Origin of the sequence: Cohnella sp. GCM10012308, assembly GCF_042649185.1 — a bacterium.
In the GTDB taxonomy this organism is placed as follows: Bacteria; Bacillota; Bacilli; order Paenibacillales; family Paenibacillaceae; genus Cohnella.
Genome location: NZ_JBHRYU010000002.1, coordinates 115343 through 173013, shown reverse-complemented (window position 1 = coordinate 173013; position 57671 = coordinate 115343). Strand labels below are relative to the sequence as shown.

Below are 57671 nucleotides of genomic sequence, written 5' to 3'. Positions count from 1 at the left end.
ACGCGGCTTGTCCGCAGCGGGCGGACGATCTAAAAGACAGTATAGAACAATTCACCCTGCAAGGCGAATGTTGACGGGCTTGATCCGGTTACTATTATAAAGGAAAAATGCGACGGCGGAACAGCCGAATTCGCAGCCGGTTTGATGTTCGTCAACTTGGCATGTTAAGGTAAATCCGAAAGAAGATACCGGGAGGGATATGGATGAATGGTTCAAATCTCATCGTGCGTCTCGAAATGGATACGGACAGGGCCGTCTTCGGCGCGATCGCGACCGCGATCGGGGCCGCCGGAGGCGACATCGTCGCGATCGACGTCATTCGGCCGGGGCAGAAGAGCACTCGCGATCTGACGATCCGCAGCGATGCGGGCCAGGAGGCGATCGCTGCGGCGATCCGCTCCGTAGATGGCGTGCGGATCGTCAACATCTCCGACCAGACGCTGCTGATCCATCTCGGCGGCAAGCTCGAGGTAACGCCGCGCATCAAGATCCGTACGCGCGACGATCTTTCCCGTGTCTACACGCCTGGCGTGGCGAAGGTGTGCATGGCTATCCACGAAGACCCGGCTTCCGCGTTTTCCCTCACGATCAAGCGCAATACGGTTGCCGTCGTTAGCGACGGCAGCGCCGTGCTCGGCCTGGGCAACATCGGCCCGGCCGCGGCGATGCCGGTCATGGAGGGCAAGGCGATGCTGTTCAAGGAGCTTGCGGACGTCGACGCTTTCCCGATTTGCCTCGACACGCAGGATTCGGATGCGATCGTCGAGATCGTGCGCAGCCTCGCGCCGGGATTCGGGGGCATCAACCTCGAGGATATTTCGTCTCCCCGGTGCTTTGAGATCGAGCGCCGTTTGCAGGAGCTGCTCGATATCCCGGTATTTCACGACGATCAGCACGGCACGGCCGTCGTACTGATCGCCTCGCTTATGAATGCGGCCAAATGCGTCGGCAAGCGCATGGACTCTCTCCGCGTCGTCGTATGCGGAATCGGGGCGGCCGGCATGTCAATCGTCCGCATGCTGCATTCGGCCGGCGTGCCGTCGGTCGTCGCCGTCGACCGCGAGGGCATCCTGTCCGCCGATCGCGAGTATGCCAACCCGGCCTGGCAGTGGTGCGCGCAGCACACGAACCCCGAGCGCCGCACGGGCGGCTTGACCGAGGCCATCGCTGGGGCGGACGTCTTTATCGGCGTATCCGGCCCCGGCGTACTGAACGTCGACCAGGTCAAGTCGATGGCCGCCGATCCGATCGTGTTCGCGATGGCGAACCCCGAGCCCGAGATCCGTCCCGATTTGATCCAGGGCATCGCCGCCGTCATCGGTACCGGCCGCAGCGATTACCCGAACCAGATCAACAACGTGCTTTGCTTCCCCGGCATTTTCCGCGGCGCGCTCGATTGCCGCGCGTCGCGTATTACGGAAGGCATGAAGCTGGCCGCGGCCAAGGCGATTGCCGCCGTCGTCACGGACGAGCAGCTCAGCAGCGAATATATCGTGCCGAGCGTGTTCAACGCCGCCGTCGTCGAGAACGTAAGAAAAGCCGTGGTCGAAGCGGCTTATGCGGATAAGGTGGCCCGCCGTCAGGACAAGCGCAGCCTGAGCGACGACGACAAAGCCTCGCATGCGGAGAACGGCATTTGAAGCTGTTCATTCACCGCAAAGATTTGCGAACCTCGGATCTGCCGGCGCTGGACTACTTGGCCGCCGGCGGAGAGCCCGGCATCCATACGTTGTTCCTCGACCCGTTTCTTCTTCGCGGGGAGAGATACCTGGAGCACAGCGGCGCCGGTTTTCTTCGCTCGGCCGGCCGCCTTGAACGCGCCTATAAGGAGGCGGGGCGCAAGCTCAACGTGTTTTACGGGGAGCCCGCTTCCATGCTGGACCGCTTGCTTGACGCCCAGCCGGTTATCCGCGAGGTTGTCGTGCACGAAGACTATACCCCGTACGCGATCAAGCGCGACCGCGAGCTAAGGGAAGCTGCACATGCGCGTGGTGCTATTTTTACCGTACTTCCGGATCTGTCGCTCGCGCCGATGCGCGATTTTCACGATTGGACGGGCCGTCAGTCGCCGTACAAGGTGTTTACGCCTTTTTACCGGCAGTGGCGCGCCTTTCTCGCGCAGCGCTATACGTCCGTTTATGCGAGCGATGTGAGCGATCTGGACACGGTCGCCGCGGGGGAACTGCCTGGTTGCGAATTGCCGCCGTCGCTGAGGGACGCCATGGAAGCGCGGGACGGCCAAGCGTCCGAGCCGGAACGACGGCTGCGCGGCTTCCTGCGCGGCGCGCTTTCCAGCTATGCGGAAGCGAGAGACGCCTATGCGCAGGACGGCACGAGCCGGTTGTCGGCTTCGCTGAACCGCGGCGAGATCTCGGCAAGGCGCCTGCATGCGGCTGCCGGCGAGCTCGCCTCGATTCAGTCGGAGAGCTGGCTGCGCCAACTGGCCTGGCGCGATTTTTATCTCTATCAATCTCGTATGGACCCGGATTACTATCATTACGAGAAAAAATTCGATCTGTCCGGCCTGGACGACCGCCACTTCGCCGCCTGGCGCGACGCAAGGACGGGCATTCCGGTGATCGACGCGGCGATGACGCAGCTGAACGAGACCGGCTGGATGCCGAATCGGCTGCGCATGATCACGGCGATGTTTTTGACGAAAAATTTGCGCTGCCCGTTTATTTACGGCGAACGGTATTTCCGGCTGAAACTATCGGATTACGATAACGCGCTTAATAGAGGCGGCTGGCTATGGGCTTCATCGCTCGGCTTCGACGCCGCGCCTTACTTTCGCATCATGAATCCCGTCACCCAGTCCAAAAAGTTCGATCCGGCCGGCGACTATCTCCGAACTTGGCTGCCTCGAGCCTCGCTAAGCGCCGCCGTCTCCATACACGAGCCCGCGCCGGACGCCATCGTCGACCTCCGTCAATCCCGGCTTGAAGCGATCGCTGCGTACAAGACGATTATTCATAGCAACGCGCATGAACCAATAACGAAGGACGACTAACGAATGACGACCTATGACCGGCTGGATCGCTTGCTTTCCTTGGCTTCCTTGCCCCGCGTGCTATAATAAGGGAAGCAGAATTCGACAGGAGGCGTGACGCCAATGGACAATCCGATAGCGCTGAGAGAGTGGGCGGTGGCGGTCAAGGCACTGGAGGCGGGCAAGCAGATTATCGTGCTCCGCAAGGGCGGCATCGCGGAGGAGACGAAGGAGTTTCGGCTGGAAAGCCCTAAGTTTTTCCTTTTTCCTTCCTATGAGCATCAGCGCGAACATTTGGTCAAGCCCGGGGCAAGCCCGAGCGTGGCGGAGACGGTAGCCGCGTACGAGAAAGCGCCGAACACGGTCGTCGTCTCCTCCTACGCGGAGGTCGTCGAAGACATCGAAGTAACGGACAGCGAGACGCTGCGCAAGCTCGATCCGTTCCATTTGTGGACGGAGAACTACGCGGAGGAACGGCTGAAGTGGAAAAAAACGAAGCCGCTGCACGTTTTGCTGCTTCGCGTATTCGTGCTGGATCAGCCGGTCGCGATCCCGAACGACGAGCGGTACGGCGGCTGCAAATCCTGGATTGACCTGGGGGAGCCTCTTTCCGCGCTTAAGGCGCGTCCTGCGCTAGAGGACGAAGCGTTCGACAATAGGGTGCAATCGGTCCGTCAGGCGATCTCCGGCGGCCTCTAAAACGCGGGTCGGCCTCGCTCGAGGCTCGACCCGGTTTGCAATTTTCATGACATTTTCATAAAATGGTGGTTGAGAATCACTGAGAATCACTTTAGAATAGTTATAAATAAGAAATGGATCTTAAGTGGCGACCGCAGGTTGCTGAAAAAGGGGTCAACCCCACTTGGCGTCCGTATAACCTGGAGGGAAAACAATGTCCAATCTGTTCGAAATCAAGGGCTTGAAGTCGGAAATCGAAGGCAAGGAAATTTTGAAAGGCTTCGATCTGACAATCAAGGCTGGCGAAGTGCACGCGATCATGGGCCCGAACGGCACCGGCAAGAGCACGCTCGCTTCCTCGATCATGGGCCATCCTAAATATGAAGTAACCGATGGACAAGTTCTGCTGAACGGCGAAGACGTGCTGGAAATGGGCGTGGACGAGCGCGCGCTGGCAGGCCTCTTCCTGGCGATGCAGTATCCGAGCGAGATCACGGGCGTTACCAACGCCGACTTCCTGCGCAGCGCGATCAACGCTCGCCGCGGCGAAGGCAACGAGATCTCCCTGATCAAGTTCGTCCGCCAGATGGAAGCGAAGATGAAGGAGCTCGAGATGAACCCCGAGTTCATGCACCGCTACCTGAACGAAGGCTTCTCCGGCGGCGAGAAGAAGCGCAACGAGATTTTGCAAATGATGCTGCTCGAGCCGAAGCTGGTCATCCTTGACGAGATCGACTCCGGTCTCGACATCGACGCGCTTAAGATCGTCGCCGCCGGCGTTAACGCCATGCGTTCGGAAGAGCGCAGCTTCCTGATCATCACGCACTATCAGCGCTTGCTGAACTATATCAAGCCCGACTTCGTGCATGTCATGATGCAGGGCCGCATCGTCAAGTCCGGCGGTCCGGAGCTGGCGGAGCGTCTCGAAGCCGAAGGCTACGAATGGGTCAAAGAAGAACTGGGCATCGTCGACGAGACGGTCGGCCAAGCCTAAGAGGAAAAGGGAGGTTATACAACCATGAGTACGCCTACCGCCTCTTTTGGCCGCGAAGCCGCAGCCGGCATCGCCCGTAGCAAAAACGAACCCGCATGGCTCGTCGCCTGGCGCGAGAACGCCGGCGAGCTGGCGTCCAAGCTCGAATTGCCTAAGCCTGAAAAAACGCCGATCCAGCGCTGGACGCTGGACGCATACGGCACGGACCGTCCCGGCGCCGCGGTCGAATCGGCCGCGCAGCTGCCCGAAGCGCTCGCGAAGCTGCTGCCGGCAGAAGCAGGCAGCGCGCTGATCGTACAGCACAATTCCTCCGTGGTCTTCACGAATCTGCCAGAAGACCTGAAGGCCAAAGGCGTCGTGCTGACGAGCCTCGAAGAAGCCGCGCGCAGCCACGAGGAGCTGCTGCGTCAACATCTGATGACGGCATACACGTCGGATGAGCACAAGCTTGCGGCGCTGCATGCGGCGCTGTGGAACGGCGGCGTTTTCCTGTACGTGCCGCGCGGCGTCGAGATCGAAGAGCCGATTCAGGCGCTGTTGTTCGCGGACGACGCCGAAGCGACCTTCGTGCCGCACGTGCTTGTCATCGCCGAAGCGAACAGCCGCGTCACGGTTGTCGAGAACGCCGCGACGGCGATCGGCGAAGCCGCTGCAGGCTTCGTACTGAACGGCGCCGTCGAGGTGTTCGCCAAGGCAGGCAGCCAGGTCCGCTACGCGGCCGTGCATAGCCTCGAGACAAGCGCGATCGACGTATCTTACCGCCGCGCGGTTCTGGATCAGGACGCGCGCATCGAGTGGATCGTCGGCGAGCTGCAGGACGGCAACATCCTGTCCGACACCAAGTCGATCCTCAAGGGCAACGGCTCCACGTCCGACGCCAAGATCATTACGGTCGGCACCGGCAAGCAGCGCATGAGCCTGACGACGGGCGCGGTGCACTTCGGCCTCTCCACGGAGAGCGACATGATCACGCGCGCCGTCATGAAGGAAGAGGGCACCGCCGTTATCAACGGCGTAACCAAGATCGAGAAGGGCGCGACCCGTGCCAACGGCCAGCAGACCGAGAAGGTGCTCATGCTGAGCCCCAAGGCGCGCGGCGACGCGAACCCGATCCTGCTGATCGACGAAGACGACGTCAAAGCCGGCCACGCGGCGAGCGTAGGCCAGGTCAATGCGGAGCAAGTGCATTATCTGATGTCGCGGGGCATCTCGAAGACGGAAGCGGAGCGCCTGATCATCTACGGATTCCTGGATCCGGTCGTATCCGAGATTCCGCTCGAGAGCGTTCGCGAGCAGATGCAGCGCATTTTAGAGAGGAAGTTGGGTTAAATGGACGCTCGCGCATTAAGAAGCGAATTCCCTATCCTGGATCAGGAGATTAACGGTCATCCGCTCGTCTATCTGGACAACGCCGCGACCTCGCAGAAGCCGCGCAGCGTCATCGACGCCGTGAAGCATTACTACGAGTTTGAAAATGCCAACGTCCACCGCGGCGTGCATACGCTCGGCTCGCGCGCGACGGACGCCTACGAAGGCGCCCGCGAGAAGGTGGCCCGGTTCCTGAACGCCGCTTCTGCGCGCGAGATCATTTTTAACCGCGGCACGACGACCGGTCTCAACATGGTGGCGGGCGGCTATGCCCGCCAGCAGCTGCGCGAGGGCGACGAGATCGTCATCACGCAGTCCGAGCACCATAGCAACCTGATACCCTGGCAGCAAGCCGCCAAGGCGACGGGCGCGACGCTGAAGTTCATTCCGCTCCAGGAGGACGGCAGCCTGAAGCTCTCGGACGTCGAGACGACGGTTACCGAGCGCACCAGGATCGTGTCGATCGCCTACGTGTCCAACGTAATGGGGACGGTCCATCCGGTCAAGGAGATCGCCGCCATCGCTCACAAGAACGGCGCGATCATGGTCGTGGACGGCGCCCAGAGCTCTCCCCATATGAAAGTCGACGTACGCGACCTGGACGTAGATTTCTATGCGTTCTCCGGCCACAAAATGTGCGGTCCGACTGGGATCGGCGCCTTGTACGGCAAGACGGCGCTGCTCGAGAAGATGGAGCCGATCGAATTCGGCGGCGAGATGATCGACTTCGTCGAGCTGTACGACTCGTCCTGGAAGGAGCTGCCCTGGAAGTTCGAGGGCGGCACGCCGATCATCGCCGGCGCGGTCGGCCTCGGCGCCGCGATCGACTTCCTGGAGTCGATCGGGCTGGACGAGATCGACCGTCACGGCAGGGAGCTGTCCCGCTACGCATACGGCCGCCTGTCGGAGATCGACGGCATCGCGATCTATGGGCCGAGCGGCAACCGTTCGGGACTCGTTACGTTTAATCTTGGCGACGTTCATCCGCACGACGTTGCCACAGTGCTCGACACCGAGGGCATCGCCATCCGTGCGGGACACCATTGCTGCCAGCCGCTCATGCGATGGCTCAAGGTTAGCGCGACGGCGAGAGCCAGCTTTTACCTTTACAACACCGAAGAAGACGTCGACCGGCTGGTGGACGCGCTGGTCAAGACAAAGGAGTTTTTCCAGTTATGAGCCAGTTGGACGATTTATACCGCCGCGTCATTATGGATCACTATAAAAACCCGCGTAACCGCGGGACGATGGACGACGAATCCGTCACCGTCAACCTGAATAACCCGACCTGCGGCGACCGTATCTCGCTGCAGCTGCACATCGAAGACGGCGTCGTCCAGAACGCCCGATTCACCGGCGAGGGCTGCTCGATCAGCATGTCCTCGGCGTCGATGATGACGGACGCGGTCAAGGGCAAGTCTACGGAGGAAGCGTTGGCGCTCGCCGGCAAATTTTCCTCCCTGATGAAGGGCGAGCAGGTCGAGTTCGACGAGTACGAGGACATCGACGCGCTGTCTGGCGTCGGCAAGTTCCCGGCGCGCATCAAGTGCGCCACGCTCGCCTGGAATGCGCTGCGCAAGGGCGTCGAGCATGACGGTCAAGGCAAGGTCGAAGAAAACGTCGAGCAATAAGCTTGCGTCAGCAAATACAGCACGATCACTATGAAGGAGGGACAATCGTCATGGCAAAGCAAATGCCCGAAATGGAAGAGTATCAATACGGTTTCCGCGACGAGCACAAGGCCGTATTCCAATCCGGCAAAGGCCTGACCCCCGAGATCGTCCGCACGATCTCGGAAATGAAGGGCGAGCCGGAGTGGATGCTGAAATTCCGGCTGAAGTCGCTGGAGCAGTTCTACAAAATGGCAATGCCGACTTGGGGCGGCGACATGGACGGACTGGATTTCGAAGATATTCAGTACTACGTCAAGCCGTCGGAAAGGCAAGGTAAGACTTGGGAGGAAGTGCCGGAGGAAATCAAGGCGACGTTCGACAAGCTGGGTATCCCCGAAGCCGAGCAGAAGTTCCTGGCCGGCGTCTCGGCCCAATATGAGTCCGAGGTCGTTTACCACTCGATGCAGGCGGATCTTGAAGCCCAGGGCGTCATTTTCACCGACACGGACACGGCCCTGCGCGAGCATCCGGAGCTTTTAAAAGAATACTTCGCCACCGTCGTGCCAGCAGCGGACAACAAGTTCGCCGCGCTTAACAGCGCCGTATGGTCCGGCGGCAGCTTCATCTACGTGCCGAAGGGCGTAAAGTGCGAGATCCCGCTGCAAGCCTACTTCCGCATCAACTCGGAAAACATGGGCCAGTTCGAGCGCACGCTCATCATCGCTGACGAAGGCAGCTTCGTTCACTACGTGGAAGGCTGCACGGCGCCCGTATACAGCACCAACTCGCTGCATAGCGCCGTCGTCGAGATTATCGTCAAGAAGGACGCGCGCGTCCGTTATACGACGATCCAGAACTGGGCGCCGAATATCTACAACCTCGTCACCAAGCGCGCCGTCGCCGAAGAGAACGCGACGATGGAGTGGGTCGACGGCAACATCGGCTCCAAGCTGACGATGAAGTATCCGGCCGTCATCCTGAAGGGCCGCGGCGCGCGCGGCATGGTACTTTCCATCGCCGTCGCCGGCAAGGCCCAGCATCAGGACGCCGGCGCGAAGATGATCCACCTGGCGCCGGACACGACGTCCACGATCGTCTCCAAGTCGATCTCCAAGCACGGCGGCAAAGTCACGTACCGCGGACTTGCATCCTTCGGCCGCAACGCCGAAGGCGCCAAGGCGAACATCAAGTGCGATACGCTGATCCTCGACAACCAGTCGACGAGCGACACGATCCCGTACAACGAGATCTTTAACGACAACGTTACGCTCGAGCACGAGGCGACCGTCTCCAAGGTATCCGAAGACCAGCTCTTCTATCTGATGAGCCGCGGCCTGTCCGAAGCCGAAGCGACGCAGATGATCGTCATGGGCTTCATCGAGCCGTTCACCAAGGAGCTGCCGATGGAATATGCGGTCGAGATGAACCGACTCATCAAGTTCGAAATGGAAGGCAGTATCGGCTAATCGCTGCATTCCGTCTCGGTATCGGGATCGGCCCGAGTCAATAAAGTTTAAGCCAGGAATCCGTAGAGCCCTCTACGGATTCTTTTTTTATCAAAGAAGTTCGCCGTACTTTCCTTTTTGGATCGGGAGGACAGCGCATTTTGGACAGGTAAGCGAGCTTTCGGCGCGTCGGGGCTTTTCACGTGTTTTGCCGGGCGAAAACCTGCATTTATACATGGGTTTTTTGCCGGCTTTCGACACTCGATGAAATACGTGCAAATGTGCAGGTGAATTCAAAGCACAAGCCGAAGATCGGGTTGATGAAGGGAAATAAATGCATATTGATGTATATTTGAAGGCATTAAGGCGAATGGACGATGCGGGCGACAATAAGCGAACGACGATCTAAGAACGACTATCCGCGGGACCATTTGACAGGCTGTCTCATGAGCTATACATAGGCATTCCGCGCAAGTCCAGTTTCAGATATCAGACAAACCAAAAAGAACCGTCAGGGTGAGCTTCGTGATTTACCCGGACGGTTTTCTTCATGCAGCAAGCATTTTGCAATCATGGTGATACAGCCCGGAATTCATAAGCGCCGCGATGGACGTGGCAAAGCCCGAATATCATGCATAAGCCGAGGGAGGTGTTCATTTGGACAGGCAGACGTTTTTCGGCTTTCTTGGGCCGCAAGCGCATCAGGCGCGATTGGAGGGCTCGCCGCTTTTCCCAAGCGTTAGACTCGCTCAGAACTTGCTGGAGACGGGCGGCAAGATCGACGAGCACTATAATCTCGGCGGTATCAAGGCCGGCGGCGGAACGCCCAACCAGTGGTGGCACGGGGAGACGTACACGACGCCGACTTGGGAATTCGTGAACGGCAAGCGCGTGCAGGTCATGGAGACATGGCGTTCGTATGACAGCGTGTTTGCCTTTTACAAGGACCAGGATCTATTGCTTGGCAATGCCCGGTATGCCCGCGTTCGCGCCGCCAAGACGGCTTCGGAGCAAGCGGAGGCGCTCCAGCTCAGCGGGTATGCGACGGATCCGGCTTATAGCAACAAGATTACTCAGCTGATCAAAAAGTATGATCTGACGAAATATGACGACTTCGACGGGGAGGAGGACGTACCGATGACGAAGGAGGAGCGGGAACTGATCGAGCTGCTTCAGACACGGGCTAATGAGCAGATGGCGCAGATCAAAGCGCTCTCCGACCGGCTCAACTCGGTGGAAAACCGGCAGATCATCGCCGAGCCCCCCGTATGGGCGGCGGCCGCCGTGCAGGCCGCGGTCGACGCGAAGCTGATCGACACGCCGCGGGGGGGCAGCTACGACTTTTACCGGCTGCTCACCGTATTGCATCGTAAAAACATCATTTAAAACAATATTACCGGCCGTCTCAGGCTCGTTATCCGTAAGACCGGTGCGATACGGCATAAATCCGTCGGCGTTTAACCATCCTAACGACAGAAAATCCAAAAGGATGCTTCGGGGGGATGGTTAAGCATGCGTAATCGTATGTTCGCAAGGGCGACCTGCGCGGGGCTCGCCGCGGCTGTACTGCTGGTTGGCGCCGGATGCACGGACAATCCGGGCGATACGGCCGATCTGAGCCAGCGATATGCGCCGGTAAAGGTGAAGTCGACGGAGCAAACGAAAGCCGCCGAGAAGGCCGAGAGCAGCGTCATCAAGCTTCACAGCATTCACCGTACGGGGTATGTGTCGCTTGCGGACGTGGCGAAGGCGGCGGGGTATACCGGAAAGTGGCTGGAAGACGGCAGCTACGGCGTTGGTGACCATGATCCAAGATGGAAATTTCGGACGGGTGACAGCCAAGTACGGGCCGACGGCAAAGTAAGCAGGCTGCCGGCGCCGGCAGTGAAGGAAAATAACGACCTGTACGTTCCGGCATCAGGTCTATCCGCATTGTTCGGGAACGAGCTTGCCATGCGGACGAATAAAGATACGATTTCCTTGCTCCCCAGAGCCTTCGGTCATGACGCGGGACACGGAGGGACGCCTTTCGCCGACGCGGTTCCTGGCGGATCGAGCGGCGGAAAGCTGCGGGTCGCCTCCGCTTCTAGCGATGCTGCCGACATCATTGCGCACGGGCAAAAATTTCTGGGGGTCAAATATGACTTCGGCGCCGGGGATTATGAAAAGACAGGGCTGTTCGACTGTTCGTCGTTCGTTCAGTACCTGTTCGCCGACAAAGGCATTCAGCTGCCGCGTACGGCCAGAGAACAAGCCCAGCGCGGAACATCGGTATCGAGAAACGAGCTGCAGCCCGGAGATCTGATGTTTTATTACGTCCCCGGCCGCTTCAAGACGGACAATACGGTCGGTCACGTAGGCATCTACATGGGCGGCGGCAAAATGCTGCATTCAAGCCCGAAGCCTGAAGACGGGGTTCAGATTACGGATATCGATAAAGCGTATTGGCAAGATACGTTCCTGTACGCCAAGCGGCTGCTCTAGGGACATTCTGGCAGGCGCATGAAAAAGCCCCGGTCCATAGGGACCGGGGCTATCCTTATTCATGTCGAGATCCGATCGATCTCCAGGCCGTGCTCGACTGCCAGGTCGATAAACGCGTCTTCGACGTGGATGAGCGGCCGGAACGGATCCGTAGGATGGGTCATGATGATCGTTCCCCAGCGTCCGTCGGACAACTGCGCGCGTTTGCCTATGAAATTGGGGATCATCTTGTTGATGAAAGTCAGCGTCATCTCCGCGTCCAGTTCGTTGAAGCTCAGCCGGTATAACTCCTTGAGCACGCAGAGCAAATCCCGCTTCTCCTGATAGACGCGGTCCGAGCTCATGGCGCTGTATATGTCCGCGATCGCGATAACTCTGGACATCGGCTCAATCGCCTTGTCATGCAGCCGCTCGGGGTATCCCGTGCCGTCGCGTCTCTCGTGATGCTGGAGCGCGGCGACGGCGATGCCTTCGTCCGAACAGGAATCCGTCAGAATCTGGTAGCTGTACGCCGAATGCTTTTTGATCTCCTCAAACTCGGCGTCGGTCAGGCGACCGCTTTTCTTCAAGATCTCCTCCGGAATTCGGCATTTGCCGATATCGTGAAGAAAGCCCGCCATGCCGGCACGGATCTGGTCCTCTTCGCTCCAATCCAGCCATTTGGCCATGTAGAACGAGAGCATGCCGACCTGTACGGAGTGCTGGTACGTATACTCGTCCTGCGTGTGCATGCTCAGCATGAGCGATACGACGTCCCGTTCCTCCTGAAAATGCTGGACAAGCGGCTGGAAGCTCTCCTTGGCGTCTTCCTCGGAGATTTTTCCCTCCGCCATCGCTTGCTTGAACAGCAGCTCGCAGCCTGCGACGGCATCCTCGAACTTGTAGTGAAGCTCGGGCGGGAACAGGTCGGCGGCGGTCTCCGACGCTTCGAACGAAGGGGAGACGCGCTGTTCGATGTCCACGTAATCGATCCGGTGCTGGTAAAGCCGGGACAAGTCGGACTCGTTCAAGATCGCGCCGCTGGACAGAACGTGCAGGCCGTACGCGTTAAAGATATCTTGCGAGATTTGATCGCCAGCTTGCAAATCGGTAATATGAATTCGCATCGCGCACCTCGCCGTATGGTCTTCTGCGGCATCAACGTCGGATAACCGCTTTCAAACCATATGTTACCAAGTATACAGAACGCTTGCAATCGATTTTTGTCGAAAGGGAGTAGGACTATTCGCCGATTAACTCGGAATAGAGTCGTCTGGCTCGAATCGGGTCGTCCGTGCCGGACACGAGCGCGCGGCCGTCGGGGAAGAGCGCGAAAGCGATGCCGTCTTCCCGACGGAGCCTAAGCAGGCAGTCGCTCAGCTCGATGCGCCCGAGCGGGGCCCATCTGGAAGCGAGCAGCGGCAGATCTAGCGACGCATCCGGGGCTGCGGGCGATACCTGGACCGTCCGACGGCCGCAGAGCGTGGCGGTCAGCGGCTCGGCAACGTCGCCGTCGAGCCATTCGAACTTGCGCTCGCCGCCGCATACGGGGCAGTCGGGCCTTCGGGCGTCCGCGATCCCGAGCTGCTGCCAGCCGGTATGCCAGAGGTCCGTCTGGAGCAGCGCGCCATGCAGCGCTTCCTCGCGTCCGGCGAGCAGCTTGATCGCTTCCATCGACTGGACGGAGGCAATGAGGTCAATGATCGGCCCCAGCACGCCGGCCGTCTCGCAAGTATCGAGCGCGCCGCCGCGCGGCGGCTGAGGGAACAGGCAGCGCAGGCAAGGGCCTCCCGTGCCCGGGCGGACCGTCATCGTCATGCCGGAGGAGCCGACGGCAGCGCCGTAGATCCAAGGCTTGCCGTGCTTCACGCTCCACTCGTTGAGCAGGTACCGGACGCCGAAGCTGTCCGTGCCGTCGACGACCAGATCGGCGTCCGAGAGCAGCGTCTCGACATTGCCCGCGTTCAGATCGACCGCGTAAGGCTTGTACGCAACGCTGCCGTTGATCGCGGACAGCCTTCGCGCGGCTGCGACTGCCTTGGGCGTCCCGAGGGACGCGTCCGACTCGTCGTAGAGCAGCTGCCGCTGCAGGTTGGTCGGCTCGACGACGTCGCGGTCGATCAGGATGAGGCGGCCGATGCCGGCGCGGGCCAGATGGTTGGCCGAGACGCAGCCGAGCGCGCCGACGCCGACGATCGCGGCGGTCTTGGCGGACAGTCGCGACTGCCCTTCGGCGCCGAACGGGGCGAAGCGGATCTGACGCGCATAGCGGTCCGCGCTTCGAGCGCCGCCATCCTCCGCGACTTCGGTGAACGAACCGGTCACGGCCGTTCGCCTGCCGGAGGCGCCAGCGGGTCCCAGGGGCCGGTCTGATGTCCCTTCCACTCGGAGCCGTCCTCGTATACCTCGCGCTTCCAGATCGGGACCGTCTGCTTGAGCCGCTCGATCGCATACCGGCTTGCCTCGTACGCGGCTGCGCGGTGAGGCGAGGAGACGGCGATGAGCACGCTGGTCTCGCCGATTCCGACCCGCCCGATACGGTGATGGATCGCGCACAGCGTGTCCGGCCAGCGCTCGCCGATCTCGTCGCCGATCTTCCGCAGCGCCGCGAGCGCCATCGGCTCGTACGCTTCGTAATCAAGCGTGACAGTGCGCTGTTCGCCCGTTAGCCCCCGCGTCGTTCCCGCGAACAGGAGCGCAGCGCCGTGATCGGGGTGGTGAACGAGCGAGAGGACGTCCGAAGCCGATAGCGCCGCCGTCGATATTGCATATGGCGCGGCGGGGACGGAAGCGGCCCGGGCCCCTTCGTCCAGCCCTGAACCGCCGGACACGGGCGGCAGCAGCGCGAGCTCGTCGCCGTATCCGATCTCCGCTTCATCCGGCGAGAACGACTGATTGCGGGCAACGAACGACACCGCGATCAGGTCGGCTTGCTCGGGATGAGCGGCTGCAAGACGTCGCTTAAGCTCGCCCGCAGTTAGCCGATTCTCCGCAAATTCCGTCTCGAGCAGACGCCTGCCGAGACGCTCCGCAAGTCCGGCGAATAAATATATTTTCCAACTGTATGTCGTCATGAATTAGCCCTGCCTTCCATACGATTCACCAGGGAGATGCCTTGTCCAAGCATACCATAATGACTCCGAAAATGTTATGCTATACCCATGTTAGCTAGTGTTACAGGAAGACGATTCAGGCTTTCTGAAGGAGGGCTTCGCCATGACGGAACTTAAGGATCGATACGACCGCAAACATACGTACCTGCGCATCTCCGTCACGGACCGCTGCAACCTGCGCTGCCTGTATTGCATGCCCGAGGAGGGCATGACGTTCATGGACCGGGATAGTCTCCTGACCTACGATCAGATCGCCGAGGTGGTACAGACCGCCGCGGGATTCGGAATATCCAAGCTTCGGATTACGGGGGGCGAGCCGCTCGTCCGGCCGGGCATCGCAGGGCTGATCGCGACGCTGAAGTCGATTCGGGGCATCGAGGAGATCTCGCTTACGACGAACGGGCTGCTGCTAGGGCCGCAGGCTGCCGCGCTTAAGCTCGCGGGACTCGACCGCGTCAATATTAGCCTGGATACGCTGGACAGCGCACGCTTTCGCTTTATCGCGCGCAGGGGCAGGCTGGACAAAGTGCTGGAAGGCATCGAGGCCGCGGCGGAGGCGGGGCTCGGGCCGATCAAGCTCAACTGCGTGCTGCTCAAGGGCGTCAACGAGGACGAGATCGGACGGTTCCTGCGCCTCAGTGCCGAGAAGCCGCTGCACGTCCGTTTTATTGAATATATGCCGATCGGGCACGACGACGCCGGCTGGCGCGATCACTATCTGCCGCTCTCGCGCGTCGCCGAGGAGGCCGATCGTCTCGGACTTGCGTACGAGCCGCTGCCGGAAGGGCCTGCGGGGAACGGTCCGTCCGAGAACTACCGGATCCTGGGCGGGGAGGGATCGTTTGGCCTCATCCATCCGGTCAGCAATCATTTCTGCGCCAATTGCAACCGGCTCCGCTTGACGGCTGAAGGCGATCTTAAGCCTTGCCTGTACTGGGTGGACGAGCTGAGCGTCCGGCCGGCGCTCGGTTCTGCACAGGCGATGCGCGAGCTCTTCATGAAGGCGATGCGCATCAAGCCGGAGAACCACGAGATGGCGGCCTTGCTGGCGGGAGACGCCCAGTCGCATGTGCCCACGGGGCGCAGAATGTCTCAAATCGGCGGGTAGGGGGCGAATATTCGGTGCAAAGCGGCAAGCTGATTCTGCTTCATACCAACGATATCCACAGTCACTTCGAGGAGGCCGCCAGGGCGGCCGATTATATAAAGGAAGTTCGCAGATCCGTGCCTGCGGAACGGCTGCTGCTTATCGATTGCGGCGACCATCTGGACCGCGTGCGGATCGAAACGGAGGGCACCGACGCCGCCGTGAACCGGGAGCTGCTGGCGCGATTCGGCTATGACGCGGTGACGTTCGGGAACAACGAAGGACTGACCTATACGCCCGAGCAATTGAACCGGCTGTACGAGGACGCCCCGTTTCCCGTCGTCTGCGCGAATCTGAAGCTCGCCGCGACCGGACGCCCTCCGGCATGGATGCGCCGGACGCTGACGCTTAAGAGGGCCGGACTGACGGTCGGCCTGTTCGGGCTTACGGTGCAGTTCCAGGATTTTTACGAGCTCCTCGGCTGGGAAGTGTCCGATCCGCTGGAGGAAGCGGCGGCTTGCGTGGCCGAGCTGCGGGCTGTCTGCGATGTCGTGGTGGCGATCTCGCATCTGGGACTCCGCCAGGATGAACGGATGGCGGCCGCGGTGCCGGGCATCGACGTGATCCTCGGCGCCCATACGCACCATCTGCTGGAGGTGCCGCTGCGGATCGAGGGCACGGCCGTCTGCGCAGCCGGCAAGTTCGGCCGCTATGTCGGCACGGTCGAGATCGGGCGCGCCGCCCATGGTCAAGGGCTCGCCATCGAGGGGCGAACCGTCCCGACGGAAGGACGAAAAGAAGATCCCGAGACGGCGGAGATCGTGGCCACGGCGCTTCAGAAGGCCAAGCTGGCAATGGCTGCTTCCGTCGCGCAGCTGGCCGTGCCGCTCGCCGGAGAAGCCGACTCGGAGAGCCCGCTCGGGACGTTGCTAGCGGGGGCGCTGCGCCGCAAGACCGGCGCCGAGATCGGACTGACCAACGCAGGGCAGATTTTGGACGGACTCCAGGCCGGTCAGGTGACCCGCGAGCGGATCCATGCCGTATGTCCGTCGCCGATCAATCCGTGCCTGATCGAATTGACCGGAGAGCAGCTGAAGCAGGCATTCGAGGAGAGCTTGCTGCCGGAGTTTATCGGTTTGGAGTTTCACGGCTTCGGCTTCCGTGGCAAGGTGCTGGGCCGCTTGTGCACGGACGGCGCCGAGGTGGTCTTCGATCCTGCCGCGCCGCCTTACGAACGGGTCCGCAGCGTCCAGATCAACGGGGAACCCTTGGACGAGATGCGGGTCTATACGGTCGGTACGCTCGACATGTTCACGTTTGGCATCGGTTATGTCGGCTTGAAGCAGGGACGCGTCGTGCGTTATTGTCTGCCGGAGTTCATCCGCGACCTGCTCGCCGAGGCGCTGAGCGACGAGCGGGCCGTAGCCGATTGTGTCCGGCGCCGCTGGACGGAGAGCGCGGCTGCCGCGGCATTGTAACCAACATCGCGCCGTCGCCGCTTGAGGCAAACGTCCGCCGGTTTGTCATCGTTGACGAGCATGCGGACGTATTTTTGTGGGTTCGTAAGGATTTTTGGCGAATAGTGTCGACTTTTAGGAAGGAATATCTTGTCAATGGGCGTCAAATCTCTTACATTATCTTAAGAGGATTCCGATGATATAGCCAGAGCCTTTGTCTGCGGAAGAGCACCACCAAGGGGGGAGTTAAAGAAATATGCGCTTGATGCCAGTTACAGCTTGCCTCCCCGGAATGAGGCTTGGTAAAAAGATTTTCTCCGAAGATGGCATCGTGCTGCTGGCTGAAGGAGTCGAGTTGACCCAGGGACTTTTGAATCGCCTGAGCAGTATGGGTATTCATTACATCTATATTTCGGACCCGAAGACCGAAGGCATCGAGATTCCCGAGCTCATCAGCGAGGAGACGCAGAGGCGGGCGCTGAAGACCGTCAAAAACGTGTTCCGCGAGATGGCAGACAGCTCCCGGCGAGGGATCTATCCCTACGTCGGCAAAGCCGTGCGCGAGACGATGGCGACGATCCTGGACGATCTGTACAGCAACCGCGATGCCATGATCATGCTGCTGAATCTGCAGAGCGTGGACCACTATCTGTATCTTCATTCGCTCAACGTCTGCGTATACACGTCGCTGCTCGGCATCGCCCGCGGCTACAGCAGGGACGAGCTGATGACGCTCGGACTCGGCTCGCTGCTGCACGACGTGGGCAAGTCGCGGATTCCGCTGGACGTGCTGCTTAAGCCGGGGGCTCTGTCCAAGCAGGAGTTCGAGGAGATGAAGCGCCACACCGAGCGCGGCTTCCAGCTGCTCAAGGACGAGCCCAACCTGCCGCTGATCGTCGCGCATTGCGCCTTCCAGCACCACGAACGTCTGGACGGATCGGGGTATCCGCGCGGCATCGGCGGCAGCGAGATCCACGAATACGCCAAGTGGATCGGCATCGTCGACTCATACGACGCGATGACGAGCCACCGGATTTACCGCAACGCCATGCTGCCTCATCAGGCGGTCGAGCTCTTGTACGCGGGCAGCGACTCGCTTTACGATACGGATATGCTGCGCCTTTTTCGGGACAAGGTCGCCATCTACCCGGTCGGCATGACCGTGGAGCTGTCGAGCGGACAGAGCGGCGTTATCGTGGACGTGAACACGCTGACGCTGCATCGTCCGATCGTGCGGATCCTGACGAACGAGGGCGGCGAGGAGCTGAAGTCTCCGTTCGATATGGACTTGTCCAAGCATCTGTCGGTCATGATCTCCCGCGTCGTGACCAACGGTCCGGCTTTAAGCGAAGCATAGCACGCATTTGGAGCCCTTGGAGCGGCATGTCTCCGAGGGCTTTCGTTTGCGTTATCCGGCGCTTACCCGGTACAATAGCATTACATTAGACAAGACAGGGAGTATGACCGATGATTGGCTCCGCCCAAGCCGGGACGGGCGCTCCTTTCGCGCCGCCGGCCGATCTCACGCCGCTGTCGCCTGCGTACGATCCGTGGGATCCGATCCGTTCGCTGCAGGCGTACGGCAAGCACGCGCTCACGAGCGTTGAATTTACCGTTACTCATTTATGCAATATGCGATGCGAGCATTGCGCCGTCGGCGACAGCCTGACGATGACCGAAGCCGAGGCGCTGCCGATCGACCTGATGCTCCGGAGGCTGGACGAGGTCGAGCATCTGGAGACGATCAGCCTTACCGGCGGAGAGCCGACGTTCAGCATGAACACCGTCAACCATATCTTGATCCCGCTGCTCAAGTATGCGCGGTCGCGCGGCATCCGCACGCAGCTCAATTCGAACGTGACGCTGGATTACGGCCGGTACGAGCTGATCGCGCCTCACCTGGACGTCATGCATATTTCCTTCAATTACACGGAGGCGGAGGACTTCCACCGCATCGGCTTCGCGCGTACAGGACGGGAGGTCGGCCTCGGCGCCGCCGGACGCATGTACGATCGCATGATGGAAAACGCCAGGAGGCTGGCCGCCGGCGGTCTGTTCGTCTCTGCGGAGTCGATGATCAACTACCGGACGCATGACAAGATGAAGGAGATCCACCGCCTCGTCGGCGAGATGGGCTGCAGCAGGCACGAGGTGCATCCGATGTATCCGAGCTCCTTTGCCTCCGGGCTGCCCGTCATCACGAAGCGGCAGATGCGCGAAGCCGTAGAGGATCTGCTCGACGTCCGGCAGCGCGACATGTGGATGCTGTTCGGCACGCTGCCGTTTTACGCTTGCGGCGACGACCCGCTCGAGCGCCGCTTGCTGAGCAGGCTGGCCGCCGAGCCGAACGTGACCGTCCGCAACGATCCGGACGGACGCAACCGCGTCAACGTCAACCTGTTCAGCGGGGACGTCTACGTGACCGACTTCGCGGCCGTTCCGCCGTTCGGCAACGTCAAGAACGAGCGCCTCGACGACGTATTCGACCGCTGGCAGGCGCACCCGATGCAGCGCGGCCTCAACTGCCATTGTCCCGCCGCGGGCTGCTGCGGTCCGAATCTGCTGGTAACCGACATGTATTACAAGGATGTCGACTTTACCCGCCGCAGCGCGATCGTCTAGACGAGCCGCGCAAATGCAGGCGACGAGCGCGAAGTACCCGCAGTTACCGCGCCGTACGAAAGGAAGCTGAAGCTGCTTGAACACGGAATTGTTATGGGGCTCGATCGCCTGGCACGCCGTACTCGTTCTTTTTCTCGTGCTGCTGAACGGATTTTTCGTAGCCGCCGAATTCGCGCTCGTCAAAGTGCGCCAATCGCGGCTCACGCAGCTGACGAACGAGGGCAATGTCAGGGCGAAGTACGCGCTCAAGGTCAACCGCAAGCTGGACGTCTATCTGTCGGCTACGCAGCTCGGCATCACGCTCGCTTCGCTCGGTCTCGGCTGGACGGGCGAGCCGGCCATCGCCGATCTGATCGTCATCCCGCTGCTTCATCAATACGGCGTGACCAACGAGACGACGATCCATACGATCTCTTATATCATCGCGTTCAGCGCGATTACTTTCCTTCATATCGTCCTGGGGGAGCTCGCGCCCAAGTCGCTCGCGATCCAGAAGTCGGAGGGCGTATCGCTGTGGCTGTCGCTCCCGCTACTGCTCTTTTACCGGCTGTTCCTGCCGGTCATCTGGCTGCTTAACAACGCGGCTAACCTTCTGCTGCGTTTGATCGGCGTCAAGCCGGCCAGCGAGCACGATGCCGCGCATACCGAAGAAGAGATCCGCATCCTCATGAACGAGAGCGCCAAGAGCGGCATCATCGACAAGGAAGAGATGACGCTGTTCGACAATGTGTTCGAGTTTTCCGAAAGAGTGGCCCGCGAGGTCATGCTGCCCCGCACCGACATGGATTGCATGTTCGCCAACCTGCCGTTCGACGAGAACATGAAGCTCGCGTACCGGGTCAAGCACACCCGGTATCCGGTCGGCGTCGAGGACAAGGACCAGATCATCGGCTTCGTGCACATCACGGACGTGCTCACGGCCGATCCGGACGAGGAGCAGGACCTGCGCGCCTACCTGCGTCCGATCTTAAGCGTGCCGGAGTCGATGGAGATCAGCCGCGTGCTCAAGCTGATGCAGCGCCACAAGTCGCAGCTCGCGATCGTTATCGACGAGTACGGCGGCACGGCCGGCATGCTGACGGCCGAGATGATCCTCGAGGAGATCGTCGGGGAGATGCAGGACGAATTCGACGACGAGCCGCCGACCGTCGAGGTGCAAGGCGACGTCTATTCGGTCGACGGCCGCATGCTGATCGAGGAGGTCGACGACTTGCTTGGCGTCGAGATCGAGGAAGAAGAAGTCGATTCGATCGGCGGCTGGCTGTTCAAGAGTCTCGACGGCAACGTCTCGGAGGGGCGCAAGATCGTCGAGCAGGGCTACGTATTCGAGATCGCCGAAGTGGAACGTCTAAGAGTCCAGCGCGTACATATCTATCGGTATAAGCAATCGGACGCGGACGACCGGTCGGACCCGACTCCCGGTCTGTAAGCTGACGAATATCGGATTCGCCGATAGGACGTAACGATCCTCGAAAGGTGTGAATGCATGCCGCTGCGCACAGTATTGCTGATGGTTTTGGGGCTTGGCTTTCTTTATTTGCTGTTTACGGTAGGCGCGCCGTTCCTGCTGGCTTTGATCGTCGTGATCTTCCTCGAACCGCTGACCAAGATTTTCATGACCAAGTTTAAGATGAACCGGCTCGCGGCTTCTACGGTGACGAGTACGTTGTTTACGCTCGGACTGCTGGGGCTCATGGGATTAATCGGGATCAAGATCTTCGAAGAGCTGACCTCGTTCTGGAGCAACCTGCCGTCCTATCTTAAGAGCGCCAACAGCTACATCCAGGATGCGCTCGAAAAGGCGAGCAACTCGTACAACGGCGTGGGCGGCGACAACGAGCTGCCGATCAAGCTCGAGAGCTTGACGAACAATCTGACCGACTGGCTGTCGGGTCTCGCCACGTCGATTTCCAAGCCGCTCGTCGGGTTTGCGGCCGGCATTCCTAGCTTTTTTGTCGTCATGATCGTATTTTTCGTCGCCGTCTACCTGTTCAGCCTGAGCCTGCCGACGATGATGGCTTCGTTCCTGTCCATCTTCGCGGAGGAATCCAGAAGTCAGGTATCGCAGGTCATGGAAAATTTGCGCAAGTCGATTTTCGGCTTCCTGCGCGCCCAGTTCGCGCTTAGCCTTATGACTTATGTGCTCTCGTTCGTCGGGCTGCTCATCATCGGTACGGGCTACCCGCTCGCGATCGCGCTGCTCATCGTCGTCGTCGATATTCTTCCGATCCTCGGCACGGGGTCCGTGTTGGTACCATGGGCGGCCTATATGATGCTGACGGGAGACACGTACGCCGGTATCGGACTGATTCTGCTGTTCTTGGTCATCACCGTCGTCCGCCGGATCGTTGAACCCAAGGTGCTGGGAGATGCGGTCGGCATCGGCGCGCTCCCTGCTTTGATCAGCCTGTACGTCGGATTCGAATTGGTCGGTCTCGTCGGCGTTTTCCTGGGTCCGGTCGTCGTTATCGTGTACATGGCCGCCCGCAAGGTCGGATTGATTAATCTCAAGATCAAGCTTTAGGGCCCCTCGCCCCAAGCTTGCATGCCTCCGCGTTTATCTCGCGGCGGCTTTTTTTTGCAGACAAGCCTGTCTAAATTTATCCGATCTTGTCGTTCGAACCGGGCGCATGGGCGCATAGGCTAGATCAGTACGCCGTACGGTCTATGTCTAAGGAGGAATCCGCGTGTACGACAACCAATGGCGGGAGTGGCATCCCTACGCCAGCCCCGACGATCCGTGTCCGCCCGTGCCGGTTAAGAGGTATATCGTGCCGCCCAATCAGTATATTTACTTCCAACCGTCCAATTTGCCCCAATTTCCGCTCGACGAAGCCTTGTTCAAAGGTACGCTGTGGCCCGCGCTATACAGTCCGTATATGTCGCGCTGCAACCGCAAAGGAGGCTGATGGGCGTGGCCGACAGGGAAGAAGTCGCGCACCTGAGCAGTGAAAACGGCTATTCGCAGCATGCGCCGCAGCGAGGCGGGGAGGCTTACAAGCGCGATCTGCTGGAGATCCAGAAGGTCGACTTCGCGCTGGTCGAGCTTAATCTGTTCCTCGACACGCATCCCGCCGATATGCAGGCGCTTCAGCAGTTCAACCAGCTTGCGCAGCTGCGTAAGCAATTGATGGCCTCGTTCGAGCAAAAGTACGGGCCGCAAATGGGATTCGGCAACAGCTTCAGCCGTTATCCCTGGCAGTGGGTCGACACGCCGTGGCCGTGGCAAGTGTAGAAGAGGGGGCGCGATATGTGGGTTTATGAAAAGAAGCTACAGTATCCCGTCAAGGTCGGCAAATGCGATATCCGGATGGCGCGCTACTTGTCCGAGCAATACGGCGGCGCCGACGGGGAGCTCTCGGCCGCGCTTCGTTACCTCAATCAGCGCTACACGATTCCCGATAAAGTCATCGGATTGTTGACGGATATCGGTACGGAGGAATTCGCCCACCTCGAGATGATCGCCACGATGATCTACAAGCTCACAAAGGACGCCTCGGTAGAGCAGATGGAGGCCGCGGGACTCGGTCCGCATTTCGCGAATCACGACGGCGCACTCTTTTACGAAAATGCCTCGGGGGTGCCGTGGACGGCAGCCTATATTGCTGCGAAGGGAGATCCGCTCGCCGATCTGTACGAGGATATCGCGGCGGAGGAGAAGGCGCGGGCGACGTATCAGTGGCTGATCGACATGACGGACGACGTCGATATTCAGGACAGCCTGAAGTTTCTGCGCGAGCGCGAGATCATTCATTCGCTGCGCTTCCGCGAGGCGGTCGAGATCATCAAGGCGGATCGGGATCAGAAGAAGGTCTATTGAGCATCCATCCATAGGGTACTTAAAAACGAATCCCCTTAGGCGAAGCCGCCTTAAGGGGATTATTCATGTATTTTGCGGACAGCCGCTTCAAGCGCTACGGTTTCGTGATGACCATCGCAGTGATTTTTTCAGAGTAGTAGGATGTTAACTGCCGGCAAACGTAGTCCGCCGAATACTTGAAGTCCTTCCGGATCCAAAACTTAATGACGCCGAGCGTCGAATGGATCTGGTAGCTAAGGAACATCTCGTACTCCGTCTCGGTGCTGCCGGCTTCCCGTTCAAAGGACATTTCCTCCGTGAAGATGGTCCAGGATGCCTGCTCGAGACGGTCGTATAAATTCGGGGTAAGGCGAATGAGAGAGAGAGCCTTAAATAAATCTTTATTGTTTTCAATGTGTTCAAAAATCAGCTTCGTTGAAGGGACGATGCCGTCCAGCGCGACTCTCCGGACATCCTTGTACGGCTCTCTAAGGGCATGAGTAAAGCCGTCGACCGCATCGTGAAATAAATCCTCGATCATCTCGTTTTTGTCATGGTAGTGGGCGTAGAAAGTACCGCGGTTCAAATCCGCCTGGCCGGCGATCTCGCTAACCGTAATTTCGCCGATGTCATTGTTGTCGAGAATAAGCTGGACAAGCGCCTTTTTTAAGGCCGCGACCGTTTGATGTTGTTTTCGTTTCTGCCGCTGAGAAATCAACATTTGCACCCCATATGTTCAAATCGATTCCGTTGGCCGACATTTTAATCGCAGTTGTCGGTCGTCCGACGTATTCGATCTGGCTGTTTATTGTTCGAAAGACTGCTTCGAATTTATTATAGTTTAGCATCGGTTTTGATGAAAGCGCTGTTCAAGCGGAGGATGCCACGACAAGGAGGAGCATAGGGTATGGGACGTCTAACAGGCAAGGTTGCTCTTATTACGGGAGCCGGCAACGGCCAGGGAGCGGCAGAAGCTTATTTGTTTGCGAAAGAAGGCGCCAAGGTCATCGCGACGGACATCCAGTTCGACAATGTCAGCGACGTCGTAGCCAAAATCAATAGCGAGTTCCCGGATAGCGCCATCGCTTTGAAGCACGACGTTGCTTCGGAGGAAGATTGGAAGAAGGTAGCCGAGGAAGGCGTCGGCAAGTTCGGCTTGATCACCGTGCTGGTGAACAATGCGGGGATCCTGTCCATGCAGCCGTTCCTCGAGGTGTCCTACGAAGTATGGAAGAGAGCGATCGATATCAACGCCTGGAGTCAATTCGCAGGCATTAAGACGGTTGTTCCATATATGAGACAAGCAGGGATCGGCTCTATTATCAATATCGGATCGCTGGCAAGCATCATTGCGGCAGGCGGCTTTAATCCGTATACGGCCAGCAAGGGAGCGGTCGAAGCGATTACCCGCGCCGCGGCGCTTGAACTGGGACCGGAGCAGATTCGCGTGAACTCGGTTCATCCCGGCGGCATCGATACGCAGATGACGAGAGATACGTTCACGACGGAAGAAGCGAAGGAAGCGGTTGCGAACGCGGTTCCGCTCAAGCGCTTCGGTCAACCGGAGGATGTGGCGAAGCTCGTGGTTTTCCTCGCTAGCGACGAGTCCTCCTACATCACCGGTACGGCTCAGATCATCGACGGCGGAATCTGGGTTCAATAACGATTTTCGGAAAATGGTTTCGTTCGCGTTTCTATAGGCAATGTACGAAGGGCTATCCCTACATTCATGAAAATGACTGAGGGGATGGCTTTTGCTGCGGAGTCCGGCCGGCGAACATGCTTCGCGTTAGTATGGGCGAACACTAGAAATTTGCCACTTCCGCCGGGCTTCGGTATGATGGATGAAAAAACCGAGGAGTCGACTATGAAACCGTACGATTTGCCGGAAGCCATGCTGTTCGATCTGGACGGAACGTTGTTCCGCACCGAAACGCTGCTCAAGGAAGTGCATCGCCGCGTCTTCGCCACCTTGCGCGAGGAAGGTTTGTACATAGCGCCGGAGCCGCCTGTCGAGCGCTTGCTAGGCTCGCTGGGCATGCTGCTGGAGCATATTTGGCAGAAGGTCATGCCTGACGGTTCGCAAGCCGCGCAGGACCGAGCGAATGAATTGCTCCTGCAATACGAGCTGGAGGAGCTTGAGAACGGGCGGGGCGAGTTGTACGAAGGCGTGCCGGAAGTGCTGGGCGAGCTTAAGTCGCGCGGCGTGCGGCTGTACGTGGCCAGCAACGGACTGGAAGACTACGTCAAAGAAGTGCCCCGGCTGCGAGGCATCGGCGATCTGTTCGAAGGCTTCTACAGCGCCGGCGAATACGCTACGAGCTCCAAGGTTGAGCTCGTGCGCCTGCTGCTCGAGCAGAGCGGAGCGAAGTCGGCCTGGATGGTCGGCGATCGTCATTCGGACGTCGAAGCGGGCAAAGGCAACGGCCTGTTCACGGTCGGCTGCGACTATGCAGGTTTCCGGCGCGAGGGCGAGCTGGACGAAGCGGACGTGCGGATCGCGAGCTTTTCCGAGCTGTTGGAACTGGTGCGCTGAAGCTGGACCGAGGATAACAAAAACGGGGCTGTCTCAAAAGGGTCATAAATCGACCCGAAGAGATAGCCCCGTTTTTTTTTGCTTTCAAAACATACAAGCAGAGCCTGCAAGAAGGACATCGGCAAAATCATTACCGGAGCGCAAACTGCGAAGACTGCCCGCTTAAAGCGGCGTGCACAGAAGCAAAAGGAAACCGAGAGATTCTTTTCGTTTTCCTATTTAACAAGCAGAGCGATTTTGAAAAAGTAAAAGATGTGCAACCATTTTCGTCAAATTAGTTGAATGTTACGTCTGCCGCGACTCGCTATAATTCAATTGAGGCAACGACAACGATTCGACTACGGGGGAGGCGCAAGAGATGAATAGGAGAAAATGGGCGACAGCGGGGCTGCCGCTGACGATGGCCGCGATGCTGGCGACCGCTTGCGGCGGAAATACGAACGATAACGGGGCGCAAGGGACAACCGGCGCGGTGGAAACGACGGCGCAGGAGAGCGCTGGCGCGAGCCAGTCGGCCGAAGTGAATAAGGATCCGGTCACGCTGCGATACTTGACCTGGGATTACTCCGATCGGACCGTCTCCACGGACGCCTGGATCGCCTCTCTGAAGGACAGCATGCAAATCACGATCGATATGCAGAACGTCCCTACCGATCAATATAATGTGACGTTAAAAACGAAGTATGCCGCCACCGACTTGCCTGATCTGGTGAAGACGCACGGTATCGACAGGAAGTTGAATCTGAGCGAGAAGCTGACGATCGATCCCGACCAGTTTGTCGATCTGTCCGATCTGCCGGCGATCGCCGACTTTGTCCCTTCGGTTATACAAGATCGCAAGTCGAATGAGGCCGGAAAGCTCTATTACGTACCGGTCTCGACGAATGCGCTGGGCGTGTTATACAACAAAAAGACGTTCGCGGACAACGGCATCGCGATTCCGACGACGCTGAATGACTTTATCGCCGCATGCGAGAAGCTGAACAGCGCAGGCGTGACTCCGATCGCCGCAGGCTTCAAAGACTCGTGGACGACCCAGATCATCCCCTTCATCGCGTTTGGCCAGTTCGTAAACGCCAAGCATCCGGAGGCCAAGGCGCAGTTGGCGGACGGCTCGTTGAAGTATGCCGATCTGAAGGAAGACGTGCTCAAAGCGCTTAACGTTCAATTGGATTGGATCGACAAAGGGTTCTTCCAGAAGGACATTCTTGGCACCGACATTAACGTCGCCAGCCAGATGGTCGGCACGGGCAAAGCGGCCATGCTGATTAACGGCACATGGCAGCTGGGCGCGGTGCAGGCTTCGAATCCCGATGCGGAGATCGGATTTTTCGCGCTCCCCTTAAACGCAACGGGAGAAAAGACGATTCTGCCGACATCCGCCGACGAAGGCATTCTGATCAACGCAAAATCCAAGCATTTGGAAAAAGCGAAAGAGGCGCTTAACGCCTACCTTAGCGCCGAGAACCAAACGCTCGTCATCAACGATCTGAAGGGCATTCCGACCAATACGAAAGTCCAGGTGACCGATCCCTTCGTCAAGGAAGTGCAGGCGGCTATGGCAGCTGCGGACGTCCAGTCGGATTGGTGGGGAGGCAATGGCTACTATCAGCCGAGCGGTACCGCGTTCAGCATGGACAAGTCCATCCAGAACCTGATCGCCAAAGGAACGACGCCGGAGCAATTCATCGCCGATTACGACGCGGCGAACGCCAAAGCGCTTGGGAAATAAAAGAAGCGCGAGCAGTCAATAACCGCGGTCGGCGGCTTGCGAAGCGCCGGCCGTTGTTGTTAGAAAGAAGGGAATTGTAATGATGCTAAAACGAAAAAGGCAATGGAAATTCGAGCTCCGTTGGTTCGTTTTCGTTCTGCCGGCGCTGGCGTTCTATCTCGTTTTTTTTCTGCTGCCTACGCTCAGTTCCTCTTATTATTCACTTACGGATTGGGACGGCGTCCGCAGTCGTTTTATCGGATTCGACAATTACAAGGAGCTGTTCTTGGATCGCATGATTCGGGAATCTTTTAAGAATACGGCGCTCTACACCGTCATGATCACCGTCATCCAAAATGTGTTCGGTCTGGCTGCCGCGCTTGTTCTCTCCAAGGCTTTTCGCGGCGTAACGGTGATGCGCATGTTAATCTTCATGCCTTATATTTTCAGCACGCTGCTTATCGGTTACGTATGGGGGTTCATCCTGGAGCCGAACATCGGCGCGTTGAATCAGTTACTCGACGCGGCGCACTTGGGACAGCTGAAGCTGGGCTGGTTAAGCGATCCCGGCACGGCGCGATGGATGATTATATCCGTCACGATCTGGCAGTGCCTCGGCTATTCGATGGTTATTTACATTGCGGGTTTGCAAGGGGTGCCAAACGATCTGTACGAATCGGGCAGTCTGGACGGCGCCGTCGGCTTTCGAAAGTTTTGGAACATTACGTTTCCGCTGATCGCGCCGGCATTCACGATTAATATCGTGTTATGCCTCATTGGCAACCTCCAGCTATTCAATCAAATTTACGCGCTCACGGGCGGAGGTCCCGGCTACGCGACGGAGTCCGTGGCCACGATGATTTATCAGCTCGGGTTCGGGAACGGCATCCGGTGGGGCTACGGCTCCGCGCTGTCCGTGACGTTGTTCGTCTGCATTCTGCTCATAACGCTCATGATGGTGTCTTATTTGCGCAAGAGAGAGGTGGAAATGTGAGGCAGCGGACATTTTCCCGTCTTGGAGGTTTGCTCGGCATGTTTGTATTATGGGTTGTTTCAATAGGCTTTGTTTATCCGATCGCACTCGTATTTCTGTCAGCGGTCAAGACCAAAACGGAGCTTGCCAACAATCCGTTCGGATGGCCGTCGGCGATGTCTTTCGATTCTTTTGAAACGGCTTTCCGGACGATGCACTATTTCCGCTCGTTCGCCAACACGGCGCTGATCGGAGGCATCGCCATTGTCGGCGTCGTTCTCATGGCCGCGATGGCTTCTTACGCGATCGCCCGGCGCAACAACCGGTTCTACGGCTCAATCTACTATCTCTTCCTTGCCGGCATTATCATTCCGTTTCAGATGGCGATGATTCCGCTTTACAAGCTGCTCTTAAGCTGGCATCTCATCAACTCGTACCAAGGCGTTGTATTCGTCTATTTCGGCATGCTCGCGCCGTTTTCCGTATTTCTGCTCAGCGGATTCATCCGATCCGTGCCCCGCGAGCTGGACGAGGCGGCTTACGTGGACGGCAGCGGAATTTATATGACGTTTTTTCGCATTATCCTTCCGCTTCTCAAGCCGGCCGTCACCACCATTACGGTACTCGATCTGTTTACGGTGTGGAACGACTTCCTGATGCCGATGCTGTATCTCTCCAACAGTGCCAAGATGACGATCACGGTGCAGCTGTCCGCCTTCCAGGGCATGTACTTCAACGATTGGTCGCTTATATTCGCCGGCGTGTGCTTGATCGTGCTGCCGATGCTTGCAGTCTATTTGTTCGCGCAGCGATTTATTATTAGCGGGATAACGGCCGGAGCGGTCAAAGGCTGACGACTGGAGGCGAGGGGCATTTCAAATGAACGCGGGCGACGTCCCGATAGTTCCCCATACCGGCTAGCTGCCATTCGGCGCCCGAACGAGGCGCCGAATTTTCGGTATCCGGGAATAGACTTGCGAATCGAGGGCGTAGTACACTTGCGATAATTCATCGTGCTGGAGGAATCAGGATGACCAGGACGTCCTTCGCTAACAACATGAGCTTATTCTACAAACTGTTTTACGGCATATTGACGATTCTTGTCATCGTATTTACGCTGTCCAGCGTTTCTTCCTATTTTTACGCCCGCACGATTTTCCGCGAACAGGCGATCGATTCGACGGCTCGGCTGGTCAGCAACATCAATACGGGGTTTGAGGATAATCTGGACCAGATCGATCGCATCATCATGTCGATCTATTCGGAAGCCGATCACAATCCGCCGCTCAGCCTGAAGCAGATCTTGACGAAGCCGGGCTATGCAAGCCTAAAAGAGCAGCTGAACGCCCTGCAGGTGATGGAGAGTTTTTTTCAACGTCTCATGAACTTGCGAAAGGACTTCAACAGTATCTATATCTATGTGTCTCCCGAAAAGCAGTTCTCTTATGCCGCCTATGGGAGGAACATCCCGGAGTATTCGCCGGTAAGCGAGGATTGGTACAAGGAGACGGTCAGCGCGGGCGGCAGAACAGTCATCTTCGCTCCTCACAATCCGTTTCAGCTCCAATATAATCAGAAAGTCGTTTCCTTTTCCCGCGTGCTTCGGGGTTTATCGCAAGACATGGATAAGACGGACGGCATTATTCTGATCGATTTGTCCATGGAAGCCATCGAGAGCATTGTCGACAAGGGCGGTCTTGATTCCGCTACGGGTATACTGCTGCTGGACCGCGATGGAAAAGTCGTATATGAAGGCGGGGCTAGCATCGGTCTGGACGAGCAAGCGGTTCGTAAATTAACGTCCCTGAAATCCGGCGATCGGACGTTGACGACGGAAGGGAAAAGCTACTTCGTCTCTTTTAGCACGATTGAATCTGTAGGGTGGAAAACCGTAACGCTGACCCCTTACGCGGAGATGAACCGATTCGGCAATCGACTCTTGCTGTTCGATATCCCGCTCGGCATAACCGCTCTGGCGATGACGGCGCTGCTGGCCTACTTGCTTTCCAGAAAGCTGTATCAGCCCCTTCAGGAGCTCAAGGCCGGTATGGCGCAGATCAAGCAAGGCAACTTCGATTACCGCCTCGAAGTGTCCTCGAACGACGAGTTCGGCAATCTGGTTTTTAGCTTCAACAAGATGACGAGCACGATTAAGGAGCTAATCTCGGAGAAGTACGAAGCGACGCTCGCCAAGCGGGAAGCGGAATTCAAATATTTGCAGTCGCAGATTAATCCGCATTTCATCTACAATACGCTTCAGATCCTGAGCGGCATGGCGTTGCTGTATAAAACGCCGAATATTCACACGGTATCCAAAAACTTGGCCAAGATGCTTCGTTACAGCATCAGCCTGGACCGCGCGATCGTACCGGTTCGCGAAGAAATAGAGAACGTCGTCTGCTATATGGACATTCAAAAAACGCGGTTCCGCGGTTTTTTCTCTTATGAACTGATGATCGACGAGGACACATTCGCCTGCGAGACGTTAAAGCTCGTTCTGCAGCCGATCGTAGAGAATGCGATCGTTCACGGGCTGGAGCCCAAGGAAGAAGGGGGACGTGTCGTCGTCTCCTGCAAGGCGGTAGATAACCGCCTTCGATTCGAAGTCCTCGACAGCGGCGTAGGCATGGACAGGGAGCGTCTGGCGCAGGTCATCGCGCGGCTTGACGGGGCGGATTCGCCGGAACCCTCGACTGCCGATACGAAGTCGAACTCCATCGGTCTGTCCAACATTCACAAGCGGATTCAGATGCTTTACGGCCCGGAATACGGACTGGCGATCGACAGCGTTAAAAACGAGTGGACAAGAGTCCGGATCGACATGCCGCTTACGGCTAATGAGGGGGAAATCGTCTAGTGCTCAAGGTCTTGGTCGTGGATGACGAGGAATGGACCCGAATCAGCATACGGGAAAGCATCGATTGGGCCGCGTTCGGGATGACGATCTGCGGGGAGGCGCGCAATGGTCAAGCGGCGCTCGAAGCGATTCGCTCGTCGCAGCCGGATATCGTCATCACCGACATTCGGATGCCGGTGATGGACGGGATTCGACTGCTGGAGCACATCGATGCGGAGTATCCGGATATTTTCGTCGTACTGCTGAGCGGCTACGCCGAATTTGAATATGCAAGGAAGGCGATCGGGCATCGGGCGTTTGATTATTTGCTCAAGCCCATCGACGAGGACCGGCTGCGGGATACGATGAGCAAAGCAGCGTTGAAGCTGCTTGAAGCCGGGGCTCGCAGAGACGAAGTGAACCGGATGAACAGGCAGTTGAATGAGATCGGCACGATCCCGCTGGAGAAATTTCTGACCCGCCTGGTCACGGGCACGGCCGGCGGCATGCCTGAGATTCGTTATGCCATGGCCAAGCACGGCGTGAAGGCGGACTGGGAATGCCTGGCGGTAACGGCGCTTCAGGCGGAGAACTTCCAGGCGGTGTCCGAGAGGCGTTACGGCAACGATGCGGATCTGACCGGCTTCGTTCTGCTAAATATTGTAAGCGAGATGCTCCAAAAAGAAGCGGGCTGGCTCGTCTTTCGTTTCTATGGCAAGAACGACTTGGTCGTTCTGATCAAGGGAGCGGAAAACGAGGACGAGGAAAACTTGACGAAGGCGGTTCGCGACAAGCTTACGGAAGTCGCGGCGGCTTTAGACGGTACGATCGGCATTCGGGCGAAGGCGGGCGTCGGCGGACCCGTCTCGCTGCTGAGCGACGTCCATAATTCCTATAAGCAAGCGATGGAGGCGCTCGGCAGCGTCGGTTTTTTAGGCGTCGGCCCGGTTTTGGTTGCGCGCGAGGTCAGCGGCCGCAACGATAGCTACGTTTTTCCGGAGGACAAGGAAAAGGCGGTGCTGTATTATCTCGAGAACGGCTATACGGCGCAGCTTGAGGCGTGGATCGAAGATTTCTTTTCGGATTGGGCTTCAAATGGGATGGGCCGCCCGGACGGCATTCGGCAGACGCTGCTGGAGCTGATGGTGGGCGTACGGAAGCTGCTGGCCAAATACGGCATCCAGCTGGACGAACTGCTGGGACAACGCAGCTTGCCCGACTTGCTCTGGCAGCGACTGGACTCCCTTCGGCAGATGAAGGCGTGGCTGCAAGACAGCTTGCAGCGAATCGCCGGCGCAATCGCCGACAAGCGCAAGACCGGATCCCGCAAAGCGATCTCCGACGTGATCGGGTTCCTCCATGCTCATTTTTTCGAAGAGATCACGCTTTATTCCGTCGCGGATTCCTTTTATATGAATCCGGCGTATTTGTCCCGCTTGTTCAAGCAAGAAGCGGGCCGGACTTTTAACGAGTATTTGAGCGAGATTCGAATGACCGCGGCCGCGAATCTGCTTGCAAGCGACGAAGAGCTGAAAATCGGGGATATCGCCATATTGACGGGATATGAAAACGTCAGTTATTTCATGAAGAAGTTCAAGGAGCATTTTGGACTGACGCCTTCCGAATATCGCAAGCAAAACGTCGGAAGCAAGCTGAGCATGTAAAAAAAGTGCAGTGAATCACGTAGAACTTGTTGAATGTTCCGAGAAACCGCCGCGTTTATAATGAAAACGAAACGGGCGGTTTCGCTTGACGCATATTTTGAAAGCGTTTTTTCAAGCGTTTCGCCCTCTTACCATCATGAGGGAATGGAGGCGTACGAAGAGACGGGCCCCGTTGGAACCGGCCTTGCAAAAGGCAAAAAAATTTACTCGAAGGAGAGAATCATTTGTGAAAAGCCATGTAAAAAAGACGATCTTGAGCGCCATGATGTTCGCCGTGCTGGTCATCGGCGTGTGCTTGTTCTCGAACGTGACTTGGGCCGCGTATTCGCCGGGAATTGCAACGAGCCCGACCTTGCCGCAGGACGACGTCGTCGTTTACACCGAGAAAGTGACGGACTTCGGTGCCGTCCCGAACAACGCGTCGATCGATAACACGACGGCATTCCAGCAGGCAATCGACGAAGCCTACGCGAATGGCGGCGGGATCGTATACGTACCTGCGGGCCATTGGCGGTTGAACGGCACGCTCGTCCTGAAGAGAAAGGTCACGCTGCGCGGCGAATGGAGAAATCCCGATATCGCGGGCAACGAGGCGGCACAAGGGACGATCCTTGAAACGACGGCGAACCAGAACAATCCGGGCGGCGCTCCTTTCATCAAAGTCGCTTCGAACGCGACGGTTAAAAACTTGAGCATTTGGTACCCGAACCAAACCTTTTCGAGCCCTTCAAGCTATCCCGATACGATCGCGGACGGCACGTTCGACACGGAGGACGATTTTCATCATGGCTTCGCCGTCGTCAATGTAACGATTTATAACGCCTACAAAGGCATCGCGACAGGCACCGCCGGTTATTCTCAGGAGCCGTTGATCAGGAACGTCATGATGACGGCTTTGAACACGGGCGTGCATCAGAAGAACGACTGGAACTTTGGAAATACGGAAAGCGTGCACGTATCGACCAAATATTGGATCAATTCGGGGCTGGCGGGCGCGCCAAGCTCGGGGGCTAACCAGACGCTTCTGCAATCGTATACGCGCGCTAATCTGACGGGCGTCGTGCTTGACGGTCATATCGACGGCATCAATCTGTACGATATCCGGGTCGATGACGCCAATGTTGGCATCGAGAGCGCGAACCGCTGGGCACAAATAACCAACGTATCGCTTAATAATGTCAACACAGGCGTGTATTATCATTACGCCGGCGGCCTTAACGCGGGGAACTCGCTGGTGGGCGGGACAATCAACGTCCTTCCGGGTTCGAATACGTACGGTATTAAAATGACACAGGTCGGCCAAGTGCTCATTCAAGGGATTACGATCGGCGGAACGCCGACCAACAGTGTCTACTTCGAGTCCTCCACGGAAACCTTGAATCTCATGAAAATGACGTTCAACGGCTGGACCGATTCTGCTGTCAAAGTCGTGCAGGGAAGCGCGCTGATCGAGGCGTCATCCTTCAACGCCGGAGGAACGCACATTAATTTGGACAACAGGGTGAAATCCGCTTCGATCCTCGGCAATGCTTTTACAGGCTCGCCTTCGATCGTATATGCGCCGACGCCGCAAATTTATATCGATCATACGCCGCTCGGCATTCCGGACCTGCCGGCGGTCGCTACCAGCTATGCGATGCTGAAGGAACGAAAACCGGCCAATCCGAACAATTTCTATAACATCACGACGTACGGCGCGGTCAGCGGCATCGCCAACGCGAGCACCGACAATACGACGGCCATCCAAAATGCGCTAAATGCGGCTTCCACCGCGGGCGGAGGCACGGTTTTCGTGCCCGCCGGTTACTGGATGGTCAAAGGCCAACTGACGATCCCGACCGGCGTAGAGCTCAGAGGCGTGGCGGAAGCCGCTTCGATGGGCGACAACCGAGGCTCGACCCTGTTCTCCTACGCGAACAAATACAATCCAAGCGGTACGCCGTTCATCACGATGAACGCTGCAAGCGGCTTGCGCGGGATCATGGTGTATTATCCCGAGATGGGAACGAGCAGATCGACGACCTATCCGTATTCGATCAAGGGGAACGGCAGCAACATCTGGATTCGCGACGTCAGGCTTGTCAATTCGTGGAACGGCATCGACCTTGCGAGCGTACGATCCGACAACTTCGAGTTGTCAGGCGTGTCCGGCAATGTCAGAAACATCGGAACGTATGTCAGCAACGGTTCGACCGGCGGCAAAATGGAAAACCAGATGCAGGCCTGGACAGGCGAAGGCGCGGAAAGCGCGGCGCTCGCTTTCCCCAACAACACCTTTCGGAACAATTTGTCGCTCGCCAGCACCGCATCTCCATGGCTCTTCGGGAACACGTCCAACATTACCGCGCTGCAGCTGAGCGTGTACCTGCCGGATACGGGGGTCGACGCGCAAGCGGCGGGACTGCGGTTCGTCAATAACGGAGGCACGACGAATAACTTCACATGCATTACGTGCCAAACGGATGCTTCGCCTACTGCGCGGGTCGATGCCGGCGGCACGATCAACCTGGTCGATTTCGGGGGGACGCAGACCGGACTGATTACCGGTTCGGCATTCGCAGGCACGCTGAATGTGTTCGGATACCGGTATGCCGATCACGGCACGATGGTCAATATGAACGGCGGCACGCTCAATGCGTATCAATTCACCGCTTCGCCGGAAGATATCAAATTCCAATTGAACGGCGGCACGTCGAATTTTTACGGCACCAACCTGACGTACCCTTCGCCGTATACGTCGTTTAATGTAGGCGCGTCGATCACGGCGGCCAAAATCGTGGGCGGAGCGGGTGCGGGGGGCATAGGCATCGCGAACAGCGCGGGATCGAAGCTGACGGCAAGCTATAATGTCGATACGAAGTACGTCAACAAGACAGCAACCGCAACGAGCTCGGTGGAAGACGCGAACTGGGGCGTTCAGGACGTTGTGGACGGCAATCCCAACTCGGTCGCAGGCTCCATGGGCTGGTCCAGCAATTCGTCGCTGTCGGTGAATCATACGGAAGCGCTCACCATAGACATGGGCAACGTCAAATCGCTCGCCAGAGTCGATCTGTATCCGAGAAACGACGGCGCGAACACGGGATACGGCTTCCCGGTCAACTTTACGATCCAGGTATCGGCGAACGGAACGTCTTGGACGACCGTCGTCACCAAGGCGGGTTATGCGCTGCCGGGCAATGCGGCGCAAAGCTTTACGTTTGCTCCGCAAGCGGTCCGATACGTCAAGATTGAAGGAACGAGCCTGCGGCAGAATCCGAACGACGGCAACTTGTATCGCATGCAGTTCGCCGAAGCCAGCCTGCTCGCGGTTGCCGGCGTCAGTGCGACCAGCTCCGTCGAGGATGCGAGCTGGGGCCTATCGAGATTGACGGACGGCAATCTCACGAGCGCGGCCGGTTCGTACGGATGGACGAGCAGCAATAACGTCGGCACCAACCATACGGAATCCGTTACCTTGGACTTGGGGATGGCGCAGCCGATCACGACGGTGAATTTGTACCCGCGCTCGGATGGAACGAACGCAGGCTATGGCTTCCCGATCGACTTCACGATCCAGGTGTCGGCGGACGGGACGAACTGGACGACGGTCGTAACCCGTACGGCGTATCCCAAACCAAGCAGCGGAGGCGCGCAGTCTTTTGTTTTCACCGCTCAGACGGCCCGATATGTGAAAATCGAAGGGACGAGTCTGCGGCAGAATCCGAGCGACGGCAACCTGTATCGAATGCAACTCGCGGAGGCTCTCGTTTATTAGTGCGCCTGCTGTTCGAGCGGAGCGAGCGGAAGTCGGCTTGGACGGTCGGCGATCGTCATTCGGACGTCGAAGCGGGCAAAGGCAACGGCCTGTTCACGGTCGGCTGCGACTATGCGGAGTTCCGGCGCGAGGGCGAGCTGGAAGTGGCAGACGTGCGAATCGCGAGCTTTTCCAAGCTGTAGGGATTGGTGCACTGAAGCTGGACCGAGGAATACAAAAAAGAGTAGGCTCAGAGAGCTTACTCTTTTTTGTCTGATTGTTGTGGCATCGCCTACTGTAGAGAAGGCGATGCGCAGAAATGGCCGCCGAAGGGTACGATCGCCTTCTGTAGAGAAGGCGATGGGCAGAAAGGGGCAACGTGGGGAGCGATCGCCTACTGTAGAGAAGGCGAAGCGCAATGGAGTCGGCCGCGAGACGGCTCGCTCAGAAGATCGGCCCGCCGCCAATACCGCCAATGCCGCCGCCGCCGCTTCCGGCCGTCTCCGCCGCGAAGCCGCTGCTCGCCGGCAGCCCACCGCCCGCGGCTCCGCCGGGAGCCGCAGCGCCGCCAGATCCAGCTCCCGCGCTGCCCGCTCCGGCGCTGGCCGGCAAGCGGCTTTTGCCGGTACGCGCGAGCCGCCGCTGACGGTGTAGCCACACCGCGTATTCGAACGGGCGCGACAGCGCCGTCCGGTACACGTCTGACTCTCCGGCCTGCATGAAGACCTCCCGTGCGGGCTTCGGATTAACCTCGAGCAGCCAGACGCGGCCCTCGCGGTCGATCGCCAGATCCAGCGCGAGTTCGCACAGCGCGCCGTACGTGCGCTCGAGATGCCGCGCCACGCCGATGCTAAGCGTCTCGGCGGTCTTGCGGATCTGGCCGATCCGCTCCTCGCTCCCGATCCATTCGCGCAGCAGCGTCTTCATGGGCACGGCTTTGCCGCCGCCGTGCAGATTGCTCGTGATGCTGCGCGGCGGACCGACGCGGCCGGCGCAGCCGGTCACCGCCCATTCGCCTTCGCCGTTTTTTTGCACGAGCATCCGGTAGTCGTGCACACGTCCGCTCGGCAGCCGGATATGCAGCCCTTGCTGCGCGATATAGCGGTCTCCGTGTTTATCCCACGACCGCAGCACGCTGGCGAGCTGCTCCCTGGATACCCGTCGCGGCGTCACGATATGCCGGCCGTGGTCGCGTCCCTGAACCGCGTAGGTGCCGTCCTTCATCCGCTCCACGCGCAGGATGCCGCGTCCGCCCGTGCCATTGATCGGCTTCACGTACACGAGCGAATGCTTGCGAAGCATGGCCTGCACATCTTCCGGCGAGTCGTAGAATCGGGTCGCAGGCAGGTGAGGCTCGAACGCGGCCACCTTGCCGAGCGTCCGGTGAACGGTCCATTTGTTGCGAAGCGGACGGTTCAGGAACGTCAGGTGGCCGTATTTTCGCCTGAAGGCGAGCAAACGCTGGAATCTCGGGCTGCGCTGAATGCGGCAGCGGTCGTAGATCAGCTGCGGGAACCGGACCCACTTGCGCTCCCATGTCCGGGTATCCGTGCTGTAGAACATCGCGAAAATGCGGTCGCCCGCCTCGTCGACGTCGTCCGGGGTGAAGACGAATACGGAAAGGCCGAGCTTGCGCCCGATCGCGGTCATACGCGCATAGACGGGTTTTTCCTCCAACATCTTGCGGTCGTTCAAATACAGCGTCAATATGCCAAGCGTCGGCTGCGCCGCCACGTTCGTCACCTCGGTCCGGAATCTGCCGCATGGGCAAGCGTAACGGCTTCACTGTGGTTTTACGGAATTATCTTCGCTCTTGATTGCGCCGACGATGAATATATTGGCCGTATTGGAAAATGCGCTCGAGCGACTTTTTGCGTATATGCGGCTCGTCGAATTTCATCGGCTTCGAGTTCGCCTCGAAAAACCACAGATGTCCGTCCTCGTCGACGCCAAGGTCCATGGACATTTCGAACAGACGGCTGAGCGAGGATCGCTCGATCCGCGCCGCCAGCACAAGCACGGTTTGACGGACCTTCGTGAATACCTGCTGCGCCTTTTCAGGCCCGAACACAGCGGCGAGCAGCCGCTCCGGGTCTTCGATCGTGCCGCCGCGCGGCACATGCGTCGTGATGCTAGACGAGCCGGCCATTCTGGCGCCGATGCCCGTCAGCTCCCAGGCGCCGTCCGCGTTTTTCTGCACGAGCGCGCGCAGGTCGAAGGGGCGGCCGCTCACCTTCGCGAGCGCGATGCCCTGCTGGGCGATATACGGCTCGGATTGGTTTTTCGCATTGGCGCGTACCCGCAGCCAGAGCCTGTTCAGCGTCGAGCAGTGGTACGTGTTGCTGCCTTTTTCGTCCTGCACCTGCAAGCGGTACGGGAGATTCTTTTCCGGAGAGATCCTGACCGTCATGATCCCGACGCCCGCCTTGCCCATGACCGGCTTGAGATACACGAGCGGATGGCGCTTCAGCATGCCGGACAGCACCGTCTGCTCGGTCAGCCGCTTCGTCTCGGGGACGAAGCCGCGCGTCGTCTTATACTGGCTCAGCCATTTGAACAACGACCATTTATTGAAGAAGCGCCGGTTGAAAAACGCCATGTCGGGCTGGCTGGCGATCCTGGCCAGCTTCTTGCGCACCCAGGGCAGTCTCTCGTCCTCGCGCAGCGGTATGCGGTTGTACACGACCGTAGGGCGCGGAAACCAGGATTTGAGCCAGAGATCCTTCGCAGCGTTGTAGGTGAAGCCGAGCACGCGAGGCGCGGAGAGCTTCAAATTCCGGACGGTCACAACATAAGCCAGGAAGCCTTGGTCCTCGCCGGTCTTCAGCAGGTCGGCGAAGTTCTGTCGGTTGCCCCTGAACAACTGCAGGTCGTCGTCGATCGTCAAGATCGCGAGGACGGGCTTCTCCTGCGCCTGCACGTTCGCGCTTCCGGGCGCCACGGCAAGCACGCCCGGTTCTGCTCCGGCTGGTCGTAGCATCAGGACTCATCCTTCCTGCGGAATTTGCTGAGATAGAGGCAGTGATCCAGGATATATTCGAGCGAGGCTTTGCCCTGCTCTTTAAGCGCGGGGTGCTTGAAGATCGAGCGGCCCGGCTTCGCGTTCGCCTCGAACATCCAGATGTCCCCGTCTTTGTCGATACCGATATCCAGGCCGAGCTCGCCGAGCGTATGCGAATAGTTGCGCTCGATCGCTTCGGACAGCTTGACGGCCGCATCCTTGGCATTTTGCAGCACCTCGGACGAGCGGTCCCCGAATGTCCGGCTCAGCGCCTGTTCGGGCGTCATCAGCTGCCCGCCGTTTTTAACGTGAGTCGTGACGCTGCCGCGGCCCGCTTTTTTCGCGCCGATGCCGGCTACGACCCAACGATTTTCGCCGTTTTTGTGCATGTGGAAGCGGAAGTCGATCGGGCAGTGGTCGATCTCGATCAGCCTTATTCCCTGCTGCACGACATAACCGGACAACCGCGCGCCGTGGCGGGCTCTCAGCATGCGGATCAGGCTCGCGAAGCTGGTGAACCGCAGCAGGACGTTGCTCGTGCCTCTCCGGTAACGGACGAAGTAGCCCCGCTTCGGATGGTACGTCAGCCTGTAGATGCCCATGCCGAGGCTGCCGCCCGTCGGCTTGTAATAAAGGAAGTGATGCTTCTCGAGCAGCTCTTTGATTTTCTCGGAAGTCGGATTGTTGATCGATTCAGGGAGATGGGCGAGCGCCTCCGGATCGTTGTCCAGCAGGCTGTACACGTCGGACTTGTTGAAGAACGTCCAGTTAAAAATCGGGATGCGCCTGCGGACGAACTTCTCCCGCAACGAGGTGATATAGCTGCCTGTCTCCGCGCGCCGGCTCGGAAGCCGGTTGTAAACGACGTCGGGCAGCGGCACGACGCGGCGCACCCAGCCGCCGCCGCCGTCGAGAAACCAGCCGTGCACCGTTTCCTGCTGCCAGTTGATATCCTTGGGCGTAAACGCAAAGAAATAAGCTTTTTTCTGGCCGATCGCGAGGAGCTGCTTGACGAATCCGGTCCGGGAGCCGAAGGGGGCGACCTGCGAGCGGTTGCCGTCGGTCAGTACGCCGATCAGCGGTCCGAGCTGGATCTCGTCGCCGTTCGCTTCGGCCAGATAGACGTTGCCCGACTTCGGGACGCGCACGGAGCGCCGCAGTCCTGCGGACAGGAATACGTGGTGCCCCTTGCGCTTTACGGTCTTCAGGGCGGCGGGCACGACATCCCGGCCTAGCTTTACGTTGATCGTTTTGCGGCCGTCAATTTTCAGCATTTTGGCGAGCGGGCTGGACAGCCACACGACCTTCTCCGCCTGCTGCGTGAAGTGAACGTTGCACAAGGTCAAACTCATGACATACCCTCCCAGATGATACAAGCAGGATGTAACGCGCATAGGCCAAAGGGTTGTTGATCGCATCCGACATCGCCGCGTCTCCGGCCTCCGCCATGGATGCGCGTCCGGGCTTCGTGTTCGCTTCGAGGAACCAGACCCGGCCTCCGCGGTCGATGCCGTAATCGAGGCCGAGCTCGGCGAAGCGGCCGTACATTTGCTCGAGCCGGGCAACGATGCTGCCCGAAGCCTCGCGCAGTCGTTCGAGCAGCCGGACGGCTGTCCGTTCGCCGAACAATTCGGCGAGATACGGGCCGGGCGGTCTGGCGACGCCGCCGCCGTGAAGGTTGGCCGTCACGGATTCGGGCGCGCCCGTCCTGACCGCGATTCCGGTCATGACCCAGACGCCGCCGCCGTCTTTTTGCATAAGCGCGCGCAGGTCGAAGGGCTCGCCGTCCGTGCCGCGAAGCGCCAGCAACGGCTGCATCAGGTAGGGGCGGTGACCGACCCAGGCGCGAACCTCCCGCAGCGCTTCGCGGCGCGGAAGCCTGCGCGCACGCACCAAGGCTCCGGAGGCGTCCCTGCCGCTCAGCGTCCAGCTGCCGCCGGGTGTCGCGGCAATCGCGAGCGCGCCTTTTCCTTGCGAGCCTCCGGAGGGCTTGAGAAATGCGGAGCCTCCCCTCGCCCCGACCCAGGAGACGAGCGACGCGACGCCCCGGTAAGCGGCAGAAGGGGGCAGCAGCGGGCGGATCTCGGCGCAGCGGGACAGCGCGCGGAGCACGGCGGTCTTGCCGGGCAGGCTGCCGTTCAGAAGCCTGAATCCGCCTCGTTCGCGCATCGTGCGCAGCGCCGCAAGGCTGCGGTCGCGGGACTCGCGCCCGTCAGGCCATAGACGGTCGTAGAGCAGCGCGGGAGCCTCTACGGTCTCCCGCCGCCAACTGCCGTCCGTATAGCGCCAGCCGGCGACCGCGTTCGTGCGGCTGTCCCAGGTCGCGGGATCGAAGGCATACGCGACGAGCGCATGCCGGGGAGCGGCGGCCATCAGACGCCGGATGAAGTCCGCTTCGGCGAACGGCGCAGCCGTCCCCCCGTGCGTGTATTCGCTTCGTTCGCAGACCAAAATGCCGATCGGGCGCAGCTCGCTCCCGTTCGCCGATCCTTCGCTCCGCGTGCGGTCGCGCCGGAAGCTGCCCGTCGCGCGGCGTGCGCCGCGGCTTTCGCCGTCAGAAGCCTGCAAGGTAACGGGCATATTGAATCATCATCCGCACGGACGGGCGGATTTTCCCCTCGTTTAGTGGCGTATTGTCGTTTTTAGAAGGCTTCGAATTCACTTCCAGCAGCCATACCCGTCCCGACGTATCTAGCGCCAGATCGACGCCGAGCTCGCCGAAGTGGGCGGGGATGCGCTCGTCGACGCCCCTGGAAATATCAAGGGCAGCCTTGTGCAGCCGCGCCGAGACGTCCTTGCGGGCGCCCGGCGCCATGTTCGACCTGGCGACCGCCTCCTTCACCGTGGACAGCGTGCCGCCGCGGGCGAGATTGGATACGTAATGCTGACTGCCCGCGATTCTGCCGACGATGGACGTGACGACCCATTTCCCCGATGCGTTTTTTTGCGTCAGCGCGCGGAAGTCGACCGGCCTGCCGCCGACTTCGATGAGCGTCAAGCCCTGCTGAATCAAGTACCGCACGGTTTTCATCTTGCCGCTGATCGCCGAAAATACTTTTACCAAGTTCGGATACGTTTGTTTGCGCGTGCCTACGGGGGTCGTGAACGAAGCCGTCCAGCCCTCCTGGCCCGCGCGGCTGAGCCGGATGATGCCTTTGCCGAGACTGCCGCGAACCGGCTTGAGAAAGACGGACGCGTACCTGGCGCACATGCTTTTAAGCGTCGTGTAGCTTTGCAGCGAATGGGATTCGGGCAAATAGCGCAGCACTGCGGTGTCGCCTTTGAGCGCATCGAACACTTCGGATTTGTCCAGGAACTTCTCGTTGAACACTTGGGCGCCGTAGCGCTGCTTGATGTCGATCAGAAATTGCTGGACGCTGGATTTGTTCTCGAGCTTGCGCGAGGTCAGCCGGTTGTTCACGACATCCGGCGCCGGCAGGACGGCCTGATGCCAGCCGCCTTGATAGACCCAGCCCTCTACGCCGCCGCTCCGCGAACCTATTCCGCCGGGCGTGAAGAAGTAGACGAACGCGCCTTGGCTGCGGCACGCGTCCACCAGCTCCCGGCAGAACATCGTAATGCTGCCGAACGGCTTGTCGGGCTGCGTCGGATAGTCCCGGCTGACCAGCACCCCGATGACGGGGCCGAGCGACAGCGTGCGGGAACCCGAGCGGTACTGAAGGTGCAGCGGCGTGCCCGAGGCGAGTCCCAAGCGCCTGGCCAGGGCGTGCCCGACGCGTAGCCCGTCGTATCGGGATACGGGGACCACGGTGACCGTTTGGCGAAAGGAACCGAACTGCAGGATAAGCTGCTGCTGGGCCGGGATTTTGGCTGCCTTCATCACCGAATCCCCCAGCATCAGGACGTCGTCGGCCATTATGCCGGAGCTTACGACCTGGACGTCGACCTTTGGGGTAGGCATGTGGACGGCTCCTTCCAACGTGCTCGCAGTCCGCCCTTGAACGGCCCGCGAAGGGCCGCCTTGCGGACGCAGGCGAGAATACACCATCATATGAGGACATCTATCCATAGGTGATTGGCCGGCTCCGCCTAAAAAACGCTATACTGTTAAGAAACGAACGATCGGGAGGCCGTGGGATGAGGAATTCGCTGCCTCTTTGGACAAGTCACTTAAGCGGGATCGTGCAGCTTCGCTTGCCGCTTCCCTTCGCGCTGAAGCAGGTGAACGCTTATTTGCTGCAGGCTGACGACGGCTGGACCGTAGTCGATGCGGGTCTGCGCACGCCGGAAGCCGAAGCCGCATGGGAAACGTTCATGTCGCAGGCCGGCTTGGAATGGCGCGACATCGCGCGGATCGTGGCGACGCATTACCATCCGGACCATTACGGCCTGTCGGGCTGGCTGCAGACGCGCACGCAAGCGGAGGTCTGGCTGTCGGACACCGCGTCCCGGTACGCGCGGCGATTGTGGGGGGAAAACGAGACCTTCTCCGCGGAGCTGGTGAGCGCCTTCCGCGCGCACGGTCTGCCGGAGCCGCTATGCGACGGCATAAGCGGACATCTGGCGAGCGTCAAGCGGCAGGTGCTGCCGCATCCGGTCCGGACGCGCGCGATCGGAGCGGGAGACTTGCTTTGCTTCGGAGGCGCAAGGTGGGAAGCGATCGGCGGCGAAGGCCATGCTCCCGGGCATCTGGCGTTCTACGATCGCGAACGCCGGATCATGCTGTGCGGCGATCAGGTGCTGCCCGACATCACGCCGAATATCGGCTGGATGGCCGGCGGGGATCCGGACCCGCTCGGCTCGTACATGGATAGCCTGGACCGATTGGCGGCTTGCGAGGTCGACATGGCGTATCCGGGGCACCGGGAGCCCTTCGCCGGCTTCGGCCGTCGGGTAAGCGAGCTGCGCGACCATCATGTCCGGCGGCTCGCGCGCATGGAGGCGTTGGCTGCGGACCTGTCCGCCATAAGCGAAAAAGAGCGGCTGACGGCGTTCGCGATGTGCGAGGCGCTGTTCGGGGGGCGTATCGGCGGCAACCCGCACAATTTGCGATTCGCGATGGCGGAGACGATCGCGCACCTGGAGCGAATGACGTTCGAAGGAACGCTCGTTCGGGACCGGGAGAGCGATTCGGCTTCCGGCCCCTCGCGCATCTATTACCGGCCGGCGCGCTGAGCGGCGAGTTGCACCACGTAAGCGGGCGACGGGCACAGGGAACATTACCCGCGCTCGTCGTGTTTTGGACATAGCAAAAAAACACAAAAACGCCTCCTGGACGAGCGCTTCGACGCGCGCCAGGAGGCGTTTTGCTTATGCATGAGGACGGCCCTTCAACATAAAACCGTAAACCCTAAGCCGTTAAGTCTGGTCGCCGAGCGCTTCCTCGACGGCCTCGCGCTCCGCCTGCTTGCGGTGGGCGATCCGGCTGGCGGCGGACGCGGCGATGGCGCCGACGATATCGTCCAGGAACGTGTGAACGTCCTTGCCGTTTTTCTCATTGAGCTTCTTGAGGACGCCCGGCTTGAACTTGTCGACGTAGCCGAAGTTCGTTAGGCCGATGCTGCCGTACACGTTGACGATGCTGAGAGCGAGCACCTCGTCGCAGCCGTAGAGGCCCTCGTCGTGCCAGATCATGTTCTGCAGCGGGGGCAGCAGCTGGCCCTGCTCTGCGAGCATGTCGAGCTGGATGCCGGTCAGCACGGCGTTCTGCACTTCGCGCTTGGACAGCACGGCTTCGACGTTCGTTACGCATTCGTCGAGGGTCAAATCTTTAAAATAATCCTTTTGCAGCAGCATGACCAATTGGCCGATTTGCTCCTTGGCGACTCCGCGCTTGCCGAGCCAGTCCATGGTCGCCTGGGCGACTTCCTTGCTATTAAGCCGGTAGTTGGCCGGATTGGACATGACGCACACCTCTTTCTTGTTATCGCTTCCGTTGCAAGCGATCACGATCATTATATTCCTCGCCCGTGCGGGACAAACCGTACATATTTCTCCCGGGGGCTCGTATACATAGTACTACAATACGAGGGAAGCGATAAAGAGCGGCGCCCCTGCGGGAGGAATTGGCAAATATGATACCTGTTCATTTTCGAAAACCGTTGTGGAAGCTGCTTGCCGCGGGAGGACTAGCCATCGCCGTTACGGGGTGCAGCATCTCTGGCGTAGAAAAGACCGCCACAGATCCGATCGACGCGCCGCCTGCCGCCGTCGAAAATCAGATGCTCCAAGCCGCCGACGACGCCATGGCGCCGATGGGGAGCTCCGCGATCGCCGACGGTCTGACCGTGTATCTCAAGGACAGCAGAGGCTACGTCGCGCCGATGACGCTGGACCGGTCCAAGCAGGAAAGCGCGACCGGTCAGAACGCGCCGGAGATCGAAGCGCTGGCCTGGATGACGGCGGACGCCAAGCTTGCGGGGCAGCTCCCCCCTGGCTTCACGCCCGTGCTGCCCAAAGGGACGGTCGTCTCCAAGGTCGTCAAAAATCCCGAAGCCGGCTCGGTCACCGTCGACTTCGCGAAGCCGCTGTCCGGCATCCCGGCATCGGACGAGCGCAAGGCGCTTGAAGCCATCGTCTGGACGATGACGGAGCTGCCGGGCATCGACAAGGTGCATCTCACCGTCGCCGGGCAGGACATGACCGAGCTGCCGGCTTCCGGCTTGCCGGTTCCAGCCGTGCTCACGCGCAATATCGGCATTAACCTGGAGCGCTCGCCGCAGGTCAAAGTAAGCGATTCGATGGCCGTGACGCTTTATTTCTCCGCCAAAAACGAGCAGGGAGACGGTTACTTCGTACCTGTGACGCGTCTGATCGCGCGGCAAAGCGACCGCGCCCGCGCCGCGCTGGGCGAGCTGATCAAGGGGCCGCAGGATACGAAAAGCCTCGAGGCCGTCATGCTCGCGAATACGACGGTAGAGGAGCTTGCCCTGAAGTCGGATACCGTGCAGGTCAAGCTGCAGGAGCAGGACTGGGCGGCGGGCATGCCGATGCCGGCCGAGATGATGGAAGGCTTGGTGCTGACCTTGACCGAGGCGACCGGCGCGCCGAAGGTCGCGGTCGCCGTCAACGGCAGCACCAAGCTGACCGGAGCCGATAGCGAGACGTATGAGCAGCCGGTGCAGCGCCCGGCGCAGATTAACGCCTATACCGGCTGAGCCGGCTGCGGGCGCATTGCGCGAGCCGCTAACGGATCAAACCGGATCCCTGGATCGATACGTTGGCGTGCACCTCGAACCGTATTTCCGGGTAAAGACGCTTCCATTTTTCCCATCGGCCCTTCGCGTTATGATGGTCCGCCAGGTAATGAAGGCCAAAGCCGTAAGGATCGACGCCGGCGTCGCGAATCTTGTACAGCAGTTTTTCAGCCTCCTCCGAAAAGTGTCTGCCCATTTTTCGTTCGAGCCCTCTCCAATCTTTTTCCAGAAGATGGGGAGGGCTTTGCTCGAGGAAGCCCTCGATGCGCACGTTTACGACGGCGGTGGGGTCCTCACCGCCTTTTAAATTGATCTTGGATGTCGTATGCGTCGCTGCGAGCACGATATTAAGCGGTTTATCCGGCAGCACGAGGATCGTATTGTCTACGCCGAAGGCCATCATATTGAACAAGAGCGTCTCGTCCGGATCCAGGAAGAGGCGCGTTTTTTGTTTGTCCAGCATGGCTGCGCGGTCGATCCTGTAAGCGTCCCTAAATAGACTGGCAACGGGCAGCACGGGATCCAGCCCGGTTTCGTACACCCGGCGGTACAGATCGAACAAATACGTCGTAACCGTGTTGGCGGACTCCGTTCCTTCGTTGCCGAAGGATAGAAACAAGGAGTTGCCGGGGTACCGTTCCGACTTGGGCTTCAAATTGACGACGGAATAGGCGTCCGGATCGCCGATCATGACGTTCGAGACGCTCTGGATATCGCGGCGGCGGGACAGCCATTGCATGGAATTGTCGATGCCGTCTTTCTCGATCAGCTTGCGTCCGAGAATGAACTCGCGGCAATGACCGAATTCAAGCTCTTTATCTACGGTCGATTTCAAATGCCGGACGGCTTCGGCGATTGACGCCGCGTCCACCGTCTGCACGACGGACATGGCGCCGCCCTCTTCGACCTTGGAGGAAGGGAGAGCCAGCCGGAGCGACACCCGGTAGGGTGCGGCCGGATTGTCCGAGTAGTCGAAACCTGCGGAAACGACAAAGTACCGCTTGTCGATGTCCTTCAACTGGCAGCCGCTCAGCATCAGGAGCAGTGTCAGACATAGGCAGCGCAGCAGCGTTCGACGGAGAATCATCGGCTTGCACCGCCGCTCTGCCGGGTCCTCGGCTCGCCGCTCTGCTTCATATATCCTTTTTTCTTCATGAAGAGAAAGACGAGCAGGATCACGATCAAGACGGACTCGATGATAAACCTGGAGACCAGCCACATCTCGGCGGCCACGCGATTGAAGATGTCATTGGTAAAATACGCGTAAACGAACGTCAGCCCTGCCAACACGCCGCATACCCACCAATTGATGGCCGGCACTTTGTCTTCGTCCGTCAGCGGCTTATACCTTTTGAAGCATGCTTTAAAAAACTCCATGCCCGTATGCCAAGTGTTCATGACGAATACGAGCGACAGGAACGTATAGAGCAGCAGGAAAAGGTAAAGCACCCGCTGGATAAAACCGTATTTCATCATCAGGCTGTCGGTCGTAACGCTCCATACGTACAAGTAGTTTCCGACCGCCTGGGTGCCGTGGAAGCCGATCGGCACGAAAAAGGAGACGAGCAAAAAAAAGGCGCCGACGAACGGAATGATCCATCTGAACCTGAATTTGAGATCGCTCGGATTAAGCCGGTTAAACAGCGTGATGTTCATATGGCCGGAAAAAACGAAGGAAGATGCGAAAATGCAGGTCATCGACGGCGGCTTGCGAATGCCGGAATCGGCGATGAGCCGGATGGCGTCCCAATCCAGCCAGTTGCTGAGCAGCGCCTTGAACAGGATCCACAAGATGATCGGCGTGCTGACGATGAGCAGCACCTCGTGCGTGAACTGGACCGATCGGGACGTGCGGGAAGCGGCCCACAGCGAGGCTGCCGCCATGATCGCCAGGTTTAAATAGGAGCTGGCCTCCGGATCGAAAAAGATGCCGACCGTATTCGAATAGGAAAACAAGACGATGATACCCGCGACGCACCAGATTACGACGCCGATCAAGTTTAAGCAGTTGGCGAGCCAGCCGGGCAAAAAGAGCTTGTAGATCTCGGGCAGGCCAAGTCCGGGGAAGCGTTGGAAAACGGAGGAAGTCACATAGCTGTATAGCGTGCCGAGCGCAATGGCGATCGGAAAAGCGGATACGGCCCCGTCGAACCGGTGGCTGATCAGCACGTAAGGGACCAGCACCATGATATTCATCATGCCGACATAAAAAATATGATAGTAGTAATAGCGGATCATAGGCAACGCCTCCTTTTTTCGCGCTTATTGTACTTTGTCGCTGGCTTTGCCCGGCTTGCTCTGGAACAGGGCAAAGTAAGGCTCGCCGAAGCTGCGCATATTGCACAAATACACGACGAGCATGAAGATGCCGACTACGACGCCGACGAGACCCGCGAATATGGCTACGATCACGAAGGCGTACTTCAAAATGCGGATAAAATAGCTGAACGTGGAATTGGGAATGACGAAGTTGGAGATGGCGACGACCGACGTGACGATGATCATGATGCTGCTGACCAGTCCCGCTTGCTGGGCGGCTTGTCCGAGAATGAGACCGCCGACCGTCGCGGCCGTCGAGCCGACCGATCTGGGCAGCCGGAGGCTGGCCTCGATGAGCGCCTCGATCATGAACAGCATGAGCAGCACCTCGATGAAGGACGGATAGGGCACGGCCGCGCGGCTCCCGTCGATCGTGAAGGCGAGCTGGACCCGGAAGACTTCCGGATTGTAGGACACGATCGAGATATAAAGCGCCGGCAGCAGAAGCGTGAGCATCATCGAGATGTAACGCAGGCCGATGAGGAACCGGCTCATCCAGGAGGGCTCGTAGTGGTCGTCCATCGCATACATGAAGTCGAAGAAGTGGACGGGCAGCAAGATGGCGAACCTGCTGCCGTCCAACAGGACGGCGATTTTTCCTTTGTTCAAATGGATGCTGAGGCGGTCGGGCCGCTCGGTGAGCTGCGTAATCGGGAACAAGCGATACCTGGCCTGAGAGATCTGCTTGGCCAGCTGTCCGGCGGACATGAGCAGTCCGCTATCCAGATTGTTAAGCCTTTTGCGCACCTCTTCGAGCGTCGTTTCGTTGCGCTTGGCTCGGTCGTAGAGCAAGACGATTTTGGATTTGGACTGATTTTTCGGCTCGATATTTTCCACCGAGAGCTCGGGAACGTTGTACAGGTTGCGGATGAGCGTCAGATTAAGATCGAGATTTTCGGTAAAAGCGGACTGCGGACCTTGCAAAGACGCCTCCACCTGCGTCTGGTCCGGCTGGGTTTGCATGCGCCGGATCGCCTGGAATACGAAGACTTCACCTTCGTACTCCAGAACGACGTAGCCCTTGAGCAGGTACTCGACCCAATGCTCGGGGGGGACGTCCTTCATGAATCCGATGCTTGTATGCAGCATTCTGCGGAATTCGTCCGGGTCGAACCGGTAAGAGAACGGTATGACGATGGCATCCTTCAGTTGGTCCATATCGCACATGCCCGGGAAAAAGCCGATTTGCATTTTGGTATAGCCGTTGTCCATCGTGTCGGCCGTAAAATCGGAAGGCGTACCGAGAATATCCTTTACCTTTTCGAGCATGGCGGGACCTCCTTTCATTTCCAATCCCGGATAGGTTGCCCTGAATTCGCAGACTCATTCGTCGCGAGGGCGAGGCAATCATTCCGGGTCCGATGATGCTTTTGGCCGTGCACTCTGGTAAAATGGGATGGATTTGTCGGGGGGACGCTTGTCCCGTCGCTTTAGAGCTCAAGGAGGAATGGCAATCATGAGATCGGACGGAAGAGATCCCGGCGAGCTGAGACCGATGGCCGTCGTGCTGAATCCGAACAAATACGCCGAAGGCTCGGTGCAGATCGAGATGGGCGATACGAAGGTGCTCGTCACGGCCACGGTCGAGGAGAGGGTACCGCCGTTCCTGAAAGGGCAGGGCAAAGGCTGGGTAACGGCCGAATACGCGATGCTGCCGAGAGCGACGCATTCGCGGAATCAGCGGGAATCGGTGAAGGGCAAGCAGGTCGGGCGCACGATGGAAATCCAGCGGTTGATCGGGCGGGCGCTGCGCTCCGTCGTCAGTCTGGAAGCGCTCGGAGAGCGCACCATCACGCTGGACTGCGACGTGCTGCAGGCGGACGGGGGCACGCGGACGACCTCGATTACGGGCGCGTTCATCGCGCTAGCGCTCGCCGTTCACAAGCTGGCGGGCACGAACGCGTTCGCGAAATATCCGTTGACCGACTATTTGGCTTCGGTCAGCGTAGGCGTCCTGGGAGAAGCCGCGCTGCTTGACCTGAACTATGCGGAGGACTCCAAGGCGAAGGTGGACATGAACGTCGTCATGACGGGAGCCGGCGCGTTCGTCGAAGTCCAGGGCACGGGCGAAGAGCAGCCGTTCTCGCGAACGGAGCTGGACGGCATGCTGGCGCTGGCGGAGTCGGGCATCGCGAGGCTGATCGAGCTGCAAAAGCAGGCGCTTGGCGAAGCGGGCGCGCGGATCGGCACGGTGCGGACATGAGGCTCGAGCCGGGGGATACGCTGCTCGTCGCGACGCGCAACAAAGGAAAGACGGCCGAGTTCAGGGCGGCCTTCGCCGCGCTTGGCGTAAAGGTGGCCGACTTGACCGAATTCGAAGGCGGGCGGGATATTCCGGATATTGTCGAGGACGGCGATACGTTCGAGGCCAACGCCACGATCAAGGCAAGGACGGTATCGCTCGCGACGGGGCTGCCTGCGCTCGCGGACGACTCGGGCCTGTGCGTCGACGCGCTGGGCGGCGTGCCCGGCGTCTACTCGGCCCGCTACGCGGGCGAAGGCGCGACCGATGCGGACAACAACGCGAAGCTGGTTCGCGAGCTGCGCGCCGCCGGTGCATCCGTGCCGGCGGGTGAGGCGGGCGGCGCGGAGGACGCGCTGAGCGCCGCGCGCTTCGTGAGCTGCCTTGTTCTCTACAAGCCCGGCGGACAAACGCTGAGCGCGGAGGGGGCGGTCGAAGGCATCGTTACCGGTGCGCCTCGCGGCGCGGGCGGCTTCGGATACGACCCGCTCTTCTGGCTCCCGTCGCACGGAAGAGCGATGGCGGAGCTGAGCGTTGGCGAGAAAAACGCGATCAGCCACCGCGGCGTAGCGCTGGCAAAGCTGCTTCGCCTCCTGGGCGCGCCTCAAGCGTAGCGCTGAGCCTTTCGGGCTTGCCTTGACAGGCGGCTGACGGGGTGCGGCTTCGAGGCTTCGTTTTCGTTTTTTCAGATCCGCTTAAAACATCAAAAGGGATGAGGCAGCGTCATTTCTGCTTCATCCCTTTTTCCTTTTTGCGATTCGCGACAGTGAGCGCATCTTCGGCATGCCGGAGCATTTCGGTGGCCGGCGGCCCTTCTTTTCGGCATGTCGGAGCTTTTCGCTGGCTTGCGGCCCCAAAACCTGCATTTATACATGTATTTTCTACCGAACAACAGCACCAGAGGAAATGCCTGCAAATATGCAGGTAAATGCAGCGCAATAGCCGGAAAACCGGCTAATGGAGCAAAATAACTGCGCTTTTGCATCTATCCGGTTTAAAGGGGCCGACATCGGCAGAAATAGATGCATATTTGCAGGCATTGCGGAAAAGGAACAACGCGGGTGACGGTACGCGGGCCTAACAAGCCAAATTCGTTACACGAGCCGGACTTTATATTCCCGCAGCCAGTAATCGACCTGCAGCAGATAGGCGAACAGCTGCGGGCCGCTCATGAGCTGTCCGAACCAGGGCAGATTCGTGCTGGCATCGGCCGTCTCGGCGATCTGACGGACCTTCTTCCCGTCGATCAGCTGCAGCAGCGGAGACGAGGTATCGTCGAGGCGCTCCAGCAGGCGCGTTTTGACCGCGGACAGGTAATTCGGATTATGCGTCTTCGGATAAGGGCTCTTTTTGCGATACAGCACGTCGTGCGGGAGTACGCCCTCGAGCGACTTGCGAAGGATACCCTTTTCACGGTCGCCGGCCTGCTTGATTTTCCACGGGACGTTAAATACGTAATCGACCAGGCGGTGATCGCAGTAAGGCACCCGCACTTCGAGCCCTGCGGCCATGCTCATCCGGTCCTTGCGGTCCAGCAAGGTAGGCATAAATCGGGTGATGTTCAGGTACGACATGCGGCGCATAAGGCGCTGCTCCTCGTTTTCGCCGGGCAGCGCCGGCACCTCGCTTACGGCCTGGGCATAGCGGTCGGCTACGTATTCCCGCGGCCGGACCGTCTCGAGAACACCGGGCGACAGAATGCTCTCCCGGAGATCCACGGACAGCGACCATGGGAACGTGCCCGCTTCCAGCGCTTCCTTGCGATGGAACCACGGATAGCCGCCGAACACTTCGTCCGCGGCTTCGCCGGAGACGGCGACGGTAGCGCCCTTCTTGATTTCCTTGCAAAACAGGTACAGGGAAGCGTCGATATCCGCCATCCCCGGATAGTCCTTGGCGCGGACGGCCGCCTCGAGCGCTTCGACGAGCTCGGGCGTGTCGAATTGAATGGGATGATGGACGGTGCCCAGATGCTCGACCATCCGTGCGATCCAGGGCGCGTCGGCGTTCGGCTGGAAGGCATGCGCTTTGAAATGCTTGTCGTTGTCGACGTAATCGACCGAATACGTATCGACGTTGCCCTGTCCCGTGCGGTTGTAATAAGCGACCGCAAGCGCGGTCAGGGCGCTGGAGTCAAGCCCGCCGGACAGGAGCGTGCACACGGGGACGTCGGAGGCGAGCTGGCGCTCGAGCGTGTCGGCCAGCAGCTCGCCGATGCGGGCGGCCGTCGTCTCTTCGTCGTCCTCGTGCTCGCGGCTTTCAAGCTGCCAGTACGTCCGGATGCGCAGGCCGTTGCGGTCGAAGACGAGCGTCTGTCCCGGCTTCAGCTCGGACAGTCCCCGCCAGATGCCGTGGCCCGGCGTCCTTGCGGGACCGAGCACGAACAGCTCGGCGAGGCCTTCGCCGCCAATCTCCGGCACTACGTCCGGATGCGCCAAAACGGCCTTCGGCTCCGAGCCGAACAGCAGCCGTCCTTCGTCCTGCCGGTAGAAAAACGGCTTGACCCCGAGACGGTCGCGCGCGGCGAACAGCGTCTGCTCGAGCGAGTGCCAGACGGCGAACGCAAAAATGCCGTTTAGCCGCTCCACGCAGGCCGGGCCCCATTCAATGTAGGCTTGCAGCAGCACTTCCGTATCGCAGCTCGTCTTGAACGCGTAGCCGAGGGAGAGCAGCTCCTTTTTGAGCTCGGGCGCGTTGTACAATTCTCCGTTATAAACAATGACGCAGTCGTGTTCGTCCGCTTCCTTCGACGGACGTACCATCGGCTGCGCGCCGTTCGCCGGATCCATGACGGACAGGCGCCTGTGTCCGAACGCGCAATGGCGGGAGAGCCACGTTCCCGAGGCGTCGGGGCCGCGCAGCTCCAGCGTTTCCGTCATGCGCTCGAGCACGTCGGCCTGTTGCGTCAAGTCCCGATTCCAATCGATCCAGCCTGTTATTCCGCACATGGCCTATCGCAACCTCCCCGCTGGTATTGCCTGGCTGCCTTATGAATGGGGCACAACCAATCATAAGATGTGTATGCGGATTTCAGAGTAAAATGTCTGTCCTTGCGGAAAAATTAAGAACGGACGTCCGAAAGGAGAGGAATGCGGCCATGTTGACGGTTAGGCACGCCGCTTTTCGAAGGGTGCTGGCGAGGGGCAGGCAGCTGTACGGCGAGGTAGAGGTGCATACCGACCTGGCGCGAGCGCCGCGGCTGCTGGCTTACTTCCGGAAGGAAGACGACGGCAGGCTGCAGCTCGTCCGCGTGATGAAGGAGGATTCCTTCCTGGAGCCGGATCTCATCGGCGTCGCCGACCTCCCCGTCTATGCCGCGACCGAGGACGTGACGGAGCAGCTGTTCAGCGGGCCCGACCATGCGGCAGGAGAAGACAGGCACATATTCGGCCGTCAGATCGTCGCCATCGGCGAGGTGCGGGAGGCGCTCGAGCAAGCGCTCGTCTGAGGCCGGTCAGTTTATGAATGAGAGGAGGGACCTGCATGCCTGGCAAAAGGAAAAAAAATAAAGGCAATAGCTACGCCGAGCGGGGCGAGGAATTCGCCGAAGCGGTAATCAAGTCGACGGAAGGCAACCATCCGGCGCAAAATGCGCCTGCGTCGCCACACAACCGATAATCTGAAAAATCGCGATGGAAGTCATGCAACCTGGCAGCCGCCCGCCTCGTCTTATTTTCCAAACGGGAAAATAAGGGAGTTTGGAAGTATGTGTGCGACCTCATTCGGACATCGAACAGCGCGGCGAGTCGCGATCGCCGCGCTGTTCGTCATGGCGCCGGCCTGGCTGAGCGCCTGCAATGCGAACGACAATGCGGAGAAGGCGTTGACGTCGCCGGCTTCCGCTTCATTCGAATCGGGGCCGGTCCATTCAGCCTCCGGCGCGTCGCGGAGGGTGACCTTTGACGACGAAGCCGGTAAAGCGGCCGTGTCGCTGCCGCTGGTCGGCGTGCCGACCGAATACGGCGTTGACGTGGACGGTTCGCCGCCCACGATATTGCCGGCGGCGGATCTGCCGGCCCAAGGTTTTGTCGTTCCGAAGAAGCTGGCTTCCAGGCTGGCCGTCTATTGGATGAATCTAGGCTACGAAGGCCGGGGATTCATGATGCTTGCGCCGAAGGGCTGGACGGTCACGGGGTCCGTCGGCGCAAACGGCTCGTTCGGCATGCACGCCGAAAATCCGGCGGATGCGGGGCAGTTCCTGGATACGATCGATACGGCGGGGAGCTGCCAAGGCTGCGCGATCGCCGATATCGGCGCCTACTTTCCCGAACTGGCCGAATGGGCGGAGGAACAGGGATTTCCTGCGGATAAACCGAAGGCGTACCTCTCCTCCAAGCCGGTCGGCGACCGGATGATCGAATTTACCGAGGCGCCGGGAAATGATCGGGGCGGATACGGCGTACTTGGAGCCGCTTACGAGGAGCACGAAGGAGGCAGCTTGTTCAGAACGGCCAGAACGGGGTACGCGGAGGCGGATCAAGCCGTCGCCGAGACGATGATCGCTTTTTACGAATGGATGTACGGCGATCGTTAAGGCGATTACTTGAGCGCGGTCAGGATGACGCCGACCGTGATCAGCCCGATGCCGATGCCGTTCAGCAGCGTGATTTTTTCCCCGAGGAAAAGAAACGCGAGCAGCGCGGCGATAACGACGCTAAGCTTGTCGACCGGGCCGACCTGCGCGACCTTGCCGTATTTGAGCGCGAGGAAATAGAACATCCAGGATACGGCGCCGGCCACGCCGCTGAGCGCAACGAAGGTTAACGCCTTTTTGTGCCCCCAGACCGTACCCAGCTCGGCCCATTTCCCTTGGACGACCACTACGCCGAGCATGAAGACGGCCATGATGACGGAGCGCACGGCCGTCGCCGCGTTCGAATCGATGTTCTGCAATCCGATCTTGCCGAAGACGGCGACGAGCGCAGCGGCCGCTGCCGATAACAATGCATAGATCAGCCAAATTCCCATTTGCTAAAAAACCTCCATATTTGATGGTATATACAACGCCGCCCGCGCCGTCACCGCAGCGCATGATCTTTGTTATAATATAAAGAAAGTGATTTTGAACGCTGGATCACGGCAGCATGGAGGCAGACGGCTTGGCACATTTATACTTCAAGTATGGCACAATGAACAGCGGAAAATCGATCGAAATCATCAAAGTCGCCCACAATTACGAAGAGCAAGGGAAGCGCGTGCTTCTTTTTACCCCCGCGATCGATACGCGCATCGGCGCCAACCTTGTCGGCTCGCGCACCGGCATGACGCGTCCCGCAATACCTGTGGCGGCGGATACCGATCTGTTCGAATTGGTGCGGCTGGAGCAGAGCGGCGGCGGGCAGCGCATCTCCTGCGTGCTGGTGGACGAGGCCCAATTTCTCAATAAGCGGCAGGTGCTGGAGCTCACGTGGATCGTCGACGAGCTCGACATTCCCGTGATGGCGTTCGGTCTCAAAAACGATTTTCGCAACGAGCTGTTCGAAGGCAGCTACAACCTGCTCGTCAACGCGGACAAGATCGAAGAAATCAAGACGATCTGCTGGCACTGCGACCGCAAGGCTACGATGGTGGTCCGGTCCGTCAATGGCGTGCCGGTCAGCGAGGGCGACCAGATCATGATCGGCGGCAACGACGATTACAAGCCGGTGTGCAGGAGCTGCTATCGCAAGACGTTTCAGGGCGGACTTTGAGACACTCAACTAAATATAACAGGCAAAACGGGATGGAGCAGAAGTGAATTCTGCTCCATCCCGTTTGCATTTGGTAGATAGTTGCTTGCTTGAGTTAGACAATTAGGACAGGAGAATAAATCCAGCCTACAGACCCGGGGGACAATCGTTCTATCGTGGATTGGCAGTACCAGTGTGC

The 57671-nt window shown here is 59.2% G+C and carries 52 protein-coding genes; 37 read left to right on the top strand and 15 right to left on the bottom strand.

Features of this window, described 5'->3' with window-relative positions; translation table 11 throughout:
- Positions 1-203: 203 nt before the first annotated feature.
- The 10 genes from ACFOTD_RS04045 (at position 204) to ACFOTD_RS04000 (ending at position 11571) form a co-directional block, all read left to right on the top strand.
- Positions 204-1640 (top strand): NAD-dependent malic enzyme, encoded by a 1437-nt coding sequence (locus ACFOTD_RS04045; protein WP_378115977.1) that lies wholly within the window; start codon positions 204-206, stop codon positions 1638-1640.
- On the top strand, positions 1637-3010 hold the full coding sequence (locus tag ACFOTD_RS04040) for a cryptochrome/photolyase family protein (RefSeq protein WP_378115975.1): 1374 nt from the start codon (positions 1637-1639) through the stop codon (positions 3008-3010). Before ACFOTD_RS04045 ends, ACFOTD_RS04040 begins: the two co-directional genes overlap by 4 nt.
- Before the next feature lie 102 nt (positions 3011-3112).
- Entirely contained in the window at positions 3113-3688 is a 576-nt protein-coding gene (locus ACFOTD_RS04035; RefSeq protein ID WP_378115973.1) for a DUF1802 family protein, read from the top strand.
- 193 nt (positions 3689-3881) lie between these two features.
- Positions 3882-4661 carry a Fe-S cluster assembly ATPase SufC gene (sufC, locus tag ACFOTD_RS04030; RefSeq protein WP_378115971.1) on the top strand — a complete coding sequence of 260 codons (780 nt, stop codon included), beginning with the start codon at positions 3882-3884 and terminating at the stop codon, positions 4659-4661.
- Positions 4662-4685: 24 nt separating this feature from the next.
- The gene (sufD, locus tag ACFOTD_RS04025) at positions 4686-5990 is read left to right on the top strand and encodes a Fe-S cluster assembly protein SufD (protein ID WP_378115969.1); all 1305 of its coding nucleotides are present in this window, start codon (positions 4686-4688) and stop codon (positions 5988-5990) included.
- Positions 5991-7208, top strand: coding sequence for a cysteine desulfurase (locus ACFOTD_RS04020; RefSeq protein ID WP_378115967.1), 1218 nt, complete (start codon positions 5991-5993; stop codon positions 7206-7208).
- The gene (gene sufU / locus ACFOTD_RS04015) at positions 7205-7660 is read left to right on the top strand and encodes a Fe-S cluster assembly sulfur transfer protein SufU (RefSeq protein ID WP_271752773.1); all 456 of its coding nucleotides are present in this window, start codon (positions 7205-7207) and stop codon (positions 7658-7660) included. The genes ACFOTD_RS04020 and sufU overlap by 4 nt, the downstream gene beginning before the upstream one ends.
- Before the next feature lie 50 nt (positions 7661-7710).
- The gene (sufB, locus tag ACFOTD_RS04010) at positions 7711-9108 is read left to right on the top strand and encodes a Fe-S cluster assembly protein SufB (protein WP_378115965.1); all 1398 of its coding nucleotides are present in this window, start codon (positions 7711-7713) and stop codon (positions 9106-9108) included.
- A gap of 636 nt (positions 9109-9744) precedes the next feature.
- Positions 9745-10473, top strand: coding sequence for a glycoside hydrolase family 73 protein (locus ACFOTD_RS04005; RefSeq protein WP_378115963.1), 729 nt, complete (start codon positions 9745-9747; stop codon positions 10471-10473).
- Positions 10474-10599: 126 nt separating this feature from the next.
- Positions 10600-11571 carry a C40 family peptidase gene (locus ACFOTD_RS04000; RefSeq protein WP_378115961.1) on the top strand — a complete coding sequence of 324 codons (972 nt, stop codon included), beginning with the start codon at positions 10600-10602 and terminating at the stop codon, positions 11569-11571.
- Positions 11572-11630: 59 nt separating this feature from the next.
- Here the strand turns inward: ACFOTD_RS04000 and ACFOTD_RS03995 are convergent, their stop codons facing one another.
- From ACFOTD_RS03995 to ACFOTD_RS03985, 3 genes are all read right to left on the bottom strand, one after another.
- Positions 11631-12677, bottom strand: coding sequence for an HD-GYP domain-containing protein (locus tag ACFOTD_RS03995; protein ID WP_378115960.1), 1047 nt, complete (start codon positions 12675-12677; stop codon positions 11631-11633).
- A gap of 115 nt (positions 12678-12792) precedes the next feature.
- Positions 12793-13875 (bottom strand): ThiF family adenylyltransferase, encoded by a 1083-nt coding sequence (locus ACFOTD_RS03990; RefSeq protein WP_378116485.1) that lies wholly within the window; start codon positions 13873-13875, stop codon positions 12793-12795.
- Positions 13872-14624, bottom strand: coding sequence for a molybdenum cofactor biosynthesis protein (locus ACFOTD_RS03985; protein ID WP_378115958.1), 753 nt, complete (start codon positions 14622-14624; stop codon positions 13872-13874). The genes ACFOTD_RS03990 and ACFOTD_RS03985 overlap by 4 nt, the downstream gene beginning before the upstream one ends.
- Positions 14625-14766: 142 nt before the next feature.
- On the opposite strand from ACFOTD_RS03985, the gene moaA reads away from it, so the two are divergent.
- The 9 genes from moaA to ACFOTD_RS03940 all read left to right on the top strand — a co-directional run bounded on the left by moaA (position 14767) and on the right by ACFOTD_RS03940 (position 23649).
- Positions 14767-15771 (top strand): GTP 3',8-cyclase MoaA, encoded by a 1005-nt coding sequence (moaA, locus tag ACFOTD_RS03980; protein ID WP_378115956.1) that lies wholly within the window; start codon positions 14767-14769, stop codon positions 15769-15771.
- Between the two features lie 14 nt (positions 15772-15785).
- On the top strand, positions 15786-17228 hold the full coding sequence (locus tag ACFOTD_RS03975) for a bifunctional metallophosphatase/5'-nucleotidase (protein WP_378115954.1): 1443 nt from the start codon (positions 15786-15788) through the stop codon (positions 17226-17228).
- A gap of 271 nt (positions 17229-17499) precedes the next feature.
- Positions 17500-18564 (top strand): HD-GYP domain-containing protein, encoded by a 1065-nt coding sequence (locus ACFOTD_RS03970; protein WP_378115952.1) that lies wholly within the window; start codon positions 17500-17502, stop codon positions 18562-18564.
- A gap of 110 nt (positions 18565-18674) precedes the next feature.
- Entirely contained in the window at positions 18675-19829 is a 1155-nt protein-coding gene (gene yfkAB, locus ACFOTD_RS03965; protein WP_378115950.1) for a radical SAM/CxCxxxxC motif protein YfkAB, read from the top strand.
- Between the two features lie 76 nt (positions 19830-19905).
- Positions 19906-21258 carry a hemolysin family protein gene (locus ACFOTD_RS03960; RefSeq protein WP_378115948.1) on the top strand — a complete coding sequence of 451 codons (1353 nt, stop codon included), beginning with the start codon at positions 19906-19908 and terminating at the stop codon, positions 21256-21258.
- A gap of 57 nt (positions 21259-21315) precedes the next feature.
- Positions 21316-22353, top strand: coding sequence for a sporulation integral membrane protein YtvI (ytvI, locus tag ACFOTD_RS03955; RefSeq protein WP_378115947.1), 1038 nt, complete (start codon positions 21316-21318; stop codon positions 22351-22353).
- Between the two features lie 163 nt (positions 22354-22516).
- Positions 22517-22738 carry a spore coat associated protein CotJA gene (locus ACFOTD_RS03950; RefSeq protein ID WP_378115945.1) on the top strand — a complete coding sequence of 74 codons (222 nt, stop codon included), beginning with the start codon at positions 22517-22519 and terminating at the stop codon, positions 22736-22738.
- A 98-nt stretch (positions 22739-22836) separates the two neighbouring features.
- The gene (locus ACFOTD_RS03945; protein WP_255374468.1) at positions 22837-23064 is read left to right on the top strand and encodes a spore coat protein CotJB; all 228 of its coding nucleotides are present in this window, start codon (positions 22837-22839) and stop codon (positions 23062-23064) included.
- A gap of 15 nt (positions 23065-23079) precedes the next feature.
- On the top strand, positions 23080-23649 hold the full coding sequence (locus ACFOTD_RS03940; RefSeq protein ID WP_378115943.1) for a manganese catalase family protein: 570 nt from the start codon (positions 23080-23082) through the stop codon (positions 23647-23649).
- A gap of 94 nt (positions 23650-23743) precedes the next feature.
- Here ACFOTD_RS03940 and ACFOTD_RS03935 read toward each other — a convergent pair whose 3' ends face one another.
- Positions 23744-24349, bottom strand: a complete 606-nt coding sequence (locus tag ACFOTD_RS03935; protein ID WP_378115942.1) for a TetR/AcrR family transcriptional regulator — start codon at positions 24347-24349, stop codon at positions 23744-23746.
- Positions 24350-24535: 186 nt separating this feature from the next.
- On the opposite strand from ACFOTD_RS03935, the gene ACFOTD_RS03930 reads away from it, so the two are divergent.
- The 10 genes from ACFOTD_RS03930 to ACFOTD_RS03885 all read left to right on the top strand — a co-directional run bounded on the left by ACFOTD_RS03930 (position 24536) and on the right by ACFOTD_RS03885 (position 37287).
- Complete coding sequence (locus tag ACFOTD_RS03930) at positions 24536-25291, top strand: SDR family NAD(P)-dependent oxidoreductase (protein WP_378115940.1); 756 nt, start codon at positions 24536-24538, stop codon at positions 25289-25291.
- Positions 25292-25495: 204 nt separating this feature from the next.
- Positions 25496-26164, top strand: a complete 669-nt coding sequence (locus tag ACFOTD_RS03925) for an HAD family hydrolase (RefSeq protein ID WP_378115938.1) — start codon at positions 25496-25498, stop codon at positions 26162-26164.
- 44 nt (positions 26165-26208) lie between these two features.
- Positions 26209-26442, top strand: coding sequence for a transposase (locus tag ACFOTD_RS03920; protein ID WP_378116483.1), 234 nt, complete (start codon positions 26209-26211; stop codon positions 26440-26442).
- An 80-nt stretch (positions 26443-26522) separates the two neighbouring features.
- Complete coding sequence (locus tag ACFOTD_RS03915) at positions 26523-27896, top strand: ABC transporter substrate-binding protein (RefSeq protein WP_378115936.1); 1374 nt, start codon at positions 26523-26525, stop codon at positions 27894-27896.
- A 79-nt stretch (positions 27897-27975) separates the two neighbouring features.
- Positions 27976-28869: a carbohydrate ABC transporter permease gene (locus tag ACFOTD_RS03910; protein WP_378115934.1), complete on the top strand. Its 894-nt coding sequence runs from the start codon at positions 27976-27978 to the stop codon at positions 28867-28869.
- A gap of 38 nt (positions 28870-28907) precedes the next feature.
- On the top strand, positions 28908-29702 hold the full coding sequence (locus tag ACFOTD_RS03905) for a carbohydrate ABC transporter permease (protein WP_378115932.1): 795 nt from the start codon (positions 28908-28910) through the stop codon (positions 29700-29702).
- 176 nt (positions 29703-29878) lie between these two features.
- Positions 29879-31705: a cache domain-containing sensor histidine kinase gene (locus ACFOTD_RS03900; RefSeq protein WP_378115930.1), complete on the top strand. Its 1827-nt coding sequence runs from the start codon at positions 29879-29881 to the stop codon at positions 31703-31705.
- Positions 31705-33348: a response regulator gene (locus ACFOTD_RS03895; protein WP_378115928.1), complete on the top strand. Its 1644-nt coding sequence runs from the start codon at positions 31705-31707 to the stop codon at positions 33346-33348. Before ACFOTD_RS03900 ends, ACFOTD_RS03895 begins: the two co-directional genes overlap by 1 nt.
- 226 nt (positions 33349-33574) lie before the next feature.
- A complete protein-coding gene (locus ACFOTD_RS03890) occupies positions 33575-37105 on the top strand; it encodes a discoidin domain-containing protein (protein ID WP_378115926.1) in 3531 nt (1176 codons plus the stop codon).
- Entirely contained in the window at positions 37105-37287 is a 183-nt protein-coding gene (locus ACFOTD_RS03885) for a hypothetical protein (RefSeq protein WP_378115924.1), read from the top strand. Before ACFOTD_RS03890 ends, ACFOTD_RS03885 begins: the two co-directional genes overlap by 1 nt.
- A gap of 241 nt (positions 37288-37528) precedes the next feature.
- On the opposite strand, the gene ACFOTD_RS03880 is transcribed toward ACFOTD_RS03885, so the two are convergent.
- The 5 genes from ACFOTD_RS03880 to ACFOTD_RS03860 are packed head-to-tail and all read right to left on the bottom strand — an operon-like array spanning position 37529 to position 44007.
- Positions 37529-38827 (bottom strand): YheC/YheD family endospore coat-associated protein, encoded by a 1299-nt coding sequence (locus ACFOTD_RS03880; RefSeq protein WP_378115922.1) that lies wholly within the window; start codon positions 38825-38827, stop codon positions 37529-37531.
- A 58-nt stretch (positions 38828-38885) separates the two neighbouring features.
- Positions 38886-40064 carry a YheC/YheD family endospore coat-associated protein gene (locus tag ACFOTD_RS03875; RefSeq protein WP_378115920.1) on the bottom strand — a complete coding sequence of 393 codons (1179 nt, stop codon included), beginning with the start codon at positions 40062-40064 and terminating at the stop codon, positions 38886-38888.
- A complete protein-coding gene (locus tag ACFOTD_RS03870; RefSeq protein ID WP_378115918.1) occupies positions 40064-41437 on the bottom strand; it encodes a YheC/YheD family endospore coat-associated protein in 1374 nt (457 codons plus the stop codon). Before ACFOTD_RS03870 ends, ACFOTD_RS03875 begins: the two co-directional genes overlap by 1 nt.
- Positions 41346-42665, bottom strand: a complete 1320-nt coding sequence (locus ACFOTD_RS03865) for a YheC/YheD family endospore coat-associated protein (RefSeq protein WP_378115916.1) — start codon at positions 42663-42665, stop codon at positions 41346-41348. Before ACFOTD_RS03865 ends, ACFOTD_RS03870 begins: the two co-directional genes overlap by 92 nt.
- Positions 42640-44007: a YheC/YheD family endospore coat-associated protein gene (locus tag ACFOTD_RS03860; RefSeq protein WP_378115914.1), complete on the bottom strand. Its 1368-nt coding sequence runs from the start codon at positions 44005-44007 to the stop codon at positions 42640-42642. Before ACFOTD_RS03860 ends, ACFOTD_RS03865 begins: the two co-directional genes overlap by 26 nt.
- A 176-nt stretch (positions 44008-44183) precedes the next feature.
- Here ACFOTD_RS03860 and ACFOTD_RS03855 point away from each other — a divergent pair, with 176 nt between their 5' ends.
- Positions 44184-45221, top strand: coding sequence for an MBL fold metallo-hydrolase (locus tag ACFOTD_RS03855; protein WP_378115912.1), 1038 nt, complete (start codon positions 44184-44186; stop codon positions 45219-45221).
- A gap of 183 nt (positions 45222-45404) precedes the next feature.
- Here the strand turns inward: ACFOTD_RS03855 and ACFOTD_RS03850 are convergent, their stop codons facing one another.
- Complete coding sequence (locus ACFOTD_RS03850; RefSeq protein WP_378116481.1) at positions 45405-45950, bottom strand: phosphatidylglycerophosphatase A family protein; 546 nt, start codon at positions 45948-45950, stop codon at positions 45405-45407.
- A 170-nt stretch (positions 45951-46120) separates the two neighbouring features.
- On the opposite strand from ACFOTD_RS03850, the gene ACFOTD_RS03845 reads away from it, so the two are divergent.
- A complete protein-coding gene (locus tag ACFOTD_RS03845) occupies positions 46121-47203 on the top strand; it encodes a GerMN domain-containing protein (RefSeq protein ID WP_378115910.1) in 1083 nt (360 codons plus the stop codon).
- Positions 47204-47231: 28 nt separating this feature from the next.
- Here the strand turns inward: ACFOTD_RS03845 and ACFOTD_RS03840 are convergent, their stop codons facing one another.
- The 3 genes from ACFOTD_RS03840 to ACFOTD_RS03830 are packed head-to-tail and all read right to left on the bottom strand — an operon-like array spanning position 47232 to position 50830.
- The gene (locus ACFOTD_RS03840; RefSeq protein WP_378115908.1) at positions 47232-48329 is read right to left on the bottom strand and encodes a Ger(x)C family spore germination protein; all 1098 of its coding nucleotides are present in this window, start codon (positions 48327-48329) and stop codon (positions 47232-47234) included.
- Positions 48326-49480: a hypothetical protein gene (locus tag ACFOTD_RS03835; protein WP_378115906.1), complete on the bottom strand. Its 1155-nt coding sequence runs from the start codon at positions 49478-49480 to the stop codon at positions 48326-48328. The genes ACFOTD_RS03840 and ACFOTD_RS03835 overlap by 4 nt, the downstream gene beginning before the upstream one ends.
- A gap of 24 nt (positions 49481-49504) precedes the next feature.
- On the bottom strand, positions 49505-50830 hold the full coding sequence (locus tag ACFOTD_RS03830) for a spore germination protein (RefSeq protein ID WP_378115904.1): 1326 nt from the start codon (positions 50828-50830) through the stop codon (positions 49505-49507).
- A 187-nt stretch (positions 50831-51017) separates the two neighbouring features.
- On the opposite strand from ACFOTD_RS03830, the gene rph reads away from it, so the two are divergent.
- Both rph and rdgB read left to right on the top strand, forming a co-directional pair.
- Complete coding sequence (rph, locus tag ACFOTD_RS03825) at positions 51018-51764, top strand: ribonuclease PH (protein WP_378115902.1); 747 nt, start codon at positions 51018-51020, stop codon at positions 51762-51764.
- Positions 51761-52417, top strand: coding sequence for an RdgB/HAM1 family non-canonical purine NTP pyrophosphatase (rdgB, locus tag ACFOTD_RS03820; RefSeq protein WP_378115900.1), 657 nt, complete (start codon positions 51761-51763; stop codon positions 52415-52417). The genes rph and rdgB overlap by 4 nt, the downstream gene beginning before the upstream one ends.
- A gap of 480 nt (positions 52418-52897) precedes the next feature.
- On the opposite strand, the gene asnB is transcribed toward rdgB, so the two are convergent.
- Entirely contained in the window at positions 52898-54751 is a 1854-nt protein-coding gene (gene asnB / locus ACFOTD_RS03815; RefSeq protein WP_378115898.1) for an asparagine synthase (glutamine-hydrolyzing), read from the bottom strand.
- 149 nt (positions 54752-54900) lie between these two features.
- Here asnB and ACFOTD_RS03810 point away from each other — a divergent pair, with 149 nt between their 5' ends.
- From ACFOTD_RS03810 to ACFOTD_RS03800, 3 genes are all read left to right on the top strand, one after another.
- A complete protein-coding gene (locus tag ACFOTD_RS03810; RefSeq protein ID WP_378115896.1) occupies positions 54901-55251 on the top strand; it encodes a hypothetical protein in 351 nt (116 codons plus the stop codon).
- Between the two features lie 35 nt (positions 55252-55286).
- Positions 55287-55421: a hypothetical protein gene (locus ACFOTD_RS03805; RefSeq protein WP_282907800.1), complete on the top strand. Its 135-nt coding sequence runs from the start codon at positions 55287-55289 to the stop codon at positions 55419-55421.
- An 88-nt stretch (positions 55422-55509) separates the two neighbouring features.
- Positions 55510-56337 (top strand): DUF4850 domain-containing protein, encoded by an 828-nt coding sequence (locus ACFOTD_RS03800; RefSeq protein ID WP_378115894.1) that lies wholly within the window; start codon positions 55510-55512, stop codon positions 56335-56337.
- A 5-nt stretch (positions 56338-56342) separates the two neighbouring features.
- Here ACFOTD_RS03800 and ACFOTD_RS03795 read toward each other — a convergent pair whose 3' ends face one another.
- Positions 56343-56771, bottom strand: a complete 429-nt coding sequence (locus tag ACFOTD_RS03795) for an EamA family transporter (RefSeq protein ID WP_378115892.1) — start codon at positions 56769-56771, stop codon at positions 56343-56345.
- 131 nt (positions 56772-56902) lie between these two features.
- Here ACFOTD_RS03795 and ACFOTD_RS03790 point away from each other — a divergent pair, with 131 nt between their 5' ends.
- Complete coding sequence (locus ACFOTD_RS03790) at positions 56903-57493, top strand: thymidine kinase (protein ID WP_378115890.1); 591 nt, start codon at positions 56903-56905, stop codon at positions 57491-57493.
- The last annotated feature ends 178 nt before the right edge of the window (positions 57494-57671 follow it).

Coding starts and splice junctions, on each gene's coding strand:
- ACFOTD_RS04045 (WP_378115977.1), top strand. CDS start 204: ATGAATGGTTCAAATCTCATCGTGCGTCTCGAAATGGATACGGACAGG.
- ACFOTD_RS04035 (WP_378115973.1), top strand. CDS start 3,113: ATGGACAATCCGATAGCGCTGAGAGAGTGGGCGGTGGCGGTCAAGGCA.
- sufC (WP_378115971.1), top strand. CDS start 3,882: ATGTCCAATCTGTTCGAAATCAAGGGCTTGAAGTCGGAAATCGAAGGC.
- sufD (WP_378115969.1), top strand. CDS start 4,686: ATGAGTACGCCTACCGCCTCTTTTGGCCGCGAAGCCGCAGCCGGCATC.
- ACFOTD_RS04020 (WP_378115967.1), top strand. CDS start 5,991: ATGGACGCTCGCGCATTAAGAAGCGAATTCCCTATCCTGGATCAGGAG.
- sufU (WP_271752773.1), top strand. CDS start 7,205: ATGAGCCAGTTGGACGATTTATACCGCCGCGTCATTATGGATCACTAT.
- sufB (WP_378115965.1), top strand. CDS start 7,711: ATGGCAAAGCAAATGCCCGAAATGGAAGAGTATCAATACGGTTTCCGC.
- ACFOTD_RS04000 (WP_378115961.1), top strand. CDS start 10,600: ATGCGTAATCGTATGTTCGCAAGGGCGACCTGCGCGGGGCTCGCCGCG.
- ACFOTD_RS03995 (WP_378115960.1), bottom strand. CDS start 12,677: ATGCGAATTCATATTACCGATTTGCAAGCTGGCGATCAAATCTCGCAA.
- ACFOTD_RS03985 (WP_378115958.1), bottom strand. CDS start 14,624: ATGACGACATACAGTTGGAAAATATATTTATTCGCCGGACTTGCGGAG.
- moaA (WP_378115956.1), top strand. CDS start 14,767: ATGACGGAACTTAAGGATCGATACGACCGCAAACATACGTACCTGCGC.
- ACFOTD_RS03970 (WP_378115952.1), top strand. CDS start 17,500: ATGAGGCTTGGTAAAAAGATTTTCTCCGAAGATGGCATCGTGCTGCTG.
- yfkAB (WP_378115950.1), top strand. CDS start 18,675: ATGATTGGCTCCGCCCAAGCCGGGACGGGCGCTCCTTTCGCGCCGCCG.
- ytvI (WP_378115947.1), top strand. CDS start 21,316: ATGCCGCTGCGCACAGTATTGCTGATGGTTTTGGGGCTTGGCTTTCTT.
- ACFOTD_RS03940 (WP_378115943.1), top strand. CDS start 23,080: ATGTGGGTTTATGAAAAGAAGCTACAGTATCCCGTCAAGGTCGGCAAA.
- ACFOTD_RS03935 (WP_378115942.1), bottom strand. CDS start 24,349: ATGTTGATTTCTCAGCGGCAGAAACGAAAACAACATCAAACGGTCGCG.
- ACFOTD_RS03930 (WP_378115940.1), top strand. CDS start 24,536: ATGGGACGTCTAACAGGCAAGGTTGCTCTTATTACGGGAGCCGGCAAC.
- ACFOTD_RS03925 (WP_378115938.1), top strand. CDS start 25,496: ATGAAACCGTACGATTTGCCGGAAGCCATGCTGTTCGATCTGGACGGA.
- ACFOTD_RS03915 (WP_378115936.1), top strand. CDS start 26,523: ATGAATAGGAGAAAATGGGCGACAGCGGGGCTGCCGCTGACGATGGCC.
- ACFOTD_RS03910 (WP_378115934.1), top strand. CDS start 27,976: ATGATGCTAAAACGAAAAAGGCAATGGAAATTCGAGCTCCGTTGGTTC.
- ACFOTD_RS03905 (WP_378115932.1), top strand. CDS start 28,908: ATGTTTGTATTATGGGTTGTTTCAATAGGCTTTGTTTATCCGATCGCA.
- ACFOTD_RS03900 (WP_378115930.1), top strand. CDS start 29,879: ATGACCAGGACGTCCTTCGCTAACAACATGAGCTTATTCTACAAACTG.
- ACFOTD_RS03875 (WP_378115920.1), bottom strand. CDS start 40,064: ATGCTACGACCAGCCGGAGCAGAACCGGGCGTGCTTGCCGTGGCGCCC.
- ACFOTD_RS03870 (WP_378115918.1), bottom strand. CDS start 41,437: ATGAGTTTGACCTTGTGCAACGTTCACTTCACGCAGCAGGCGGAGAAG.
- ACFOTD_RS03865 (WP_378115916.1), bottom strand. CDS start 42,665: ATGCCCGTTACCTTGCAGGCTTCTGACGGCGAAAGCCGCGGCGCACGC.
- ACFOTD_RS03860 (WP_378115914.1), bottom strand. CDS start 44,007: ATGCCTACCCCAAAGGTCGACGTCCAGGTCGTAAGCTCCGGCATAATG.
- ACFOTD_RS03855 (WP_378115912.1), top strand. CDS start 44,184: ATGAGGAATTCGCTGCCTCTTTGGACAAGTCACTTAAGCGGGATCGTG.
- ACFOTD_RS03850 (WP_378116481.1), bottom strand. CDS start 45,950: ATGTCCAATCCGGCCAACTACCGGCTTAATAGCAAGGAAGTCGCCCAG.
- ACFOTD_RS03845 (WP_378115910.1), top strand. CDS start 46,121: ATGATACCTGTTCATTTTCGAAAACCGTTGTGGAAGCTGCTTGCCGCG.
- ACFOTD_RS03840 (WP_378115908.1), bottom strand. CDS start 48,329: ATGATTCTCCGTCGAACGCTGCTGCGCTGCCTATGTCTGACACTGCTC.
- ACFOTD_RS03835 (WP_378115906.1), bottom strand. CDS start 49,480: ATGATCCGCTATTACTACTATCATATTTTTTATGTCGGCATGATGAAT.
- ACFOTD_RS03830 (WP_378115904.1), bottom strand. CDS start 50,830: ATGCTCGAAAAGGTAAAGGATATTCTCGGTACGCCTTCCGATTTTACG.
- rph (WP_378115902.1), top strand. CDS start 51,018: ATGAGATCGGACGGAAGAGATCCCGGCGAGCTGAGACCGATGGCCGTC.
- rdgB (WP_378115900.1), top strand. CDS start 51,761: ATGAGGCTCGAGCCGGGGGATACGCTGCTCGTCGCGACGCGCAACAAA.
- asnB (WP_378115898.1), bottom strand. CDS start 54,751: ATGTGCGGAATAACAGGCTGGATCGATTGGAATCGGGACTTGACGCAA.
- ACFOTD_RS03810 (WP_378115896.1), top strand. CDS start 54,901: ATGTTGACGGTTAGGCACGCCGCTTTTCGAAGGGTGCTGGCGAGGGGC.
- ACFOTD_RS03805 (WP_282907800.1), top strand. CDS start 55,287: ATGCCTGGCAAAAGGAAAAAAAATAAAGGCAATAGCTACGCCGAGCGG.
- ACFOTD_RS03800 (WP_378115894.1), top strand. CDS start 55,510: ATGTGTGCGACCTCATTCGGACATCGAACAGCGCGGCGAGTCGCGATC.
- ACFOTD_RS03795 (WP_378115892.1), bottom strand. CDS start 56,771: ATGGGAATTTGGCTGATCTATGCATTGTTATCGGCAGCGGCCGCTGCG.